Origin of the sequence: Mesorhizobium sp. M0217, from assembly GCF_040321955.1 — a bacterium.
Taxonomy (GTDB): domain Bacteria; phylum Pseudomonadota; class Alphaproteobacteria; order Rhizobiales; family Rhizobiaceae; genus Mesorhizobium.
Genome location: NZ_JAMYSN010000005.1, coordinates 222928 through 278370, shown reverse-complemented (window position 1 = coordinate 278370; position 55443 = coordinate 222928). Strand labels below are relative to the sequence as shown.

The 55443-nt window shown below is 61.7% G+C and carries 60 protein-coding genes and 1 tRNA gene (1 of these 61 only partly in view); 37 read left to right on the top strand and 24 right to left on the bottom strand.

The genetic code is table 11. The features are described 5' to 3' along the window. Nucleotides 1-402: 402 nt before the first annotated feature. A complete protein-coding gene (locus NKJ18_RS12325; RefSeq protein WP_023670936.1) occupies nucleotides 403-579 on the top strand; it encodes a hypothetical protein in 177 nt (58 codons plus the stop codon). Nucleotides 580-671: 92 nt separating this feature from the next. Here the strand turns inward: NKJ18_RS12325 and NKJ18_RS12320 are convergent, their stop codons facing one another. The 8 genes from NKJ18_RS12320 to NKJ18_RS12285 form a co-directional block, all read right to left on the bottom strand. Further along, nucleotides 672-1817: a GGDEF domain-containing protein gene (locus NKJ18_RS12320; RefSeq protein WP_023670937.1), complete on the bottom strand. Its 1146-nt coding sequence runs from the start codon at nucleotides 1815-1817 to the stop codon at nucleotides 672-674. A 315-nt stretch (nucleotides 1818-2132) separates the two neighbouring features. Beyond that, nucleotides 2133-2936: a DUF72 domain-containing protein gene (locus NKJ18_RS12315; RefSeq protein WP_023834139.1), complete on the bottom strand. Its 804-nt coding sequence runs from the start codon at nucleotides 2934-2936 to the stop codon at nucleotides 2133-2135. A 28-nt stretch (nucleotides 2937-2964) separates the two neighbouring features. Further along, nucleotides 2965-3429, bottom strand: a complete 465-nt coding sequence (locus tag NKJ18_RS12310) for a GNAT family N-acetyltransferase (protein ID WP_352500043.1) — start codon at nucleotides 3427-3429, stop codon at nucleotides 2965-2967. Nucleotides 3430-3463: 34 nt separating this feature from the next. After that, nucleotides 3464-6385: an excinuclease ABC subunit UvrA gene (uvrA, locus tag NKJ18_RS12305; protein ID WP_023693385.1), complete on the bottom strand. Its 2922-nt coding sequence runs from the start codon at nucleotides 6383-6385 to the stop codon at nucleotides 3464-3466. A gap of 782 nt (nucleotides 6386-7167) precedes the next feature. Next, on the bottom strand, nucleotides 7168-7389 hold the full coding sequence (locus NKJ18_RS12300; protein ID WP_155923853.1) for a hypothetical protein: 222 nt from the start codon (nucleotides 7387-7389) through the stop codon (nucleotides 7168-7170). A 146-nt stretch (nucleotides 7390-7535) separates the two neighbouring features. Next, nucleotides 7536-8144, bottom strand: a complete 609-nt coding sequence (locus NKJ18_RS12295; RefSeq protein ID WP_023684630.1) for an ATP-dependent Clp protease proteolytic subunit — start codon at nucleotides 8142-8144, stop codon at nucleotides 7536-7538. 29 nt (nucleotides 8145-8173) lie between these two features. Then, a complete protein-coding gene (locus tag NKJ18_RS12290) occupies nucleotides 8174-8641 on the bottom strand; it encodes an SRPBCC family protein (protein WP_023819863.1) in 468 nt (155 codons plus the stop codon). Continuing rightward, a complete protein-coding gene (locus NKJ18_RS12285) occupies nucleotides 8638-8952 on the bottom strand; it encodes an ArsR/SmtB family transcription factor (RefSeq protein WP_023670944.1) in 315 nt (104 codons plus the stop codon). The genes NKJ18_RS12290 and NKJ18_RS12285 overlap by 4 nt, the downstream gene beginning before the upstream one ends. A 132-nt stretch (nucleotides 8953-9084) precedes the next feature. On the opposite strand from NKJ18_RS12285, the gene NKJ18_RS12280 reads away from it, so the two are divergent. From NKJ18_RS12280 to NKJ18_RS12265, 4 genes are all read left to right on the top strand, one after another. Then, nucleotides 9085-9486 carry a hypothetical protein gene (locus NKJ18_RS12280; RefSeq protein ID WP_023730163.1) on the top strand — a complete coding sequence of 134 codons (402 nt, stop codon included), beginning with the start codon at nucleotides 9085-9087 and terminating at the stop codon, nucleotides 9484-9486. Nucleotides 9487-9696: 210 nt separating this feature from the next. Next, nucleotides 9697-10227 carry a single-stranded DNA-binding protein gene (ssb, locus tag NKJ18_RS12275; RefSeq protein WP_023715842.1) on the top strand — a complete coding sequence of 177 codons (531 nt, stop codon included), beginning with the start codon at nucleotides 9697-9699 and terminating at the stop codon, nucleotides 10225-10227. 37 nt (nucleotides 10228-10264) lie between these two features. Beyond that, a complete protein-coding gene (locus NKJ18_RS12270) occupies nucleotides 10265-10663 on the top strand; it encodes a DUF2306 domain-containing protein (RefSeq protein WP_023684634.1) in 399 nt (132 codons plus the stop codon). Between the two features lie 23 nt (nucleotides 10664-10686). Further along, entirely contained in the window at nucleotides 10687-11112 is a 426-nt protein-coding gene (locus NKJ18_RS12265) for an OsmC family protein (protein WP_023829668.1), read from the top strand. Between the two features lie 9 nt (nucleotides 11113-11121). Here NKJ18_RS12265 and NKJ18_RS12260 read toward each other — a convergent pair whose 3' ends face one another. The 3 genes from NKJ18_RS12260 to NKJ18_RS12250 form a co-directional block, all read right to left on the bottom strand. Next, nucleotides 11122-11751, bottom strand: a complete 630-nt coding sequence (locus tag NKJ18_RS12260; protein ID WP_023670949.1) for a MarC family protein — start codon at nucleotides 11749-11751, stop codon at nucleotides 11122-11124. Nucleotides 11752-11857: 106 nt separating this feature from the next. Continuing rightward, nucleotides 11858-12235, bottom strand: coding sequence for a VOC family protein (locus NKJ18_RS12255; protein WP_352758296.1), 378 nt, complete (start codon nucleotides 12233-12235; stop codon nucleotides 11858-11860). After that, complete coding sequence (locus NKJ18_RS12250) at nucleotides 12228-12806, bottom strand: hypothetical protein (RefSeq protein ID WP_023815800.1); 579 nt, start codon at nucleotides 12804-12806, stop codon at nucleotides 12228-12230. Before NKJ18_RS12250 ends, NKJ18_RS12255 begins: the two co-directional genes overlap by 8 nt. 87 nt (nucleotides 12807-12893) lie before the next feature. Here NKJ18_RS12250 and NKJ18_RS12245 point away from each other — a divergent pair, with 87 nt between their 5' ends. Then, nucleotides 12894-13745: a helix-turn-helix transcriptional regulator gene (locus NKJ18_RS12245; RefSeq protein ID WP_023750732.1), complete on the top strand. Its 852-nt coding sequence runs from the start codon at nucleotides 12894-12896 to the stop codon at nucleotides 13743-13745. Nucleotides 13746-13968: 223 nt separating this feature from the next. Beyond that, nucleotides 13969-16758: a DNA gyrase subunit A gene (gyrA, locus tag NKJ18_RS12240; RefSeq protein ID WP_023688627.1), complete on the top strand. Its 2790-nt coding sequence runs from the start codon at nucleotides 13969-13971 to the stop codon at nucleotides 16756-16758. Between the two features lie 56 nt (nucleotides 16759-16814). On the opposite strand, the gene NKJ18_RS12235 is transcribed toward gyrA, so the two are convergent. Then, a complete protein-coding gene (locus NKJ18_RS12235) occupies nucleotides 16815-16961 on the bottom strand; it encodes a hypothetical protein (RefSeq protein WP_023712381.1) in 147 nt (48 codons plus the stop codon). A 194-nt stretch (nucleotides 16962-17155) separates the two neighbouring features. Here NKJ18_RS12235 and coaD point away from each other — a divergent pair, with 194 nt between their 5' ends. From coaD to tgt, 7 genes are all read left to right on the top strand, one after another. Further along, entirely contained in the window at nucleotides 17156-17656 is a 501-nt protein-coding gene (coaD, locus tag NKJ18_RS12230; protein WP_023696507.1) for a pantetheine-phosphate adenylyltransferase, read from the top strand. A 168-nt stretch (nucleotides 17657-17824) separates the two neighbouring features. After that, entirely contained in the window at nucleotides 17825-18319 is a 495-nt protein-coding gene (locus tag NKJ18_RS12225; protein ID WP_245260490.1) for a peptidylprolyl isomerase, read from the top strand. A 43-nt stretch (nucleotides 18320-18362) separates the two neighbouring features. Next, nucleotides 18363-18875 carry a peptidylprolyl isomerase gene (locus NKJ18_RS12220; RefSeq protein WP_023670956.1) on the top strand — a complete coding sequence of 171 codons (513 nt, stop codon included), beginning with the start codon at nucleotides 18363-18365 and terminating at the stop codon, nucleotides 18873-18875. A gap of 12 nt (nucleotides 18876-18887) precedes the next feature. After that, nucleotides 18888-19337: a DMT family transporter gene (locus NKJ18_RS12215; RefSeq protein ID WP_352758295.1), complete on the top strand. Its 450-nt coding sequence runs from the start codon at nucleotides 18888-18890 to the stop codon at nucleotides 19335-19337. Then, nucleotides 19337-20425 (top strand): tRNA preQ1(34) S-adenosylmethionine ribosyltransferase-isomerase QueA, encoded by a 1089-nt coding sequence (queA, locus tag NKJ18_RS12210; protein WP_023712379.1) that lies wholly within the window; start codon nucleotides 19337-19339, stop codon nucleotides 20423-20425. The genes NKJ18_RS12215 and queA overlap by 1 nt, the downstream gene beginning before the upstream one ends. Then, on the top strand, nucleotides 20415-20684 hold the full coding sequence (locus NKJ18_RS12205) for a hypothetical protein (RefSeq protein ID WP_023684641.1): 270 nt from the start codon (nucleotides 20415-20417) through the stop codon (nucleotides 20682-20684). Before queA ends, NKJ18_RS12205 begins: the two co-directional genes overlap by 11 nt. Continuing rightward, nucleotides 20677-21807 (top strand): tRNA guanosine(34) transglycosylase Tgt, encoded by a 1131-nt coding sequence (gene tgt, locus NKJ18_RS12200; RefSeq protein WP_023712378.1) that lies wholly within the window; start codon nucleotides 20677-20679, stop codon nucleotides 21805-21807. Before NKJ18_RS12205 ends, tgt begins: the two co-directional genes overlap by 8 nt. A 7-nt stretch (nucleotides 21808-21814) precedes the next feature. Here tgt and NKJ18_RS12195 read toward each other — a convergent pair whose 3' ends face one another. Next, the gene (locus NKJ18_RS12195; protein WP_023670961.1) at nucleotides 21815-22237 is read right to left on the bottom strand and encodes a DUF4864 domain-containing protein; all 423 of its coding nucleotides are present in this window, start codon (nucleotides 22235-22237) and stop codon (nucleotides 21815-21817) included. Nucleotides 22238-22429: 192 nt separating this feature from the next. Between NKJ18_RS12195 and NKJ18_RS12190 the strand changes: the two genes are divergently transcribed. The 17 genes from NKJ18_RS12190 (at nucleotide 22430) to glpK (ending at nucleotide 39981) form a co-directional block, all read left to right on the top strand. After that, nucleotides 22430-23041, top strand: coding sequence for a DsbA family protein (locus NKJ18_RS12190; protein ID WP_023693402.1), 612 nt, complete (start codon nucleotides 22430-22432; stop codon nucleotides 23039-23041). Between the two features lie 68 nt (nucleotides 23042-23109). Continuing rightward, on the top strand, nucleotides 23110-23346 hold the full coding sequence (locus NKJ18_RS12185) for an Lrp/AsnC family transcriptional regulator (RefSeq protein WP_023670963.1): 237 nt from the start codon (nucleotides 23110-23112) through the stop codon (nucleotides 23344-23346). A gap of 273 nt (nucleotides 23347-23619) precedes the next feature. After that, on the top strand, nucleotides 23620-25032 hold the full coding sequence (locus NKJ18_RS12180) for a circularly permuted type 2 ATP-grasp protein (RefSeq protein ID WP_023670964.1): 1413 nt from the start codon (nucleotides 23620-23622) through the stop codon (nucleotides 25030-25032). Between the two features lie 131 nt (nucleotides 25033-25163). Further along, nucleotides 25164-26105, top strand: a complete 942-nt coding sequence (locus NKJ18_RS12175) for an alpha-E domain-containing protein (protein ID WP_023670965.1) — start codon at nucleotides 25164-25166, stop codon at nucleotides 26103-26105. 85 nt (nucleotides 26106-26190) lie between these two features. Next, nucleotides 26191-26985, top strand: coding sequence for a transglutaminase family protein (locus NKJ18_RS12170; RefSeq protein WP_023670966.1), 795 nt, complete (start codon nucleotides 26191-26193; stop codon nucleotides 26983-26985). Nucleotides 26986-27017: 32 nt separating this feature from the next. Continuing rightward, entirely contained in the window at nucleotides 27018-27749 is a 732-nt protein-coding gene (locus tag NKJ18_RS12165; protein ID WP_023684646.1) for a proteasome-type protease, read from the top strand. Nucleotides 27750-27837: 88 nt separating this feature from the next. Continuing rightward, a complete protein-coding gene (locus tag NKJ18_RS12160) occupies nucleotides 27838-29253 on the top strand; it encodes a pyridoxal phosphate-dependent decarboxylase family protein (RefSeq protein WP_023715834.1) in 1416 nt (471 codons plus the stop codon). Between the two features lie 14 nt (nucleotides 29254-29267). Continuing rightward, nucleotides 29268-29714, top strand: coding sequence for a hypothetical protein (locus NKJ18_RS12155; protein ID WP_023693406.1), 447 nt, complete (start codon nucleotides 29268-29270; stop codon nucleotides 29712-29714). Nucleotides 29715-29829: 115 nt separating this feature from the next. After that, complete coding sequence (locus NKJ18_RS12150; RefSeq protein ID WP_023670971.1) at nucleotides 29830-30597, top strand: DeoR/GlpR family DNA-binding transcription regulator; 768 nt, start codon at nucleotides 29830-29832, stop codon at nucleotides 30595-30597. Nucleotides 30598-30714: 117 nt separating this feature from the next. Next, nucleotides 30715-32235 (top strand): glycerol-3-phosphate dehydrogenase, encoded by a 1521-nt coding sequence (gene glpD, locus NKJ18_RS12145; protein WP_023700779.1) that lies wholly within the window; start codon nucleotides 30715-30717, stop codon nucleotides 32233-32235. A 38-nt stretch (nucleotides 32236-32273) separates the two neighbouring features. Beyond that, entirely contained in the window at nucleotides 32274-33353 is a 1080-nt protein-coding gene (locus tag NKJ18_RS12140; RefSeq protein ID WP_023700778.1) for an ABC transporter ATP-binding protein, read from the top strand. 10 nt (nucleotides 33354-33363) lie between these two features. Then, a complete protein-coding gene (locus tag NKJ18_RS12135) occupies nucleotides 33364-34455 on the top strand; it encodes an ABC transporter ATP-binding protein (protein ID WP_023700777.1) in 1092 nt (363 codons plus the stop codon). After that, complete coding sequence (locus NKJ18_RS12130; RefSeq protein ID WP_352758294.1) at nucleotides 34456-35322, top strand: carbohydrate ABC transporter permease; 867 nt, start codon at nucleotides 34456-34458, stop codon at nucleotides 35320-35322. 1 nt (nucleotide 35323) lies between these two features. After that, nucleotides 35324-36238 (top strand): carbohydrate ABC transporter permease, encoded by a 915-nt coding sequence (locus NKJ18_RS12125; protein ID WP_023670976.1) that lies wholly within the window; start codon nucleotides 35324-35326, stop codon nucleotides 36236-36238. Between the two features lie 67 nt (nucleotides 36239-36305). Next, nucleotides 36306-36593, top strand: coding sequence for a DUF2160 domain-containing protein (locus NKJ18_RS12120; protein WP_023670977.1), 288 nt, complete (start codon nucleotides 36306-36308; stop codon nucleotides 36591-36593). 77 nt (nucleotides 36594-36670) lie between these two features. Continuing rightward, nucleotides 36671-38398 carry an ABC transporter substrate-binding protein gene (locus NKJ18_RS12115; protein ID WP_023670978.1) on the top strand — a complete coding sequence of 576 codons (1728 nt, stop codon included), beginning with the start codon at nucleotides 36671-36673 and terminating at the stop codon, nucleotides 38396-38398. An 89-nt stretch (nucleotides 38399-38487) separates the two neighbouring features. Beyond that, on the top strand, nucleotides 38488-39981 hold the full coding sequence (glpK, locus tag NKJ18_RS12110; RefSeq protein ID WP_023819856.1) for a glycerol kinase GlpK: 1494 nt from the start codon (nucleotides 38488-38490) through the stop codon (nucleotides 39979-39981). A gap of 90 nt (nucleotides 39982-40071) precedes the next feature. Here glpK and NKJ18_RS12105 read toward each other — a convergent pair whose 3' ends face one another. After that, nucleotides 40072-40572: a BA14K family protein gene (locus NKJ18_RS12105; RefSeq protein ID WP_352758293.1), complete on the bottom strand. Its 501-nt coding sequence runs from the start codon at nucleotides 40570-40572 to the stop codon at nucleotides 40072-40074. A 322-nt stretch (nucleotides 40573-40894) separates the two neighbouring features. On the opposite strand from NKJ18_RS12105, the gene NKJ18_RS12100 reads away from it, so the two are divergent. After that, a tRNA-Lys gene (locus NKJ18_RS12100) sits at nucleotides 40895-40970 on the top strand. Between the two features lie 47 nt (nucleotides 40971-41017). On the opposite strand, the gene NKJ18_RS12095 is transcribed toward NKJ18_RS12100, so the two are convergent. The 6 genes from NKJ18_RS12095 to NKJ18_RS12070 form a co-directional block, all read right to left on the bottom strand. Beyond that, a complete protein-coding gene (locus tag NKJ18_RS12095; protein ID WP_352596382.1) occupies nucleotides 41018-42079 on the bottom strand; it encodes an ABC transporter ATP-binding protein in 1062 nt (353 codons plus the stop codon). Nucleotides 42080-42118: 39 nt separating this feature from the next. Beyond that, nucleotides 42119-42940: a carbohydrate ABC transporter permease gene (locus tag NKJ18_RS12090; RefSeq protein WP_352758292.1), complete on the bottom strand. Its 822-nt coding sequence runs from the start codon at nucleotides 42938-42940 to the stop codon at nucleotides 42119-42121. Continuing rightward, nucleotides 42941-43879, bottom strand: coding sequence for a carbohydrate ABC transporter permease (locus NKJ18_RS12085; protein WP_023670984.1), 939 nt, complete (start codon nucleotides 43877-43879; stop codon nucleotides 42941-42943). Continuing rightward, entirely contained in the window at nucleotides 43879-45216 is a 1338-nt protein-coding gene (locus NKJ18_RS12080; RefSeq protein WP_023806080.1) for an ABC transporter substrate-binding protein, read from the bottom strand. Before NKJ18_RS12080 ends, NKJ18_RS12085 begins: the two co-directional genes overlap by 1 nt. Nucleotides 45217-45282: 66 nt before the next feature. Further along, nucleotides 45283-45942, bottom strand: coding sequence for a GntR family transcriptional regulator (locus NKJ18_RS12075; RefSeq protein ID WP_352758291.1), 660 nt, complete (start codon nucleotides 45940-45942; stop codon nucleotides 45283-45285). A gap of 23 nt (nucleotides 45943-45965) precedes the next feature. Continuing rightward, complete coding sequence (locus NKJ18_RS12070) at nucleotides 45966-46850, bottom strand: dihydrodipicolinate synthase family protein (protein WP_352758290.1); 885 nt, start codon at nucleotides 46848-46850, stop codon at nucleotides 45966-45968. A gap of 571 nt (nucleotides 46851-47421) precedes the next feature. On the opposite strand from NKJ18_RS12070, the gene NKJ18_RS12065 reads away from it, so the two are divergent. The 4 genes from NKJ18_RS12065 (at nucleotide 47422) to NKJ18_RS12050 (ending at nucleotide 50678) form a co-directional block, all read left to right on the top strand. Further along, nucleotides 47422-48564: a hypothetical protein gene (locus NKJ18_RS12065; RefSeq protein WP_352758289.1), complete on the top strand. Its 1143-nt coding sequence runs from the start codon at nucleotides 47422-47424 to the stop codon at nucleotides 48562-48564. Between the two features lie 175 nt (nucleotides 48565-48739). Then, nucleotides 48740-48964 carry a hypothetical protein gene (locus NKJ18_RS12060; protein WP_352758288.1) on the top strand — a complete coding sequence of 75 codons (225 nt, stop codon included), beginning with the start codon at nucleotides 48740-48742 and terminating at the stop codon, nucleotides 48962-48964. Between the two features lie 257 nt (nucleotides 48965-49221). Next, on the top strand, nucleotides 49222-50004 hold the full coding sequence (locus NKJ18_RS12055) for a glycosyltransferase family 2 protein (RefSeq protein WP_196813777.1): 783 nt from the start codon (nucleotides 49222-49224) through the stop codon (nucleotides 50002-50004). Nucleotides 50005-50021: 17 nt separating this feature from the next. Beyond that, nucleotides 50022-50678, top strand: a complete 657-nt coding sequence (locus NKJ18_RS12050) for a TVP38/TMEM64 family protein (protein WP_023688606.1) — start codon at nucleotides 50022-50024, stop codon at nucleotides 50676-50678. Between the two features lie 8 nt (nucleotides 50679-50686). On the opposite strand, the gene NKJ18_RS12045 is transcribed toward NKJ18_RS12050, so the two are convergent. The 3 genes from NKJ18_RS12045 to NKJ18_RS12035 all read right to left on the bottom strand — a co-directional run bounded on the left by NKJ18_RS12045 (nucleotide 50687) and on the right by NKJ18_RS12035 (nucleotide 54177). Next, entirely contained in the window at nucleotides 50687-52012 is a 1326-nt protein-coding gene (locus tag NKJ18_RS12045; RefSeq protein ID WP_352758287.1) for a hypothetical protein, read from the bottom strand. A gap of 135 nt (nucleotides 52013-52147) precedes the next feature. After that, complete coding sequence (locus tag NKJ18_RS12040) at nucleotides 52148-52867, bottom strand: Stf0 family sulfotransferase (protein ID WP_352758286.1); 720 nt, start codon at nucleotides 52865-52867, stop codon at nucleotides 52148-52150. After that, nucleotides 52864-54177, bottom strand: a complete 1314-nt coding sequence (locus NKJ18_RS12035) for a glycosyltransferase (protein ID WP_352758285.1) — start codon at nucleotides 54175-54177, stop codon at nucleotides 52864-52866. Before NKJ18_RS12035 ends, NKJ18_RS12040 begins: the two co-directional genes overlap by 4 nt. A gap of 187 nt (nucleotides 54178-54364) precedes the next feature. Between NKJ18_RS12035 and NKJ18_RS12030 the strand changes: the two genes are divergently transcribed. Beyond that, nucleotides 54365-55135, top strand: coding sequence for a hypothetical protein (locus NKJ18_RS12030; RefSeq protein WP_352758284.1), 771 nt, complete (start codon nucleotides 54365-54367; stop codon nucleotides 55133-55135). An 11-nt stretch (nucleotides 55136-55146) separates the two neighbouring features. On the opposite strand, the gene dprA is transcribed toward NKJ18_RS12030, so the two are convergent. After that, a protein-coding gene (dprA, locus tag NKJ18_RS12025) for a DNA-processing protein DprA (protein ID WP_352758283.1) crosses the window boundary here: on the bottom strand, nucleotides 55147-55443 show its final stretch. The gene runs 831 nt beyond the window's last position; the window shows 297 of its 1128 coding nt (coding positions 832-1128); the start codon falls outside the window, past its right edge; its stop codon occupies nucleotides 55147-55149.

Genomic DNA, 55443 nt, shown 5'->3' with positions numbered 1-55443 from the left:
TCAGCCAAAGAGTGCCGCGATGCAGAACAAGATCGCTTCTGCGGCACATTGGCCATTCCACATTCTGCACCGTTAATGACGCTTCTTCGTCCCGGCATGGATCCCTGGGTCTTCGCTCCGCTTCGCGTCGCTACGCCCAAGGATGATGAAGTCGCGAAGGTCCGCGCCCGTTGCGTCGGACTTTCGTCCGAGGTCGCCACCTCTGGCACGCCGAATACTGCATGCTAGTCTTTCCTAGGCCTCGGTGAGTCGGCCGCTTCCGTATCAGTCTGGTTCTGTAGCAGATCGAGGGAATATGCTGGCTCAGCCTGCAAGTTCCACGCAAGCAAGCCACCCTAGCTTCCCTCGCAGTTCTGATTGTCGGTCAATGCGTTCAGATAATCTTGCCAGGAGAATAGGGCTATGGAACGGTTCGTCGAGGACCACCAGAAACGACGGCTGACAGAGCGTGTCGACATCATCACCGCCATCAACATTCTGCGCTCGCAAGGCTACCAGCAGGATGAGCTGATCGGCGAAATCACCAAGGTTTTCTACGTCGACCTCGACACTTACAACGAGATCGTCATAGCGGCCTAAAAGCGCGTCGCGCCTGAACGGCCTCATGCGACGCGCTTTGGAGTGTTGTTTTACGTGTGGTGAGGTTCAGGCCGGCTGAATATCAGCCCAGCCTACCCGGCGCGCCGGAAGGCGAGCACACGGTTGCGGCCGCCGCGCTTGGCGCCGTAAAGCGCCTTGTCGGCGGCGCTGAGCACCTTGTCGAATTTGGTGCCGCCCTCGCTGCCGAAGGCGTAGCCGGCGCTGACCGTGCAGGAGAGCAGGCGGGTCTCGGTATCGATCCGGCGCATGGCAAAACTGGCCCGGATGCGCTCGGCTATGAATTCCACCTTTTCAGGCAAGGTGCGATCGAGCACCAATGCAAATTCCTCTCCGCCCATGCGCGCGGCGACATCGCCTGGCTGGAGATTGGCGGTCAAATCCTTGGCGAATAGTTTCAGCACCTCGTCGCCGGTGGCATGGCCGAACTCGTCATTTATGGCCTTGAAGCCGTCGAGATCGAACACGATCACGGCGGTGAAGGACCGGACCGGTGTTTTGCCGTGCAGGTCGAACAAAGCGCGCCGGTTGAGCAGTCCGGTCAGCGGATCGGTCAGCGCTTCGCGGCGATGATGCTGCGCCAGGCGTCCCTGGTTGAGCGCCAGCGAGAGCGCGCCGATGCCGGTCATGCAGGCGATGACGACGATGAGGCTGAAATCCTCGGCCCAGTTGCTCGGCGCATGGCCAAGCACCAGCCTGCCATCCCAGACAAGTGCACCGGAGCACAGCACGAAGGAAATTGCGGTGGCGGTGTAGAGCCCTGCAATGCCGAGGATCGGGGCCGGGAATTCCGTACGACCCTTCCAGTATTCATAGGCCGTCGCAAACAAAAGCAGCGCGGCGAAGGCATTCTCCAGCATGAAGCCCAGCCCGTCATAGCCAAGCGCCATCGGCGGCAAGGCGACTGCCAGCGAGACGCCGGCGCCGACAGCGATGCGCGGCAATGGCGAGCGGCCGGTCGTGAACTGATGGGCCGCGCCCAGCATGGTCGCGAAGCCGAGCAGCAGGAACGTGAAGCTGGCGAGGCCGAGCAGGCGTCCGGGCGCGTCGATATAGGCCTGGTAGGCGAAGACGTCGGCGACGATCAGAAGCACGCTGACCGCCCAGGTCAGCAGGAATTTTTCCGAGCGCGCGGTAAGCCAAATGCCGAACAGCGTCAGGCCGAGGCAAGCGGCGGAAAACCCGACAGCCAACAGAAGGGAACTGTAGTCGAGCGACATGCCCTCGTCCTTGCCCGCGGCGGCCGGCCTCTAGAAAGGACCCGCACCGGATTTATGCAGGATGGAGGTATCGATAAGGTTACGATGCGCATAAGCTATCACGCTTCGGTTCATCGTAGCAATTCTGGGTTGAAACCCTTTTCAAGGGAAAGCGCTGACCGCTTTCCCGGGAAAACCGTTCCACACTTTTCCTGGAATTGCTCCTAATGCATGTCGCCCAGAAGTGTGCCGCGGTTCTGGGACAACGGCATGCATCAAGACAAAGACTTAAATCGCGTCGTATGAATCCGTTTCAGCGCGACGCGCTTTAACCGATCAGCTCACCCGCTTCATCAGCGCCATGGCGCCGAACGGCGCGCGCACCTTGCCCTCGGTGATGAAGTAGACGAACACATCGCGCGGTTTCACCGGCGCGTCGAAAGTCGGATCGGCGCGCCGCAGATCGGCCGGCTGCTTGCCTTGCGCCCAGGTCTTCACCCGCGCTGCCCATTCGTCCAGGCCATTCGGCGTATAGCAATCCGGATTGTCGTCGCTGCCGGTCTGCAGCCGCGCATAGATAAAATCGCCGGTGATGTCGGCGATACCAGGATATTTGGCATGGTCGGCATAGACGATTGCCGCCTTGTATTTGCGCGCCAGGCCCACAAATTCCGGCACGCTGAAACTGTCGTTGCGCACTTCCAGCGCATGGCGCAGCGCCACGCCATCCTGCTTTTCCGGCAGCAGCTTCAGGAAGGCCTCGAAATCGTCGGCGTCGAACTTTTTCGTCGGCGCGAACTGCCACAGGATCGGGCCCAGCTTGTCGCCCAGCGCGGCAACGCCGGAGCCGAGGAAGCGCGTCATGGACTCGCCGGCTTCGCCAAGCACGCGGCGGTTGGTGACGAAGCGATTGCCCTTCAGCGAATAGACGAAACCGTCCGGCGCCTCGCTCGCCCATTTGACGAAGGTCGGCTCCTTGAAGCTGGAATAGTAGGTGCCGTTGACCTCGATGCTCGGTACCTGGCGGGTGGCGTAACTCAGCTGTTTGGCCTTGGAAAGCTTGTCCGGGTAGAAGGACGTATCCCAGGGTTCGAAAGTCCAGCCGCCCATCCCGGCGCGGATTGTTCCTTGGCTGATCATCGTCTTCCTCCCAGTTCTAAAAATGCGGTCAGGCTATTTTTCCAACCGGTTTGATCATGTCGACCACGATCCATCCGGGACGGTGGGGATTGGCTCGGCGGCCCGTTTCGTGGAAGCCATAGGCCGTATAGATCTCGATGTTCCGCTCCATGCGCGAATTGGTGTAGAGCCGCACCTCCGGCACACCCCATAGCCCCGCCTGTTCCTGGGCGAAGTCGAGCAGCGCGGTACCGAGTTTCCTCCCCTGAAAAGGGGGGGAGACCGCGACGCTGAAGATCATCGCATGATCGGGGTGGCGCTCAATAACGATCAGCCCGGCGAGTTCCGCGCCGCTCTCCAAGAGCCAGACCTCGCCACGCTCGATGCGTGGCGCATAGTCCTCGGTGACTGGGATCGGCGGCGCGCCGAACAAGGGCGTGTAGTGCTCATAGGCGGTCTGCGTCAGCGAGACGACTCCGTCGAGATCACCGGCAAGCGCCTGTCGGACTGTCATTCAAAGCTCTCCAGGCGCCCGACCGGTCTGTCAGTTACTCCGCCGCTTCGCGCTTGCCTCCGGGCCGCCGCTCCAAAAGCTCCTTCAGGAACTGGCCGGTGTAGCTGCGCTTTTCGCGCACGATCGCTTCCGGTGTGCCTTGTGCCACCAGTTCGCCACCGCCATCGCCGCCTTCGGGGCCGAGGTCGAGCACCCAGTCGGCGGTCTTGATGACTTCGAGATTGTGCTCGATGACCACCACCGTGTTGCCCTGGTCGACCAGTTCGTGAAGCACTTCCAGCAACTTGGCGACGTCGTGGAAGTGCAGGCCGGTGGTCGGCTCGTCGAGGATGTAGAGCGTCTTGCCGGTCGCCTTGCGCGACAATTCCTTGGCGAGCTTGATGCGCTGCGCCTCGCCGCCCGACAGCGTCGTCGCCTGCTGGCCGATATGGATGTAGCCGAGGCCGACCTGCTTCAGCGTCTCCAACTTGTCGCGCACCCCGGGCACGGCGGCAAAGAAATCGACGCCTTCCTCGACCGTCATGTCCAGGACGTCGGCGATCGACTTGCCCTTGAACAGGACGTCGAGCGTCTCGCGGTTGTAGCGCTTGCCATGGCAGACGTCGCACGTGACGTAGACGTCGGGCAGGAAGTGCATCTCGATCTTGATGACGCCGTCGCCCTGGCAGGCCTCGCAGCGGCCGCCCTTGACGTTGAAGGAGAAGCGGCCCGGCTGATAGCCGCGGGCCTTGGCCTCGGGCAGGCCGGCGAACCAGTCGCGGATCGGTGTGAAGGCGCCGGTGTAGGTGGCCGGGTTCGAACGCGGTGTGCGGCCGATCGGCGACTGGTCGATGTCGATGACCTTGTCGAGGAATTCGAGGCCCTCGATGCGGTCGTGATCGGCCGGATGCTCGCGCGAGCCCATGATGCGGCGCGACGCCGCCTTGAACAGCGTCTCGATCAGGAAGGTCGATTTGCCGCCGCCAGACACGCCGGTGACGGCGGTGAAGGTGCCGAGCGGGATTTCGGCAGTGACGTTCTTGAGATTGTTGCCGCGCGCGCCGACGATCTTCAGCCGGCGGTTCTTCTTGGCCTCGCGCCTGACACCGGGCGTGGCGACTTCGAGCGCGCCCGACAGATATTTACCGGTGATCGAATTAGGATTGGCCATCACCTGCTGCGGCGTGCCCTGGGCGATGATCTCTCCGCCATGGATGCCGGCGGCCGGACCCATGTCGACGACGTAGTCGGCATGCAGGATGGCGTCTTCGTCATGCTCGACGACGATCACCGTGTTGCCGATGTCGCGCAGATGCTTGAGCGTGTCGAGCAGGCGGGCATTGTCGCGTTGGTGCAGGCCGATCGACGGCTCGTCCAGCACATAGAGCACGCCGGTGAGGCCGGAGCCGATCTGCGACGCCAGCCTTATGCGCTGGCTCTCGCCGCCCGACAGCGTGCCGGAATTGCGCGACAGCGTCAGATAGTCGAGGCCGACATCGTTGAGGAAGCGCAGGCGGTCACGGATTTCCTTGAGAACGCGCACCGCGATCTCGTTCTGCTGGTCGTTGAGATGTGGCGGCAGTTCGGTGAACCACTGGTCGGCCTTGCGGATCGACAGCTCTGTGACTTCGCCGATATGCTTGCCGGCGATCTTCACCGCCAGCGCTTCCGGCTTCAGCCGGTATCCCTTGCAGACCGGGCAGGGCGTCGCCGACATGAAGCGCTCGATCTCCTCGCGCATCCAGGCGGATTCGGTTTCCTTCCACCGCCGTTCGAGATTGGGAATGACGCCCTCGAACGTCTTGGTGGTCTTGTAGGAGCGCAGGCCGTCATCATATTGGAAGGTGACCTCGCGCTCGCCGGTGCCACGCAGGACGGCATCCTTTGCCTCTTCGGTCAGGTCTTTGAACTTGTCGCCGAGCTTGAAGCCGTAGGCTTTGCCCAGCGCTTCCAGCGTCTGCGCATAATAGGGCGAGGTCGATTTCGCCCACGGGCTGACGGCGCCGTCGCGCAGCGAGACGTTTTCGTCCGGCACGATCAGGCTGGCGTCGATGGCGCGCTGATTGCCGAGGCCGTCGCAGGTCGGGCAGGCGCCGAACGGGTTGTTGAACGAGAACAGCCTGGGCTCGATCTCCGGAATGGTGAAGCCGGAAACCGGGCAGGCGAATTTTTCCGAGAACAGGATGCGCTCATGCGTCTCGTTCTTCGATTTGTTGACCGAGTCCTCGCCGGTCTGGCTGGCGTCGAGCGGCCGGTCGGCGAACTCGGCCACCGCCAGCCCTTCCGCCAGCTTGAGCGCCGTTTCGATGGAATCGGCAAGCCGTGTCGCCAGGTCGCCGCGCACGACGATGCGGTCGACGACGACATCGATGTCGTGCTTGTACTTCTTGTCCAACGCCGGCACATCGGCGATCTCATAGAAGACGCCGTCGACCTTGACGCGCTGAAAGCCCTTCTTCTGCAGCTCCAGCAGTTCCTTGCGATACTCACCCTTGCGGCCGCGCACGATCGGCGCCAGCAGGAAAAGGCGCGTGCCTTCCTCGACAGCCAGCACCCGGTCGACCATCTGGCTGACCGTCTGGCTTTCGATCGGCAGGCCGGTCGCCGGCGAATAGGGGATGCCGACGCGCGCAAACAGCAGGCGCATATAGTCGTAGATCTCGGTGACGGTGCCGACTGTCGAGCGCGGGTTCTTCGACGTGGTCTTCTGCTCGATGGAGATGGCCGGCGACAGCCCGTCGATCTGGTCGACATCCGGCTTCTGCATCATTTCGAGGAACTGGCGCGCATAGGCCGACAGGCTCTCGACGTAACGGCGCTGGCCCTCGGCATAGATGGTGTCGAAAGCAAGCGACGATTTGCCGGAGCCCGACAGGCCGGTCATGACGATCAGGCTGTCACGCGGCAGGTCGAGATCGACATTCTTCAGGTTGTGTTCGCGTGCCCCGCGAATGGAAAGGTATTTATGGTCGGCCATCGCCGGTCGCCGCCTCAGGTCTGGTGTCAGTGGGATCGGCGGGTTTTCCCGGCCATTCCCTATGTAGGTATTTTTGCCGCCACGTCGAGAGACGCCACACTTCTCGACCAAAGCCGTTTAACCGTCTTTCGCGCGAACGGGCAAGCGGAAAGAACAAAGACCGAACACGCTCCTGACAAAGCTGTGCAGAAACTGACAAGGGTGTTTCAGAAACTGACCCTGACGTAAGCTCCCGGCGATCACATTTTCCGTAACCGGCTATTCAAGGTTGACGCCGTCGAATCAGGGGCGCACTCTGCCGGAGTCAACGGAGCCGGCCGTCTTTGATGGCCTCGCCGCCCATAGCGGCCTGCGAGACGCCGCAGGTTTTTGCGATTTGTGCTTCGGATTGACACCAGTCGCAACGGACATAGGAGCGGAGCATGACGCCACCGGATAGTCCCTTGAGGCTCCACCTGCTAGTGGAGCCGCGGCGGGCATAAGTGCCAGGTAGTTTCAAGGCATTGGAGTGTATGCGTCCAAACGAACGCATCGCGTCAGTCCAACAAACCACCAGACAAACCGTGACCTGCCGAATCCCACAAAAATCAGAGACGGCTAGTCGGATCGTCGGCTGAATGCCGCGAGCATCCGAAATCAAAGTCGGTATAACACTACCGGCAGTTTGGATTTGGAATCCAAAAAAAGCCCCGACCGTTAGCGGAAGCAACGGCGGGGCTGTTCTTTTGCGAGGAAGTCGTCGGCGCAGGCTTTCTCTCCCGTATAGTAGCTGGGAGAAGGGGCTACCGGCGCGGCGGCTTGATCCCACCCGTGCCGACATCGACAGTGATGCTGCCGGAAATCCTGACATCGGTGTCGCCGATCTTGAACGTGCCGTTCTCGCCGGCAGACAGCGCGTCGTCCGGCTCCGGCTGCGGCGCGGGCTTGGCGATGCGGTAGTCGCCGGTCACGCCGGGCAGAGCGCCTTTCCGCGACGTGCTGGTGCTGCCCCCGGCAAAGGCCATGCTCGATGTCGCCGCCGTGATGGCAATGGCTATGGTCAGTCTGTTCAGGTGGTAGCGCATGGCAAGACTATAGTGCCGCGCTCAAGGCGAGGCCAGACCAGCGGCGTTGAAATTGAGGGAACACCGGCCTGCATTCAATCCGCCGATCAGGCCGCTGCCTGCTTGCGGGTGTCGAAGACGTGGTCGACGAGGCCCCAGTCCTTGGCCTCCTTCGCGGTCATGAAGAAATCGCGGTCGAGCGTGCGTTCGACCTCTTCGTGGGTGCGGCCGCAATGGTGAGCGTAGAGGTCGGCCATGTGCCGCTTGGTGCGCAAAATGCCTTCGGCGTGACGCTGGATGTCGGAGGCCTGGCCCTGGAAGCCACCCAAAGGCTGATGCAGCACGATGCTGGCATTGGGCAGCGCGATGCGCCGCCCCGGCGTTCCCGCCATCAGCAGGAAGGAGGCCATCGACGCGGCAAAGCCCATGCACACGGTCGACACCGGGCAGCTGACATATTGCATCGTGTCGTAGATGGCGAAACCGCTGGTCACCACGCCGCCCGGCGAGTTGATGTAGAGCGAGATCTCCTTGTCGGGATTGTCCGATTCCAGCGACAGGAGCTGGGCGCAGACCAGCGCCGACATGCCGTCATTGATCTCGCCATTGACGAAGATGATGCGCTCGCGCAGCAGCCGCGAGAAAATGTCGAAGGCGCGTTCGCCGCGGCTCGATTGCTCGATCACCATCGGCACCAGATTGGCAAAGCCGCTCATCTCATTGTCTCCGTTTTGATTTTTCCGGTTCAGGCGGCGCGCAGCAACAGGCGTGGCGCGTTGGCGGCGACAGGCCGCTTGGGCTTGTATGCGCGCAGCCAGAGCCGGCAGCCGGCGCCGGCCATCGCGACCGCAGGCGTCAGGACAAACCCGTCATGGACGATGCGCAGATGCGTGCCGCCGGAAACGGTGCGGGCGAGTGTGAAGGTGACGATGCTCCCCAGCTCCTCGCGGTCGGCGTCGCCGGAACGCTCGCGCCAGGAATAGCGCAGCAGGCGCCCCGGTTCGGCATCGAGCACTTCGCACTCGATCGGCTTCTCAGGCCCGGCAAAGGCAAAGCGGCTGCCGGTTTCCGGATTGATGTCGTTCGGCATCATCCATTCCGCCAAGAGGTCCGGCACGGTCAGTGCCCGCCACACTTTTTCCGGTGCGTCCGGCAGATCGCATTCGAAGGCGAGGGCATCTTTGGCGGTCTGCGTCTGCTTTTCGTCGGTCATTGGTCCATGTCCTTCAAAACGGCCTTCAGTCTTTCGATGCGCTCCGGCCAGAATGCGCGGTAGCGTTCGATCCAGCCGAGCAGCGGCTCGAGCCCTTGCGGATCGGCGCGATAGTAGGCGTTGCGGCCGGCGCGTCTTTCGCTGACCAGGCCTGCGCCGCGCAGCACGGCAAGGTGCTGCGACACCGCCGGCTGCGACACGCTCATGCCGGTGCGCAACTCCGACACGCTCATCTCGCCGGAAGTCAGCCGCTCGTAGACGGCGCGTCGCGTCGGGTCGGCCAGGGCGCGAAAAATCTCTGCTTCGATCATGGCAAAAGCATAAGTCGATACTTATCGATTTGGCAAGGGGTGTTTTGAATGCCGCGTATTGATTGGATCCTGCCGGGCCTCTAAGCCGTGGGGAACAAGATGGGCCATCATCGCGAGGCAGGAGTAGTATTTATGAATTCCAACGTCGATCTTTCGTCCGCCGAGAACCTCAACGAGGCTCTGAGGCTCTATCGCCGCCTCGTACTCGGTATAGGAGCGATCGCCGTCATCGGTTTCGTGGCCGTGATCTTGTTGGCCAAGCTGGGTACGGCGCTATCGCCGCCATACGGGATTTACATCTTCGGCGAAGGATTGGGGACCTGGGGCCTGATCGCGGTGGTAGCGGCGCTCGTCGCTCAGGTGTGGTGGCACGGGCGCGCGATCGGGAAATTGCTGAATGACCCGGCTCTGAAATCTGAACCTGCAGTCGGGCTGATGTCGGCGCCAACCGTGATCGCACAGCGCGCCCATGGCATGGGCATGGAGTGGAGCGGCTTTTTCGGTCCGTTGCGGCCAGCTAAAAAACGGCGCTGACGACACCGCTTCTCGCCCCTGCGTGTCAGCTAAATCCACGCGCCCGCGTCGGCGATTGCTGCCATTCCTTGACAATCCGTGGTTAACAGTATAGGAACGAAAAGGGAACAAAAACCTTGTGGGAAAAGCCAGCCGCGGCAAGCCAGGATTGTGCGCGGCCTGTAAGGTGAACGACTTGAAATTTGTTTCGGATGAGCACGGAGAAGTGTCATGGCGGGTAGCGTCAACAAGGTCATTCTGGTCGGTAACCTCGGCGCGGACCCTGAAATCCGCCGCCTGAATTCCGGTGACCCGGTCGTCAACATCCGCATCGCCACGTCGGAAAGCTGGCGCGACAAGAATTCCGGCGAGCGCAAGGAAAAGACCGAATGGCACAACGTCGTCATTTTCAATGACCAGATCGCCAAGGTCGCCGAGCAGTACCTGAAGAAGGGCATGAAGGTTTACGTCGAAGGCCAGCTGCAGACACGCAAATGGCAGGACCAGACCGGCGCCGACAAGTACACGACCGAAGTCGTGCTGCAGAAATTCCGCGGCGAGCTGCAGATGCTCGATTCTCGCGGCGAGGGCGGCGGTCAGGTCGGCAACTATGCCGGCGGCGGCGCGAGCCGTGGCTCGGATTTCGGCCAGTCTGGCCCCAATGAGAGCTTCAACCGCGGCGGCAACAGCGGTGGCGGCGGTTCCAAGGGCGGCGGTGGCGGCGGCTCGTCGCGCGAACTGGACGACGAAATCCCGTTCTGAGCTGACGATAGTCAGCGATATCTGAGGAGAGGGCGCGATGTCGCTCGGACCGCTTCTATCGGCGCGCCCTCCCATTCCATGGCACGCCTTCGCGGCCCTTGCCGCGCTTGCCATTGGCGCTACGCAACTGGCGCTGCCGAAAGGCACGACGCGTCATCGTGTCGTCGGCTATACCTGGGCGGCGCTGATGCTGGTCGTCGCCATCTCCAGTTTCTGGATCCAGCAGATACGCCTCGTCGGTCCGTTCAGCCCGATCCATCTCTTGTCGATGTTAGTGTTGATCGCCGTGCCGCTGGCGGTCTGGCACGCGCATATGCATCGGGTCGCCACACATCGCAGGGTCATGATATCGCTGTATGTTTTCGCCCTGATCGGCGCCGGCGTGTTCACGCTGCTGCCGGGGCGGATCATGCACACGGTCGTCTTCGGCCAGTGACGCTTTCTGAAAGGAAGATTGCCGTGAAAGCCCGGATCAAATGGGTCGAGGAGCGCACCTTCGTCGGCGAGTCCGGGAGCGGCCACAAGGTTGTGCTGGGAACCGCCTCCGGGCCGGAAGGCAAGACGCCGGGTCCGAGCCCGATGGAGATGGTGCTGATCGGCACCGGCGGCTGCTCGGCCTATGATGTCGTCCACATCCTCGAAAAAGGCCGCGAGGCGATCGAGGACTGTGTTGTCGAACTCGACGCCGACCGGGCCGAAACCGACCCGAAAGTCTTCACCCGCATCCACATGCATTTCATCGTCACGGGCCACGCGCTGTCGCGCGACAAGGTCCAGCGCGCCATCAACCTGTCGATCGAGAAATACTGCTCGGCCTCGGCCATGCTGGCCAAGACGGCTGTCATCACCCACGATTTCAAGGTCGTCGATACGGCGGTGGAGTAGGGGCTGCCGTTACCCCGCCATCAGCGCCTTGATGCCATCCGCGACGAACTGAACCGCAAGCGCGGCCAGGATGACGCCGAGCAGGCGGGTGAGGATCGAGCGGCCGGTCTGGCCGAGGATGCGGTCGATGCGCTCCGACAGCACGAACACCAGATAGGTGATGGCAAGGCAGACGAAGATGATGCCGACCAGCGCCGCTTGTGCTGCAAAACCCTGAAACGAGCCCGACAGTAGCACGGTCGCCGAAATCGCACCGGGGCCGGCGATCAGCGGGATCGCCAGCGGGAAGGCCGCGATATTGTGGATCATGTCCTTGGTGATGGCGACGTCGCCGATCTTCTCCTTGCGGTCCTGGCGGCGCTCGAACACCATTTCGAACGCGATGAAGAACAGCAAAAACCCGCCGGCGACGCGGAAAGCCGGCAGCGTGATGCCGAACACCGACAGGATGGAGGCCCCGGCCACCGCAAACAGCGCCATCACCAGGAAGCCGATGATCGAGGCGCGCACCGAAACCTGCTGACGTTCCTCGCGGTTCATGCCGCGTGTCACCGCGAGGAAGAGCGGCGCGAGACCTGGCGGGTCGATGGTCACCAGAATGGTGACGAAGGCGTTGAACAGGCTGTCGAAACTCGGCATCGCTGACCCCTCCCGCCGGGCCGGACCCCTGCGCCACCATAGTGGTAGAGCAAAGCCCGACCGGTGGGAACCGTCTGACATGGCGATACCGGAGACGGCGTCAGTGTTAGGCGGCAGCGTTGCAATAGGCCTCCCGGCGATAGCCGTCGGGATCGACGACGAAGGCAGCGTAATAGTTCTCGCCATAGTCGGCGCGCAGCCCCGGCGCGCCATTGTCGCTGCCGCCTGCACGCAAGGCGTCGGCGTGAAAGGCGTCGACGCTCTGCCTCGTCGGCGCGGTAAAGCAGAAATGCAGACCGGACTTCTCGTCCGATGACACTGGCCGCTCCGCGTCGTTCACCCACAGCGCCACGGTTTGCGCACCATAACCCAGTGAGCCTGGCGACTGGCTGAGGCAGGAATAACCGAGCGGCTTTAGCGCGGCATCGTAGAAGGGCTTCGAAAAATTGGTGTCGCGGACGCCGATCGAGACATGGTCAAGCATGTTTTTTCACCTTTTTTGCAATATGTTGCGTCATCAGTTCCTGGGCGACGCGGCGCGCCAGGAACTCGACTTCGAGACGCCATGTCTTGCCATCGTCGTGCGAACGCTCGCCGAGCCAGCGGAAGCTGTCTTTGGTGATGCGCGAAAAGCTCCAGCGGACCGAGGAACCAGTGCCGTCGGCGCCGACCTGCACAATTGTGTCGCCTTCGGCGCGACCAAGCTGGCGGCTGTAGTATTGGTTTCGCGGGTCGCTCCAGAAGATGTGCCAGGCATCCGAGCCGGGATCATAGGCCCGCAGCGTTGTGCCATTGAAAGTCCATTTGCCGAGCGAGGGCGAGGGGCCGGCATCCCGCGCGGGCAGGATCCATACGTCCTGGATCGCCCTGCCTTCCAGGACCCAGCCGAAATGCACCTCGCCGCGTCCGGTGAGAACCGTGCCGTCCTCGAGATGGCGCGTGGCATCGAATGTCCAGGCGCCGACGAAGCGGCCGTAGAGATCCAGCTTTTCAGCCAGGCCGGGATTGGGGCCGTCGCTGTGGAGCGCTTCGGCAAAGGAGGATGTACCGCTCATACTTGCTGCCTTCGTTATGTCAGGAGGCTGCAAGCGATAGGCCCCGACCGGCTGTCGCGCTTGGGAAAAATTGCTATCTTTCAAGCCATGACGACGAGCGAACAAAACCTGGCATCGGGGCAGGGTTGGTATGTCTGTGACGTGCTGTGCACGGCCGGCGCCGGCGACCGCCCGTTCGAGGAGGCGCACGACACCTTCTGCGTTGCCGCTGTCACCAGCGGCACCTTCCGCTACCGCACCAGGCAAGGCGCCGCCATGCTGGCGCCGGGCGCGATCCTGCTCGGCAATGTCGGCGCCTGCTATGAATGCGGGCATGAGCATGGCGCCGGCGACCGTTGCCTGTCCTTCCACTTCGCTCCGGCCTATCTCGACCGCATCGCCAGCGACGTGCCCGGCGCGAGCAAGCTCGCCTTCGGCGTGCCGCATATGCCGCCTTTGCCGGCGCTCGCATCGCTGCTGGCCGAGGCGGAAGCGGCGCGCGAGATGGTCGACATCGACGCCTTTGAGGAGCTTGGCCTGCGAATTGCCGGCGCAGCACTGGCAGTTGCCGGAGCAGCACTGCCCGTCGCCAGCGATGCGGTGCCTGGCGTTCGACCGCCGAGCCGCCGCGACCAGAAACGGGTTGCCGAGGCGGTGCGGCAGATCGAGCTCAATGCCGACAGGCCGGTCTCGCTTTCCGAGCTTGCCTGCGCGACGGCGACCAGCCCGTATCATTTCCTGCGCACCTTCCGGCAGGTCGCAGGCATGACGCCCTATCAGTTTCTGCTGAGAACCCGGCTGCACCGCGCGGCGGTGCGGCTGCGCATGTCAGGCGATGCCATCTCGGCAATCGCCTTCGAGGCCGGTTTCAACGATTTGTCGACGTTCAACCGCCGTTTCCGGCGCGTCATGGGCGAAACGCCTGGCCACTATCGCGCCCGGCGGGTGGCTACCCGCTGATGCGTCCGCCTGCCTCCTGATACGCTCTTTGCTTTGAAAACGGTCCATCGCAGGCTTTTGCCCTTGCGGCGGCGAAATGCGTTATGGCCAAATCGTCGCAATCAACGGTATCCATTTGAAATTGCCGCCAAAGTTGTCGTTGGAAAACCGCCACGAATATTGGAGTTTCGGCCGTGCTTCCTATATAAGCGGTCAGTGATTCCTGATTAGATTGTGATCCGATTTGACCGACCAAAAACCCCCGCGCGGCGCCGACGGCGGCCCTACCGGCATCGAGCCCATCTCCATCATCGAGGAGATGCAGAGCTCCTACCTCTCTTATGCCATGAGCGTCATCGTCAGCCGTGCGCTGCCCGATGTACGCGACGGCCTGAAGCCGGTTCACCGCCGCATTCTCTATGCGGCGCATGAGAGCGGTTACCACTGGAACCGCAAATATGTGAAGTCGGCCCGCCCGGTCGCCGACGTGATGGGTAAATACCATCCGCATGGCGACGCCTCGATCTACGACGCCTTGGTGCGCATGGCGCAGGACTGGTCGCTGCGCGTTCCGCTGATCGACGGGCAGGGTAATTTCGGCTCCATCGACGGCGATCCGCCGGCGGCGATGCGCTACACCGAATCGCGGCTGACCAAGGTCGCGCATGAACTCTTGGAGGACATCGACAAGGAAACCGTCGATTTCCAGGAGACTTATGACGCATCCGACACCGAACCGAAGGTGCTGCCGGCCCGCTTCCCCAATCTTCTGGTCAACGGTTCCGGCGGCATCGCCGTCGGCATGGCCACCAACATCCCGCCGCACAATCTGGCCGAGATCTGCAACGGCGCCATCGCCATCATCGACAATCCGGCGATCGATTTGCCGGCGCTGATGGAGATCATTCCGGGTCCCGATTTCCCGACCGGCGGCATCGTGCTCGGCCGTTCCGGCATCTACAGCGCCTATGCGACTGGCCGTGGCTCCATCGTCATGCGCGGCAAGGTCAATGTCGAACAGCGCGGAAACGACCGTGAATCGATCATCATCACGGAAGTCCCGTACCAGGTGAACAAGGCCTCGATGATCGAGAAAATGGCCGAGCTGGTGCGCGACAAGCGCATCGAAGGCATTTCCGACATTCGCGACGAAAGCGACCGCCAGGGCTACCGCGTCGTCATTGAGCTGAAGCGCGACGCTGTCGCCGACGTCATTCTCAACCAGCTTTACCGCTTCACGCCGCTGCAGACCTCCTTCGGCGCCAATATGGTGGCGCTGAACGGCGGCAAGCCGGAAGTGATGAACCTGACCGACATGCTGAAGGCGTTTGTCGGCTTCCGCGAAGAGGTGATTAGCCGGCGCACGAAATTCCTGCTGCGCAAGGCGCGCGACCGCGCCCACGTGCTGGTCGGCCTCGCCATAGCCGTCGCCAACATCGACGAAGTGATCAAGCTGATCCGCACCGCGCCCGATCCGCAGACGGCGCGCGAGCAGTTGATGGAGCGGCGCTGGCCCTCCGGGGACGTGGAGTCGTTGATTCTGCTTATCGACGATCCGCGCCATCGCATCAACGAGGATGGCACCTACAACCTCTCCGAGGAACAGGCGCGCGCAATCCTCGAACTGCGCCTGCAGCGCCTGACCGCGCTCGGCCGTGACGAAATCGCCGACGAGCTGAACACCATCGGCGACGAGATCAAGGATTACCTCGACATTCTGTCGTCCCGCGCCCGCATCCAACAGATCGTCAAGGACGAGCTTGCCGCCGTGCGCGACGAGTTCGGCACGCCGCGCCGCACCGAGCTCACCGACGGCGGCGCCGACATGGAAGACGAGGACCTGATCCAGCGCGAGGACATGGTCGTCACCGTCAGCCATTCCGGCTACATCAAGCGCGTGCCGCTGTCGCTCTACCGGGCGCAACGCCGCGGCGGCAAGGGCCGCTCCGGTATGTCGACCAAGGAAGAGGATTTCGTCACCCGGCTGTTTGTGGCCAACACGCATACGCCGGTGCTGTTCTTCTCCTCGCGCGGCATCGTCTACAAGGAAAAGGTCTGGCGGCTGCCAATCGGCAATCCGCAGTCGCGCGGCAAGGCGCTGATCAACATGCTGCCGCTGGAGCAGGGCGAGCGCATCACCACCATCATGCCGCTGCCCGAGGACGAGACCAGCTGGGGCGAACTCGACGTCATGTTCGCCACCACGCGCGGCACCGTGCGCCGCAACAAGCTGTCCGAATTCGTCCAGGTCAACCGCAATGGCAAGATCGCCATGAAGCTGGAGGAGGAGGGCGACGAGATTCTCGGCGTCGAGACCTGCACAGACAATGACGATGTGCTTTTGACCGCCAGCTCCGGCCAGTGCATCCGCTTCCGCGTTGGCGATGTGCGCGTCTTCCAGAGCCGCAATTCGGTCGGCGTGCGCGGCATAAGCATGGCCGAGACCGACCGCATCATCTCCATGTCGGTCATCGAGCATGTCGATGCTTCACCGGCGGAACGCTCCGCCTACCTCAAGCGGGCAGCACTGGAGCGGCGGCTTGCCGCCGAGGTGACCGGCGAGGAAGAAGAGATTGCACTCACCAATGAGGAGATTGGCGAGGAGACTGAGCTTTCCGACAGCCGTTACGAAGAGCTCAAGGCGCATGAGCAGTATGTGCTGACGGTGACCGAATATGGCTACGGCAAGCGCTCGTCATCCTACGATTTCCGCCTGACCGGACGCGGCGGCAAAGGCATCCGCGCCACCGACGTGTCGAAGGTGGCCGAGATCGGCCAGCTGGTGGCGACTTTCCCGGTCGGCAATGACGACCAGATCATGCTGGTTTCGGATGGCGGCACGGTCATCCGGGTGCCGGTCAACGGTATCCGTTTCGCCAGCCGCGCGACCAAGGGCGTGACCATCTTCAACACCGCCGAAGGCGAGAAGGTGGTTTCGGTCGAACGGATTTCGGAGCCGCAGGCCGACGAGGATGTCGAAGAGGGTGTCATTGAGGCCGGCGCCGGAGATGCCGTACCGGACAGCACCGAATAGGTTTGAGCAACAACGCCGGCCCGATGGGCCGGCGCAAACAAGAAACTAGCAATAAATCAGGGGCGATGGTGGGGCCAGCGAGCGCCGAAACCTTCGAACCGCTTTGTGCGGACACGGACGCGCTCTGCCTCGCTATGCAATCCGAATGCGGTGGCGATCAGCATGGCGACGGTCATTGCGGTGGCGAGCATGTAGATCAGCATGTGCGTGTTCTCCTGCGCCTATCCAACGGTTAGATCGGGTTTTGGTTTCATCTTCCGAAGTGCAAACTAGCGAACGCGGCGTGAAGTCTTCGTGATCAAGGCATTCATCTGTCGTTCATGTCTGCGAAAAGGTTCACGCAGATGTTCCCAATCGCATTTGCCTTCCGCCCAATGCCCCGCTAGAAGCACCTCCCATGACCGATCGCATCGCCCTTTATGCCGGCTCCTTCGACCCGCTGACCAACGGCCATCTCGATGTGCTGAAGGCATCGCTGGCTGTCGCCGACACGGTATATGCGGCGATCGGCACCCATCCCGGCAAGACGCCGCTGTTTTCCTTCGACGAACGGGTGAAGCTGATCGAGGCCGCGACGAACGCCGAATTCGGCCGCGACGGAGCCCGGATCAAGGTCGTCGCCTTTGACGGGCTGGTCATCGACGCGGCCCGCAAGCATGGCGCCTCGATCATGATCCGCGGCCTGCGCGACGGCACCGATCTCGATTACGAGATGCAGATGGCCGGCATGAACGAGACCATGGCGCCGGAACTGCAGACGGTTTTTCTGCCCGCCAGTCCATCGGTACGCACCATTACCGCCACACTTGTGCGCCAGATAGCCTCGATGGGCGGAGACATCCGTCCCTTCGTACCGGCCGCCGTTGCCGGCGCGCTCACCGCCAAATTCGCGAAATAGTGCATGTCGCCCAAAAGTGGATGCCGGTTTTGGGGCAACGACATGCACCCTAACAAAGACCTTCGGAGATCCCTTATGCAGCTGAAAAAGCTCGCCTCGTTCCTCGTCGTGCTTGCCGGTCTCGTGACCGCATCCGTTTCGGCCTTCGCCGCCGAACCGGAAAACACCATGGTCATCACCTTGAAGAACGGCGACGTCACCGTCGCGCTACGCCCCGACCTGGCACCCAAGCATGTCGCCCAGATCAAGAAGCTGGTGCGCGAAGGCGCTTATAACGATGTCGCATTCCACCGCGTCATCAACGGCTTTATGGCGCAGACCGGCGACGTCAAGTTCGGCAACATGAAGAAGGGGTTCAGCCCCGAGGCCGTCGGCACCGGCGGTTCAGACCTGCCCGACCTGCCGGCGGAATTCTCGCAGAGCGAACATTTTAAGCGCGGCACGCTCGGTATGGCCCGTTCGCAGGACCCGAACTCCGCCAATTCGCAGTTCTTCATCATGTTCGCGCCGGCGCCGAACCTCGATGGCCAGTACACCATCGTCGGCAATGTCGTCAGCGGCATAGAGCTGGTGGACAACATCAAGAAGGGCAACGAGGCGGACAACGGCACGGTCAGTGAGCCCGACCGCATGATCAAGGTACGCATCGCCGCCGACAAGTAAACCTATCAAATCATTCTGTTTTCTGAGATAAAGGATATCCGACATGGCTGAGATCAAGGACCGCGAAAACGCGCTCATCCTGGAAACGACCAAGGGCAAGGTCGTCATTGAACTGTTCCCCGACCTGGCCCCGGGCCACGTCGCCCGGATCAAGGAACTGGCCCGCGAAGGCGCCTATGACGGCGTGGTTTTCCACCGCGTCATCGAAGGCTTCATGGCGCAGACCGGTGACGTCAAGTTCGGCAATTCGACCAAGCCCACTTTTGCCCCCTCCCGCGCGGGCATGGGCGGCTCGGAAAAGCCGGACCTGAAGGCTGAGTTCTCCAACGCCAACCATGGTCGCGGCACCTGCTCGATGGCCCGTTCGCAGAACCCGAACTCGGCCAATTCGCAGTTCTTCATCTGCTTCGACGATGCCGCTTTCCTCAACCGCCAGTACACGGTCTGGGGCCAGGTCATCGAAGGCATGGACAATGTCGACAAGATCAAGCGCGGCGAGCCGGTGGTCGATCCCGACAAGATCGTGTCGCTGAAGGTCGCGGCCGACGTCAGGTAAGGACAAACGAAGATGATGGGCTTGGTCTGGTCGCTGCTCGGCATCCTGTCAGGCGCCTTCATCGCCGTCCAGGCGCCGATCAACTCGCAGCTGGCGCGCGGCCTGGGGCTCCCGGTCGCGGCTGCTGCGTTTTCGTTCCTGTCGGGCGCGATCGTGCTTGGTATCATCTCCATTGCCGTTGTGCGGCTGCAGGACATCTCGCTCGACTGGAAGGCGCCGGCGCCTTGGCTGTTCATCGCCGGCGGCATGCTCGGCGGTTTCTATGTTACCCTGTCAACCATTCTTACGCCGCGCATTGGTGCAGCCGCGTTGATGGCGTTCCTGGTTGCCGGCCAGTTGCTGTCCGGCATGCTGATCGATCGCGTCGGCTTTCTCGGCGTGGCGGTGCGCGAGATTTCGCTCGGCCGCATCGCCGGCGCGGTGCTGCTGTTGGCCGGAGCGCTGCTCGTCCGGCTCTACTGATGCGCGTCGATCTCTTCGACTTCGACCTGCCGGAGGAGCGCATCGCGCTGCGCCCGGCCGAGCCGCGCGACAGCGCCAGAATGCTGGTGGTCAGGCCAGGCGAAGACTTTGCGGACCGCGCGGTGCGCGACCTTCCGTCCTTGCTCAGAACGGGCGACGTGCTGGTCTTCAACGACACCAAGGTCATTCCTGCCCAGTTGAGAGGCATCAGGCGGCGCGGCGAAGCGCAGGCGCAGGTCGACGCCACGCTGCATATGCGCATGGCGCCGGACCGCTGGCTGGCCTTCATGCGGCCGGGCAAGCGCATCGCCGCCGGCGACCGCATCCATTTCGGCCATGACGGCAATTCCTGTTTTCTCGGCCAACTCGACGCCACGGTCATCGAGAAGGGCGACGCCGGCGAGGCGTTGCTCGGCTTCGACCTCTCCGGCCCATTTCTCGACGAAGCGCTGCGCGCCGTCGGCCACATCCCGCTGCCCCCCTATATCGCCTCCAAGCGCGACGACGACGCACGCGACCTGACGGATTACCAGACAATCTATGCCAAGGAGGAGGGCGCAGTCGCTGCCCCCACCGCAGGCCTGCATTTTACGCCGGAGCTGTTTGCCGCGCTGGATGCAAAAGGCATCGAACGCCGCTTCGTCACCTTGCATGTCGGCGCCGGCACCTTCCTGCCGGTCAAGGCGGACGACACCGCTGACCACAAGATGCATGCCGAGACCGGCTCGGTCAGCGAAGCAACAGCCGACGCTCTGAATGGCGCCAAGGCGCGGGGCGGGCGCATCATCGCTGTCGGCACGACCTCGCTGCGCCTGCTGGAGAGCGCGGCACGGCCTGATGGCTCGCTGACCGCCTGGTCCGGCCCGACCGACATCTTCATCACGCCGGGCTATCGCTTCCGCACCGCCGATCTGCTGATGACCAATTTCCATCTGCCGCGTTCGACGCTGTTCATGCTGGTTTCGGCCTTCAGCGGCCTAGATACGATGCGTGCGGCCTATGCTCATGCCATCGGGAACAATTACAGGTTCTATTCCTACGGAGATGCAAGCCTGCTTTATCGAGCGGAGATGAGCGATGGACGATGATCTGCAAGCCTTTGATCGCGAGAGCCTGATCGCCGAAGTGAAGAAACTCCGTGCCGGCATACGCCAGCATCGAGATTCTACCGGCCATGATTTATGCTGGCATCATCCCAACCTGTGGGACCTGCTGCCGGAAAAGACCGATCCATCGATTGCCGTGCCGCCATGGCCGAAATTCATGCGCGGCTGCATCCAATACCGCCAGTCGCTCGACAGGCAGGCGCCAGGCGCGCCTGTCCATGACAAGGAATTCAATGGCTGAGACATTCACCTTCAAGATCCTTGCCACCGACGGCAAGGCGCGGCGCGGTTCCATCACCATGCCGCGCGGCGAAATCCGCACGCCGGCCTTCATGCCGGTCGGCACCGGCGGCACGGTCAAGGCCATGTATATGGACCAGGTGCGCGGCGTCGGCGCCGACATCATCCTGGGCAATACCTATCATCTGATGCTGCGCCCCGGCGCCGAGCGCGTGGCGCGGCTTGGTGGGTTGCATGAATTCGCCCGCTGGCCGCAGCCGATCCTGACCGACAGTGGCGGTTTTCAGGTCATGTCGCTGTCGAAGCTCAGAAAATTGACCGAGAAGGGCGTCACCTTTCGCTCGCACATTGACGGCGCTGCCTACGAGATGTCGCCGGAGCGCTCGATCGAGATCCAGGGCCTGCTCGATTCCGACATCCAGATGCAGCTCGACGAATGCACAGCGCTGCCGGCCGACCTCAAGCAGATCGAGCGCGCGATGGAGCTGTCGCTGCGCTGGGCCGAGCGCTGCAAGACAGCGTTCGGCGATCAGCCCGGCAAGGCGATGTTCGGCATCGTCCAGGGTGGCGACAACGCAGCTCTCAGGGTGCGTTCGGCGCAGGCGCTGAGCGCGATGGAGCTGAAGGGCTATGCGGTCGGCGGCCTGGCCGTCGGCGAACCGCAAGCGGTGATGCTGGATATGCTGGAGATCACCTGTCCGGAATTGCCTGACAACAAGCCTCGATATCTCATGGGCGTCGGCACGCCGGACGACATCGTGAAATCGGTGGCGCGCGGCATCGACATGTTCGACTGCGTGATGCCGACCCGCGCCGGCCGCCATGGCCTGGCCTATACCAGGCGCGGCAAGGTCAATCTCAGGAATGCCCGCCACGCGGACGATCCGCGGCCGCTGGATGAGGAGAGCGACTGCCCGGCCGCGCGCGACTACTCACGCGCCTATCTGCACCATCTCGTGCGCTCGCAAGAGGCGCTGGGGGCGATGCTTCTGACCTGGAACAACCTGTCCTACTATCAGAAGCTGATGCAGGACATTCGCGCCGCGATCGAGGCCCGGGCCTTTGAGGCGCGCACGGCTGAGATTTCCGAGGCATGGGCGAGGGGTGATAGTCCGGTGCTGTAGCCGGGCCTCAGGTACTGAGCGAATTCGCTGCGCGCAAGCTGCAGCCGGTGATCTGAAAGCTGCCGTCGGGCTGCTGTTCCAGCGTGTAGACCGCCTCATAGTCCTTGCCGTCGGGTCCGACGATCAGCACTTGCTGGATTAGCGAAGTTGGCCCCATCTGCTCGACCTTGCCGAAGGAATAGCTCTGCGGCTGGCGCACCGGCGGATAGCCGTTGGTCACCATGTTCATGAAGGTGTCGACGGTCGGAAAGATGCGCTTCACATTCGGAGCGGCGAAACTGTACGCCTTGGCGCCATCATTGGCGATGAGTGCCTTCAACTGACCATCGATGACGGCCTGGCCGGCCTTGACTTCCGCATCACCGGCAAGGGCTGCCGAGACGAACAACGCGAACAGCAATGAAACGACTGCGAATGCGATGCGGCGCATGGCCTGTCTCCATTGTCCTCAACAAAACCTGTCCCAGGACGCATCATACCATACGCTTGGCGGAGCCTCACGGTTTCAGCAACCGCAATATTTGCCACGCAAGTGCCACAAGATCATGCTTAAGCCTCCTTTAACGCGAGGCGCGCATCGTAGGGACGGGTGGGGACCCGTTCGCGCAACCAGGGGACGACCATGTTCAAGCAGCCGATCGACCGGCGCCTTTTGCTGAAGGGCGCGGCAAGCCTCGCAGTTTTGGCTCCCTTGCCCGCCTGGGCAAGCACCGGGCCGACTGTCACGGAAGTCGCCTTCGATCCCGCCATTCCAGCGCTCGGCAACCCCGATGGCGACGTCACCATCGCCGAATTCGTCGACTATCAATGCCCGATCTGCAAGCTCGTCTTCGTCGAACTGAAGAAGTTGATGGAAGAGGACAACGGCGTCCGGCTTGTGATGAAGGACTGGCCGATCTTCGGCGACGTGTCGCGCGACGCGGCGCGGGTGACGCTGCTGAGCGGCGAACACTATGGCGCGGCGGTCGATGCGCTGATGACCAACCAGCGCGGCCTTTCGGAACGCCGCACCAACGACATCCTTTCTTCCGTCGGTGTCGATGTGGCGATGGTGCGTGCCGACCTCGCCATCCGTGAACCCGACATCGACGCTGCCCTTGTCCGCACCGAAGCCCAGGCGACGGCTTTCAAGCTGCGCGGCACGCCAGCCCTGGTCATCGGCGGCAACTTGTATCGGCGCGGCATGCCGGTGTCCGAACTGAGACAAGCCGTCGCCAAGGCGCGCTCGGCCTGATGCTTGAAAGCCGGGCGGCAGTCTGCCACAAGGGCCGCTTGTGTGCTGAAGCTTGATCGGGACCGGCAATGAAGACGTTTTTCATGCAGATAAAGTGCGATCTGGGCAAGTCCTATGAGGTCGCCAGCGCGCTCGCCGATGCCGAAATCGCCTCGGAAATCTACTCGACCGCCGGCAATTACGACCTGCTTGCCAAATTCTACGTCGACGACGAGGAAGATGTCGGCCACTTCGTCAACGAGAAGGTGCAGATTATTCCCGGAATCAAGGACACCTTCACGGTCGTCACTTTCCGCGCATTCTAAAGCAATTCCAGGAAAAGTGTGAAGCGGTTTTCCGTCCGGAATTGCGGCAAAGCAAAAAGCCATGGCAGGTCGCCGTTTCCATGAAACGGTGAACTGCTATGGCCGCATCAGGCACTTGCCCGGCGACAAGGCAGAGCCTGATTAAGGTCCTGTTCCGACTGCCCGAATTTTGGGCAGTCGGAACATACTGATCGCCGATATCCTCCAAATCACCGATTGCGCTTGATTTTCTCCCGCGACGCCAGTGAAATGGCGTCACAGGGGAGTATGCGATTGGCAGCGTTCGATGAAATGCTTCCGGAAGTTTCCGGGCTTAGACAACCGTATACGGCTTACGACCGCTGGCTGAAGGAGCAGGACCCGGCCAGGCTTACCGAAAAGATGCAGGACGCCGAGCGCGTCTTCCGCAAGACCGGCATTACCTTCGCCGTCTATGGCGAGCAGGAAGCCTCCGAGCGGCTGATCCCCTTCGACATCGTGCCGCGCATCATCTCCGGCAATGAATGGCGAAGGCTGACGCAAGGCATCGAGCAGCGCGTGCAGGCGCTGAACGCTTTCCTCGACGACATTTACCACCGCCAGGAAATCCTGCGCGCCGGCCGCGTGCCGAGGGAGCTGATCGCCAGGAACGAGGCGTTCCTGCCGGAAATGATCGGAGTGCGGCCACCGGCCGGCGTCTACACCCACATTATCGGCGTCGATATCGTCCGCATCTCGGAGAACGAGTTCTACGTGCTGGAGGACAATGCGCGCACGCCGTCGGGGGTCTCCTACATGCTGGAGAACCGCGAGACGATGATGCAGCTCTTTCCCGAGCTGTTCCAGCAGATCAAGGTGCGGCCGGTGGAGAATTATCCGCAATTGCTGCGCCAGTCGCTGGCGGCAGTGCGGCCGCAAAGCACCAAGGGCGCACCGACCATTGCCGTGCTGACGCCGGGCAGCTTCAACTCCGCCTATTTCGAACATGCCTTCCTCGCCGACCAGATGGGCGTGCAACTGGTCGAAGGCCAGGATCTGCGCGTTGTAGACGGCCACGTCGCCATGCGCACGACCGAAGGCTACAAGCAGATCGACGTGCTTTACCGGCGCGTCGACGATTCCTTCCTCGATCCGCTGACCTTCCGGCCGGACTCGGCCCTTGGCGTGCCCGGCATTATGGACGTCTACCGCGCCGGCAACATCACCATCGCCAACGCGCCGGGAACCGGCATCGCCGACGACAAGGCGATTTATTCCTACATGCCCGACATCGTCGAGTTCTACACCGGCCGCAAGGCCATCCTCGGCAACATCCCGACCTGGCGCTGCTCGGAGCCCGACAGCCTGAAATACGTGCTCGAACACATCCATGAGCTGGTCATCAAGGAAGTGCACGGCTCCGGCGGCTACGGCATGCTGGTCGGCCCGGCTGCGACCAAGAAGGAATGCCAGGATTTCGCCAAGAAGCTGCAGGCGAAGCCCTCCAACTACATCGCCCAGCCGACGCTGGCGCTGTCGACTTGCCCGATCCTGACCGAAAAAGGCCTGTCGCCGCGCCATGTCGATCTCAGGCCCTATGTTCTGGTCTCCGACCGAATCCAGATCGTTCCCGGCGGCTTGACGCGGGTGGCGCTGAAGGAGGGGTCGTTGGTCGTGAATTCCTCGCAAGGCGGCGGCACGAAGGATACGTGGGTGTTGGACGATTAGGTAGGGAATAGGGCAGTAGGCAGTAGGCAGTAGGCAGTAGAGGGACAAGAAATGCCATATTCCACAGAGATTCAAATGCTTACTAATCCCTACTCACTATTCCCTACTCACTAGCCCGAAGGCCACTTCACATGCTTCTCGGCCGCACCGCCAACGGGCTCTACTGGATGAACCGCTATATCGAGCGGGCGGAAAACATGGCGCGTCTGGTCGATGCCGGCCTTCGCATGGCTCTGACCCGCACCCAGAGCGCGTCGGAAGAGTGGAATTCGGTGCTGCTCAGCGCCGGCTCCGACGTCACCTTCACGCAGAAATACAAGGACTATACCGCCGCCAACGTCGCCGACTTCCTGCTGCGCGACACCTCGAACCCGTCGAGCACGATGTCGGCGATCGAGACCGCTCGCAACAATGCCCGCATGGTGCGCACCGCGCTGACGCGCGAGACGTGGGAGAGCATCAACGAAGCCTGGATGGCCCTGAAGCGCATGCTGGCAAAGCCGATCGACGAGCGCGACCTGCCGAGTGTGCTCGACGCCATCAAGCGCGAGACGGCGCTGATCCGCGGCTCGTTCTACGGCACGATGCTGCGCAACGAGATCTTCGACTTCTCGCAGCTCGGCACCTATGTCGAGCGGGCCGACAACACGGCACGCATCCTCGACGTGAAATACTACGTGCTGCTGCCGTCGATCTCCTGGGTCGGCTCGAGCCTCGACAACTACCAGTGGGAATCGATCCTGCGCTCGGTGTCGGCGCACCGTTCCTATCGCTGGGTCTATGAGGCCGACTACAAACCGACCAACATTGCCGACTATCTGATCCTCAATGTGCGCATGCCGCGCTCGCTGACCTTCTGTTATCGTTTTCTCGCCGAGCATCTGAAGTTCCTCGGCGACGATTATGGCGACCGTCATGCCTGCCACGCCACCGTCGACAGGACACAGGCGATGCTGCAGGCAGGGTCGATCAAGGACATATTCGACACCGGCCTGCACGAATTCCTGGCCAGGTTCATTCAAGACAACACCAAGCTTGGCGAAGAGATCGCACAAGATTACCGGTTCAATTGAGCATGATCGCGAACCGGAGGACCGCGCTAGCGACAAGTGAGACCCGGTTTTCGGATAAGATCATGCTTACAAACGGAAAATAGGCATGCGGCTCAAGATCACCCACCGTACCGAATACCGCTACGACGCGCCGGTGCACTATCTGTTGCAGCGGCTACGCCTGTTACCGGTCAGTGGCCCGACGCAGACCGTGCTGTCCTGGGCGCTGAAGATCGAGGGCGCGCGCGAGGAAGTCCGCTTTAACGACCATTTCGGCAACGATAACAGGCTGTTGAGCGTCGAGGGCGAGCGCGACTTCATCACCGTCGAGGCCTCCGGCGAGGTTGTCACCCGCGACACAGCGGGCGTCTCGGGTCCGCATCACGGCTTTGCGCCACTGTGGCTGTTCAGCCAGGAGACAGCTTTGACCATCCCCGGCGAGGGCATAAGCGAGCTTGCCGCGGCGGTCGGCAAAGGTACCGACATCGAAAGGCTGCATCGGCTGATGGCGCTGATCGTCGAGCGCGTCGCCTACACGCCGGGCACCACCAGCGTGACGACCCCGGCGGAAGAGGCATTGGCGCTGAAGACCGGCGTTTGCCAGGATCACAGCCACATCTTTGTCACCGCAGCCCGCGTCATGGGTTTTCCGGCCCGCTATGTCAGTGGCTATCTGATGATGGATGCGGCCATCGAGCAGGCGGCAAGCCATGCCTGGGCCGAAGCCCATGTTCAGGGTCTCGGCTGGGTCGCCTTCGACGCCGCCAACGGCATTTCTCCCGATGAACGCTATGTCAGGGTAGCCACCGGCCGTGATTATCGCGACGCCTCGCCGGTGTCGGGAATTCGACTGGGACAGGCGGAGGAACAGCTTGCAGTCACCGTCACGGTAGAGCAGTAGTCTCCGGCAAGATTGCTGCCTGAAGAGATTCCATGACTTATTGCGTCGGCCTCAAGATCGATCGTGGGCTCGTGTTCATGTCGGACACGCGCACCAATGCAGGGATGGATTCGATCTCCACTTTCAAGAAGATGCATGTCTGGGAAGAGCCAGGCGAGCGCGTCATCGTACTGATGTCGGCCGGCAATCTGGCTACGACGCAGGCCGTGGTCAGCCTGCTCGACGAGCGCACCAAGGCGGTGGCGGAACGCCACGCGACGCTGCTCGAGACCCCATCCATGTACCAGACGGTGCGGCTGGTCGGCGACACCGTCAAGGAAGTCATCGCCAGCTCGTCGCCTGCCGGCGAAAAGGCGGATTCCTATTTCAACGCCTCCTTCATCCTCGGCGGCCAGATCAAGGGCAGCCCGCCACGGCTGTTCATGATCTATCCCGAGGGCAATTTCATTGAATCGACCGACGACACGCCGTTCTTCCAGATCGGCGAGACCAAATACGGCAAGCCGATCATCATCCGTGCCTATGAAAGGACGATGAGCCTGGCTGAAACGGTCAAGCTCTTGCTGGTATCGTTCGATTCGACGCTGAAATCGAACCTGTCCGTCGGCCTGCCTCTCGACCTGCTGTTCCTGGAGGAGGACACGTTCACGGTGGGTTTGAAAAAGCGCATCGGCCAGGACGATCGATATTATCGTGCTATTTCCGAAGGCTGGTCGAACGCGTTGAAGACGGCCTTTGCCAGCCTGCCGGATTTTCCGGGGTAGCGCGGGACCTTCGTCGCGGTTGCCTGTCTCTATTTAACATGTTAATCAAAATTCAAACGGCTGGCTGATCGGCGTGTCGGGAGGATCCATGGACAACGAGCAATTCCGCGACTGGTCGAGGCGCGCCGCCGACTGGGGCGCTGATTACCGCGCCGGCCTTCGCGATCGGCCCGTGCGACCTGCCATAGCGCCGGGCGAGATCTTCAGGAGCATCGAAGCTTCTCCGCCGGAGGCCGCGGAATCGATGGAGACGATCTTCGCCGATTTCGAAGCCAAGATCGTGCCCGGCATGACGCATTGGCAGCATCCGCGTTTCTTTGCTTATTTCCCGGCCAATGCAGCACCCGTCTCGGTGGTGGCCGAATATCTGGTCTCTGCGATGGCCGCGCAGTGCATGCTGTGGCAGACTTCGCCGGCGGCGACAGAGCTTGAGACGCGCATCGTCGACTGGATGCGCCAGGCGCTCGGCCTGCCCGAAGGCTTTTCCGGCGTGATCCAGGACTCCGCATCATCGGCGACGCTGGCCGCCGTGTTGACCATGCGCGAGCGCACGCTCGACTGGCAGGGCAACAAGAAGGGTCTTTCCGGGCAGGGCAGGCTGCGCGTCTATTCCTCCGACCAGGTGCACACCTCGATCGACCGCGCCATCTGGGTCGCCGGCATTGGCGAGGAAAACCTCGTCCGCATTCCCGTCGCTGGCACCTACCGCGCCATGGATACCGCGGCTTTGGAAGCGGCGATTGTTGCCGACCGCGCCGCCGGCCTATTGCCGGCCGGCATCATCGCGTGCGTCGGCGGCACCAGCACCGGCGGCACCGACGACATCGCTGAAGTGGCCGCGGTGGCCAAACGCCAGGGGCTCTATCTGCATATCGACGCCGCCTGGGCCGGATCGGCGATGATCTGTCCGGAATACCGGCATTTCTGGACCGGTGTCGAGGGCGCGGACTCGATCGTCTTCAACCCGCACAAATGGCTGGGCGCGCAATTCGACTGCTCGATCCAGTTCGTCCGCCAGCCGGAGGATCTCGTGCGCACACTGGCGATCAAGCCGGACTATCTGAAAACTCGCGGCCATGACGGCATCATCAACTACTCCGAATGGTCGGTGCCTCTCGGCCGTCGCTTCCGGGCGCTGAAGCTGTGGTTCCTGCTGCGCGCCCATGGCCTCGAGGCGCTGCGCACCATGATCCGCAATCACGTCGCCTGGAGCGAAGGCATAGCAGCGCGCCTGGCCGAGGAGGAGGATTTCGAGCTCGCCAGCCAGCCGATGCTGTCGCTGTTCTCGTTCCGGCATCGCGCCGCATCCGGCGTTGACTCCGACGAGCACAATTTGCGTCTGGTCGACGCCATCAACAATGACGGCCGTATCTACCTGACGCAGACGCGTGTCGATGGCCGGGTCGCCATCCGCTTCCAGGCAGGCCAGTTCGAGACAACCGCGGCCGATGTCGATACCGCCTTCACTGTCATCTGCGAGTGTGCAAGATCCCCGAAGGACTGACAGGGATTGCCCGGGTGGTTGCCGCCGCCGGGGCAAGCCAGCAAGGACTTGCGAGCAAGCATATGGCCGGAAGGGCCGAAGGGGTTAGCCAGAATCTGACGGGCGTCTGGAGCGGGCGCTATTTCTATCCGCGCGAACTGCCGCCGGTTTCCTTCGTTGCAACGCTGATCGAGACGGCAACCAGCTTGACGGGGATGACCCACGAACCGGCGGCGACCAGCACGGCAAGATACGCAAGCCTGCAGGGGCAGCGAGAGGGCAACGCCGTCTCCTTTACCAAGACATACGACAAGGCCGAATTGAAGGCGCACCCGATTCACTACAGCGGCATCATCAACGGTGATGCAACCGAGATCAAAGGCACTTGGCGAATCCCGGGATACTGGTCCGGCAATTTCCTGATGATCCGCTCGCCAGGTAAAGTCGCGGCTGTCACCCGCAAGGTGGCGGAGCGGGTCTGAGCCGTATCTGCCCGGTTCGCCTTTGCAATCATCGATATTTCATTAGCCGGCGTCTCCCTTTTCATTGCTTTCGTTTTCAGCTACAAACAAGAAAAACGAAAACGGGAGGTTCTCAGTGTATTTGTCGCCGCGCCATGCCGAGATCATCCAGATGGCGAAGGACCATGGCCGTGTGCTGGTCGATGACCTCGCCACGCATTTCAACGTGACGCCACAGACCATCCGCAAGGACCTCAACGATCTCTGCGACCAGCGGCTGCTGACGCGCATCCATGGCGGGGCCCTGTTCCCGTCCGGCATCGAGAACATGGAGTATGAGGCGCGCCGCAAGATTGCCGCCGACGAGAAGGAGGCCATCGGCCGCGCGGCGGCCAGGCTGATACCCGACAACGCCTCCCTGTTCATCAACATCGGCACCACGACCGAGTCGGTCAGCAAGGCGCTGCTCGACCATACCGGGCTGATGGTCATCACCAATAATATCAATGTTGCCAACAGGATGCGCATCTATCCTTCGATCGAGGTGGTAATCGCCGGCGGCGTCGTGCGTGGCTCCGACGGCGGCGTTGTCGGCGAGGCCGCGGTCGATTTCATCAGGCAGTTCAAGGTCGACTATGCAGTGATCGGCGCCTCGGCCATCGACCATGACGGCGCGTTGCTCGATTTCGACTTTCGCGAAGTGAAAGTGGCGCAAGCCATTATCGCCAATGCCAGGCATGTCATCCTGGTCTCCGACCAGACCAAGTTCGAACGCACCGCGCCGGTTCGCATCGGCCATCTCTCGCAAGTCAACACCTTCATCACCGACCGTTGCGACATCCCGTCGGTGCGTAAGATCTGCGAGGAAGCGGAGGTTCAATTGATCGAAACGTCGCTCGGCTAGGCTATCGATCACGGTCCCGTTACATTTCGTTTGACATTCGTTCTTATTTCGAAATAATCCCGATACGGTTTCGTAACAACTCAAAAATGCTGCAATGCGAAATCGCGGGAGGGATTTGTGGACGCAGTCCGTGACATCTTCGTCATCGGTGGCGGCATCAATGGCTGCGGCATCGCCCGCGACGCCGTTGGGCGGGGCTTTTCGGTATTTCTCGCCGAGATGAACGACCTCGCCAGCGGAACCTCCTCCGGTTCGACCAAGCTGATCCATGGTGGCCTGCGCTACCTCGAATTCTACGAGTTCCGGCTTGTGCGCGAGGCGCTGATGGAGCGCGAGGTTCTGTGGAAGAACGCGCCGCACATCATCTGGCCGATGCGCTTCGTGCTGCCCTATGCCAAGGGCCTGCGCCCGGCCTGGCTGATCCGGCTCGGCCTGTTCCTCTACGATCATATTGGTGGCCGCAAATTGCTGCCGGCGACCCGGACACTGGACATGTCCAAGGATCCGGCGGGCAAGCCGCTGAAGCCGCTGTTTCACAAGGCCTTCGAGTACTCGGACGGCTGGGTCAACGATGCCCGGCTGGTGGTGTTGAACGCGCGTGACGCCGCCGACCGCGGCGCCACCATCCGCACCCGCACGAAAGTCGTCGGGGCGCGGCGCGAAGGCGATCTATGGGCGATCCGCGTGGAAGACGTGCGGACGGGAGATGCCGACGAGGTCAAGGCCCGGCTGCTGGTCAATGCCGCCGGTCCATGGGTCGACCACGTCCTGTCGACCACCGTGGGCCAGAACGACGTGCACAATGTGCGCCTGGTGCAGGGCAGTCATATCGTCATCAAAAAGAAATTCGATGATCCGCGCGCCTACTTCTTCCAGAACAAGGACGGGCGCATCATCTTCGCCATCCCTTACGAGGAAGAATTTACGCTGATCGGCACCACCGATCGCGACTATCCCGGCGATCCGCATGACGTGAAGATCAGCGACACCGAGATCGACTATCTCTGCGCGGCGGCGAGCGAATATTTTGCTGAAGCCGTGACGCGCCCCGACATCGTCTGGACCTATTCGGCCGTGCGCCCGCTCTACGACGACGGCGCTTCGAAGGCGCAGGAAGCGACCCGCGACTATGTGTTGAAAGCCGATGGCGGCGAGGGCAAGGCGCCGATCGTCAACGCTTTCGGCGGCAAGATCACCACCTACCGCCGGCTGTCGGAATCGATGCTGGAAAAGATCGAAGGTTTTCTCGGCAAGCGCGGCAAGCCGTGGACGGCGAACGCGCCCTTGCCGGGCGGCGATTTCCCGGCCACCGGTTTCGACGTCCAGGTGGCGAAGCTGAAGAGCGCCTATCCTTTCCTCGACCAGCGCCTGGCGCGTCGGTTGACCCGGCTTTACGGCACGCGCGCGCAAGTGCTGCTCGGCCTTGCCAAGTCGAACGCCGATCTCGGCCGCAATTTCGGCGCCGATCTCTATGAGGCCGAGGTACGCTACCTCAGCGAAAATGAATGGGCGCTGACCGCCGAAGATGTATTGTGGCGTCGCACCAAGCGCGGTCTGCATCTCAGCCGCGAACAGGCCTCGGCGCTTGACGAATTCATGCGCGGCATCAGCCGGCGCCATGTCGCGGCAGCGGAATAGGGAAGGCGATTGATGCACAAAGCCTGGGAGGAGGCATCATGCTGGAACTGAGAAACGTGACGAAGATGGTCGGCGCGGTGGAGCATATCCGCGACGTGTCGCTGACGCTTCAGCACGGCTCGCTCAACGTTTTGCTCGGGCCGACACTGTCGGGCAAGACAAGTCTGATGCGGCTGATGGCCGGGCTCGACGTGCCGACCACCGGTTCAGTCTGGTTCGACGGCCAGAATGTCACCGGCATGCCGGTGCAGCAGCGCAAGATCGCCATGGTCTATCAGCAGTTCATCAACTACCCCGCGATGACCGTCTACGAGAACATCGCCTCGCCGTTGCGCGTCGCCGGCACCGACCAGGCCAAGATCGACAAGGAAGTCCGCAACGCGGCAGGGCTTCTGAAGCTCACACCCTATCTCGACCGCACGCCGCTCAGCCTGTCCGGCGGACAGCAGCAGCGTACGGCGCTGGCCCGCGCCATCGTCAAGAATGCCAGCCTGGTGCTGCTCGACGAGCCGCTCGCCAATCTCGACTACAAATTGCGCGAGGAGCTGCGCGCCGAACTGCCCAAGATATTTGCCGCCGCCGGCACCATTTTCGTCTACGCCACGACTGAGCCGCATGAAGCCTTGCTGCTCGGCGGCAATACGGCGACGCTGTCCGAGGGGCGGATCACCCAATTCGGGCCGACCATCGACGTCTTCCGCAAGCCGATCGACCTGGTGACGGCGAAAACCTTTGCCGATCCGCCGCTCAACACCATCGTGCTGGCCAAGAAGGGCCCGGATTTCCTGCTCGAGGGCGGCGTCAAGCTGCCGGTGCCGGCCGAACTCGCCGGCATTGCCGACGCCAATTACACGATCGGCTTTCAGCCGCATCATCTGTCGCTGGAGCGGCCCAACGCTGCCGCGGTGCCGGTGCGCGCCAAGGTGACGATCACCGAGATCACCGGCTCGGAAAGCTTCATCCACCTCGATTTTGCCGATGCGCGCTGGGTCATGCTGGCCCACGGCATCCGCGATTTCGAGCCGGACGCCGAGATCGAGGTGTTTATCGATCCGCGCCACATCATGGTCTTCGACAGCAACGGCAGCGCCGTCGCCGCGCCGAAGCTTGCGGCCTGAGGGGGAAGAGATGGCGCGCATCGACGTCAACCATGTCAGGCACTCCTACCTGCCCAATCCGCAGAAGGATGCCGATTTTGCGCTGCGGGAAGTGCACCACACATTCGAGGATGGCGGCGCCTATGCGCTGCTTGGGCCCTCGGGTTGCGGCAAGACCACGCTGCTCAACATCATTTCGGGACTTCTGCACCCCTCGCACGGTGAGTTGTTGTTCAACGGCAAGGACGTCACCAATCTGTCGACGCAGGAGCGCAACATCGCGCAGGTGTTCCAGTTCCCGGTCATCTACGACACCATGACCGTTTACGACAATCTTGCCTTCCCGCTGCGCAATCGCGGCGTGCCGGAGGCCGATGTCGACCGCAAGGTGCGCGAGACGCTGGAGATGATCGACCTGGCGTCGTGGGCGAAGAAGAAGGCGAGGGGCCTGACCGCCGACCAGAAGCAGAAGATCTCGCTCGGCCGCGGCCTGGTGCGCTCGGATGTCAATGCCATCCTGTTCGACGAACCGCTGACGGTTATCGATCCGCACATGAAATGGGTGCTGCGATCGCAGTTGAAGCAACTGCACCGCCGCTTCGGCTACACCATGGTCTATGTCACCCATGACCAGACCGAGGCGCTGACCTTCGCCGACCAGGTCGTCGTCATGTATGATGGCGGCATCGTCCAGATCGGCACGCCGGCTGAATTGTTTGAGCGCCCGCGCCACACATTCGTCGGTTACTTCATCGGCTCGCCCGGCATGAACGTCATGCCGGTGGCGATCGACGGCAAGACTGCGACCATTGGCAGCCAGCGCATCGAGTTGCCCGGCGCGCCAAAGACCGCCGCTGGGAGCTCCGGCGCCATCGAACTCGGCATCCGCCCCGAATATGTCAGGCTCGGCCGCGAGGGCATGGCGGTTAAAATAAGCAAGGTCGAGGATCTCGGCCGCCACAAGGTGGTGCGCGCCAGCCTCGAAGGCCGCGAGATCGCTGCCGTCATCGGCGAGGACGAGAGCGTGCCGGCCGACCCAAAGGTTCGCTTCGATCCGGCCGGCATCAACATCTATGCCGATTCCTGGCTGGTTGAGATGGGGCGTGTCGAGATGGGGGCATAGATGGAAAAGACCTGGAACAACAAGGCCTGGTTCCTGGTGCTGCCGGTGCTGGTGCTGGTGGCGTTCTCGGCCGTCATTCCGCTGATGACGGTCGTCAACTATTCGGTGCAGGACACCTTCGGCAACAACGTCTTCTTCTGGGCAGGCACCCAGTGGTTCGAGGAACTGCTGTCGTCCAGCCGCTTCTGGGAAGCCATGGTGCGCAACCTGATCTTCTCCGTCATCATCCTGGCCATCGAAGTGCCGCTCGGCATCTTCATCGCGCTCAACATGCCGAAGAAGGGTTGGGGCGTGCCGGTCTGCCTGGTGCTTATGTCGTTGCCGCTGCTCATTCCGTGGAACGTCGTCGGCACCATCTGGCAGGTCTTCGGCCGCAACGACATCGGCCTGCTCGGCTACTACGTCAACGCGCTCGGCATCGACTACAATTACGTGCAGGATCCGTTCGACGCCTGGGTCACCATCATCATCATGGACGTCTGGCACTGGACCAGCCTTGTCGTGCTGCTCTGCTATGCCGGCCTGGTTTCGATCCCGGATGCCTTCTACCAGGCGGCCAAGATCGACGGCGCCTCGCGCTGGGCGGTGTTCCGTTATATCCAGCTGCCGAAGATGCAGCGTGTGCTTTTGATCGCCGTGCTGTTGCGCTTCATGGATAGCTTCATGATCTACACCGAGCCCTTCGTCGTCACCGGCGGCGGCCCCGGCAACTCGACCACCTTCCTGTCGATCGACCTCGTCAAGACCGCGCTCGGCCAGTTCGACCTCGGTCCGGCGGCCGCCATGTCGCTGGTCTACTTCCTGATCATCCTGTTGTTGTCGTGGGTGTTCTACACCGTGATGACCAACTACGACGCGGAGCGCTGAGATGAGCGGCGCCAACGAAAGAGCCGACAGAGTGAGCGAAACCACCGCTTCGGGAAAATTGGCGAGCACGCTTTCGCAGGATCAGGTCGCCCGGCTGATGCGCAAGCGCGGCGAGGAATCGCGCTGGTGGTGGATCGTGCCGACGATCTACATCATCGTGCTTCTGCTGCCGATCTACTGGCTCATCAACATGAGCTTCAAGACCAATGCCGAGATCGTCTCCTCGCTGACGCTCTATCCGCATCAGCCTACGATCGCCAACTACGTCACCATCTTTACCGACGCCTCCTGGTACTCGGGCTACATCAACTCGATCACCTATGTGGTGATGAACATGGTGATCTCGGTGGCCGCCGCGCTGCCGGCGGCCTACGCCTTTTCGCGTTACCGCTTCCTCGGCGACAAGCATCTGTTCTTCTGGCTGTTGACCAACCGCATGGCGCCGCCGGCAGTGTTCGCGCTGCCGTTCTTCCAGCTCTATTCGGCTTTCGGCCTGATCGACACCCACATCGCCGTGGCGCTGGCGCACTGCCTGTTCAATGTGCCGCTGGCGGTGTGGATCCTCGAAGGCTTCATGTCGGGCGTGCCCAAAGAGATCGACGAAACAGCCTATATCGACGGCTACTCCTTCCCGCGCTTCTTCGTCAGGATTTTCATGCCGCTGATCGCCAGCGGCATCGGTGTCGCGTGCTTCTTCTGCTTCATGTTCTCATGGGTCGAGCTTTTGATCGCTCGCACGCTGACGACCACCGATGCCAAGCCCATCGCCGCCACCATGACCCGCACCGTCTCGGCCGCCGGCATGGACTGGGGCCTGCTTGCCGCCGCCGGCGTGCTGACGCTGATCCCCGGCGCGCTCGTCATCTGGTTTGTCCGCAACTACATCGCCAAGGGCTTCGCCCTGGGGAGGGTGTGATGAAACAAAAGCACGGGTTCACCCTCACCACCACCGCCAAGGGCTTTGCCCTGGGGAGGGTGTCACCATGAATCTCGACCTCACCTGGATGGCGTGGACGTGGCCGACGGCGGCGTTCTTCGGCACCATTCTTCTGCTGCTGTGTGGCATGGCGTTTTGGGAATTTGCCTCGCCGGGCGGCAATCCGCGCGTCGGCATCCTGCGCTTCGAGACGACGCGCGGCGACCGTCTTTTTCTGTCGCTGCTTGGCAGCGCCTTTATCCATCTCGCTTGGCTGGGTCTTGTCGGATCCAACCTGTGGTGGGCTCTCGCTCTCTCCGTGGTCTACGCCGTCGGCGTGTTCCGCTACGTATAGAGGGGGAAACTGTTGGATCGACCGCGTGCCGGCGGCCGTTCCAGATCGCACTTGAAACCTAAATGTGGAGGAAACCTATGCGACGGCAATTTTTAACATCAACAACTGCCCTTGTCCTGTTGCTCGGGGTAGGCAACGCCTACGCCGGAATGGATGAGGCCAAGGCGTTTCTGGACAAGGAAATCGGCCCGCTGTCGACGCTCGACCGCGCCGGCCAGGAAGCAGAAATGCAGTGGTTCATCGATGCCGCGAAGCCTTTCGCCGGCATGGACATCAAGGTCGTGTCCGAAACCATCGCCACCCACCAGTATGAATCGCAGGTGCTGGCGCCGGCCTTTACCGCCATCACTGGCATCAAGATCACGCATGACGTCATCCAGGAAGGCGACGTCGTCGAGAAGATCCAGACCCAGATGCAGACCGGCCAGAACCTTTATGACGGCTGGGTCAACGATTCCGACCTGATCGGCACCCACTGGCGCTACCAGCAGGTCCGCAACCTGACCGACTGGATGGCGGGCGAGGGCAAGGACGTTACCAATCCGAACCTCGACCTGAAGGATTTTATCGGCACCTCCTTCACCACCGCGCCGGACAAGAAGCTCTATCAGCTGCCCGACCAGCAGTTCGCCAACCTCTACTGGTTCCGTTACGACTGGTTCAACGACGAGAAGAACAAGGCCGACTTCAAGGCGAAATACGGCTACGACCTCGGCGTTCCCGTCAACTGGTCGGCCTATGAGGACATCGCCGAGTTCTTCACCGGCCGCGAGATCGACGGCAAGAAGGTCTATGGCCACATGGACTACGGCAAGAAGGACCCGTCGCTCGGCTGGCGGTTCACTGATGCCTGGCTGTCGATGGCCGGCAACGGCGACAAGGGCCTGCCGAACGGCCTGCCGGTCGACGAATGGGGCATCAAGGTCAACGAGAAATCACAGCCGGTCGGCTCCTGCACGGCGCGCGGCGGCGACACCAACGGCCCGGCTGCCGTCTACTCGATCCAGAAATACCTCGACTGGCTGAAGGCCTACGCTCCGGCCGAAGCCCAGGGCATGACCTTCTCCGAATCCGGCCCGGTGCCGGCACAGGGTGCGGTCGCGCAGCAGATATTCTGGTACACCGCCTTCACCGCTTCGATGGTCGACGCCGGCGCCAAGGCGGTGCTGAACGACGACGGTACGCCGAAGTGGCGCATGGCCCCGTCGCCGCATGGCGTCTACTGGAAGGACGGCATGAAGCTCGGCTATCAGGACGTGGGTTCCTGGACGCTGATGAAGTCGACGCCGACCGACCGCGCCAAGGCCGCCTGGCTCTACGCGCAGTTCGTGACCTCGAAGACGGTCGACGTGAAGAAGAGCCATGTCGGCTTGACCTTCATCCGCGAAAGCACGATCCACGACAAGAGCTTCACCGAACGTGCGCCGAAGCTCGGTGGTCTGATCGAGTTCTACCGCTCGCCGGCCCGCGTTCAGTGGTCGCCGACCGGCACCAACGTGCCCGATTATCCGAAGCTGGCACAGCTCTGGTGGCAGGCGATCGGCGATGCCTCGTCCGGCGCCAAGACGGCGCAGGAAGCCATGGACTCGCTCTGCGCCGAGCAGGAAAAAGTCATGACCCGCATCGAGAAGTCGGGCGTCCAGGGCGATATCGGCCCGAAGATGGCCGAAGAGCATGACCTCGCCTACTGGAACGCCGACGCGGTCAAGAACGGCAATCTCGCGCCTCAGCTGAAGATCGAGAACGAGAAGGAAAAGCCGATCACCATCAACTACGACGAACTGGTGAAGAGCTGGCAGAAGTAATCTTGGCGTACGCGCCAGGATCATAGTGAACGGGGAGGCGGCATCTTGCCGTCTCCCCTGTTTGTATAGGCGAGCTACCGGGAGGACTAATGACCGGATACATCCTTGCAATCGACCAGGGTACGACATCGACCAGGGCGATCCTGTTCGACGGCGCGATGAAGGTCGCCGGCAGCAAGCAGCAGGAATTCACGCAGCATTATCCTGCCTCCGGCTGGGTGGAGCATGATCCGGAAGAGATCTGGGCAAGCGTCGTCGCGACGGTCAAAGGCGCGCTGAAGGCCGCCGGCCGCGAGGCCTCGGATGTGGCGGCGATCGGCATCACCAACCAGCGCGAAACCGTCGTCATCTGGGACAAGGCGACCGGCAAGCCGATCCACAATGCCATCGTCTGGCAGGACCGCCGCACCGCGCCGCTGTGCCAGAAGCTGAAAAAACACGGCCTGGAGAAAAAGTTCACCAAAAAGACCGGCCTGCTGCTCGATCCCTATTTCTCCGGCACCAAGATCGCCTGGATGCTGGACAAGGTAAACGGTGCGAGAAAGCGCGCCGAAAAGGGCGAACTGCTCGCCGGCACTATCGACAGTTTTTTGATCTGGCGGCTGACCGGCGGCAAGGTGCATGCGACGGATGCCACCAACGCCTCGCGCACGCTGGTCTATAACATCGAGAAAAATGTCTGGGACGACGAGCTGCTCTCCATCCTGCGCATCCCGGTGGCGATGCTGCCTGAGGTCAAGGATTGCGCCGACGACTACGGCGTGACGGAAAAAAGCCTGTTTGGCGCCGAAATCAAAATCCTTGGCGTGGCCGGCGATCAGCACGCAGCGACCATCGGCCAGGCCTGTTTCGAGCCGGGCATGATGAAATCGACCTATGGCACCGGCTGCTTTGCGCTGCTCAACACCGGCGCCGATCTGGTGCGCTCGAAGAACCGGCTGTTGACCACCATCGCCTATCGGCTGAACGGCAAGACTACCTATGCCTTGGAAGGCTCGATCTTCATCGCGGGTGCCGCCGTGCAATGGCTGCGCGACGGCATCAAGGTGATCGGCAAGGCCGAGCATAGCGGCGTTTTGGCGGCAACCGCCGACCCCACGCAGAACGTCTATCTGGTGCCGGCTTTCGTCGGTCTCGGCGCGCCGCATTGGGACGCCGAGGCGCGTGGCGCGATCTTCGGGCTGACCCGCAACTCTGGCCCGGCGGAGTTCGCCCGCGCGGCGCTGGAATCCGTCGCCTACCAGACGCGCGATCTCCTCGACGCCATGCGCAAGGACTGGAAGGGGGCGTCGGCCAAAACCGTGCTTCGCGTCGACGGCGGCATGGTGGCCTCCGACTGGACCATGCAGCGGCTGGCCGATATCCTCGATGCGCCGGTCGATCGCCCGACCATTCTGGAGACGACGGCGCTGGGTGCGGCGTGGCTTGCCGGCTCGAAAGCAGGCGTGTGGCCGAAGGCGAAGGATTTTGCCAAGAGCTGGGCGCTCGAGCGCCGCTTCAAGCCGGACATGGATGCCGACACCCGCTCGGCAAAACTGGCGGGTTGGCGCGACGCGGTGCGCCGGACATTGAGCGCGTCCTGATTTCGCACTTAAGACCAAGTCCGCGAAAAGACGAAGCCCGCGCCCGTTGCCGGCGCAGGCTCCGTCCTACCCTAACTTCGCCCTAACACATCAATAGGGCGAATTACACTGCCGCCGAGGGCCGTAGTTGGGCTGGAATGTGTTGTCCGAGGCGCGGTAGGAGCGATAGCGGTCGTAGCACCACTGCACATGCGCATCGCCGCCGTAGACGCGGTTGTTCTCGCTGTTGACGATCGCACCGGTGATCAAGGCGCCGGTGGCGAAGGCAGCCAGCGGGAACCAGTAGTCGCCGTGACGGCGATAGCCGCGGTGATATTCGCGATAGCCGCGATGGCCATTCCAATAGCTGCCGCTATCATTGTTGCGCGAGAACTGGCGGCCTACGCGGAAATCGCGATTGCCGGAATTGCGGTTGCCGTGGCGCATCCATCGCCAGTTGTCATGACGAGAATCGCCCACATTCACGATGTCGGACGAAGTTGCTGATGACTGGGGCACGAACATCTGGGCGGCATTGGCCGGCATAGCGGCGGCCGCGGCAAACGAAATTGACAGGGTGGTCGCCAGTAGACCCGTTGCGATCTTGTTCATGATCTTCTCCTTGAAGGGTGGTTGACGTCCCTTGTGAGACGAAAACGGCCCGCTCGTGCGATGGTTCCCACCAAAACAGTAAGTTGCTGATTTGTAATGTTTCTCGAATTCGGCGCGTGAGAAAAGGCGCGTCTCGCGCGCCAACAGATCGAAGCGGCGACCACGTTGCGGGAGCGGCTCACCGGGCTGGTGACGACGCAATTTGCGGCGCGTCTGGCGATGGCTGAAACCCCGGTCGAAGGGCCATCTTTTTCCGGTTGACCGGTCGCGGCACTCTCCCTATGTTCCGCGCAATTTCGAGGGCGGCCTTTAGAGCCCGCGGGAGCGCGTAGCTCAGCCGGTAGAGCAACTGACTTTTAATCAGTAGGTCTCGGGTTCGAACCCCGACGCGCTCACCAGAAATATTTCGTGCGGAAGTTGCCCTGTCAGCAGCCCCCATCGCCCCCTACAATCGCCGCCCGGTCTTGACGTCGAACAGATGAGCGCAGGCGCGGTCGATCTCGATGCGCATCTGCTCGCCCTGTTTCAGTGCCAGCCGCTCGCGGAAAAGGCAGGAGATTTCTTCTCCGGCGCAGTTGACCCTGGCAAAGATTTCCGAACCCGTTGCTTCCAGAAGCACGATCGTGCCGGGGATTCCTTTGGCGGTCGTCGCTCGGATGTGTTCGGGGCGGATGCCGTAGATGAGGTCGCCGCCGGGTATGTTTGCCAGGTCGATGCCTTCCGGCAGCGGCAAGATCAGTCCACCGGCGCTGCGGAAAACACCTTCCTCGACATGGCCCCGAATGAAATTCATCGCCGGCGAGCCGATGAACCCGGCAACGAAGAGGTTGGCCGGGCGATCGTAGAGATCGAGCGGCGCGCCGATCTGCTCGACAAGGCCGTCATGCAGCACGACGATCTTGTCGGCCATGGTCATGGCCTCGATCTGGTCGTGGGTAACGTAGATGGTGGTGGTTCCCAGCCGCTGGTGCAGCGCCTTGATCTCGCCGCGCATCTGCACGCGCAATTTGGCGTCGAGATTGGACAGCGGCTCGTCGAACAGGAACACCTGCGGGTCGCGCACGATGGCGCGGCCCATGGCGACGCGCTGGCGCTGGCCGCCGGAAAGCTGACGCGGATAGCGGTCGAGCAGCTTGTCCAGGCCGAGAATGCTGGCGGCCCTGCCGACGCGGCCGGCGGTGTCGGCCGGATCGGCTTTCTTGATCTTCAGGGCAAAGCCCATATTGTCGGCCACCGTCATATGCGGATAGAGCGCGTAGTTCTGGAACACCATGGCGATGTTTCGGTCGCGCGCCCTGAGATTGTTGACGAGGCGATCGCCAATGGCGATCCTGCCGCCCGAGATCGTTTCCAGTCCGGCAATCATGCGCAGCAGCGTCGACTTTCCGCAGCCCGACGGCCCGACCAGGATGACGAATTCGCCATCGGCGATGTCGACGCTGACATCGTGGATGATCTTGGCGGCTCCGAAAGCCTTCTGAACGTTGTTGATTGTTACCGATGCCATTGGATTTCTCCCGGAAATGAGTGATGTCGGGGCCGTGCCTCAGCCGCCCTTGACGGCGCCTGCGGTCAGCCCGGCGACGATCTGCCTTTGCGCGAACAGGGTCAGCACCAGCACCGGCAGCGTCACCACAAGTGCTGCGGCGGCGAGCGGACCCCAGCTCACCTGCTCGTAGGAAAGCATGTTGTAGACGGCGACCGGCAGCGTGCGAGTCTCGCGGCTGGCGAGCACAATGCCGAAGACGAAATTGTTCCATGAGAAGATGATCGACAGGATGAAGGCGACGACAATGCCCGGCTTGGCGATGGGCAAGGCGACCAGCCGGAACACCTGCCAGGAACTGGCGCCATCAATGTTGGCCGCTTCTTCCAGCTCCATCGGCGTGGTCTCGAAATAGCCGATCATCACCCAGACCACGATCGGCACCGTCACCACCAGATGGATGATGATCTGCGGCCACAGTGTGCCGAGAATGCCGACCCACTGGAACAGCAGGAACAGCGGAATGAGATAGGAAAGCCCCGGCGTCATGCGGGCGATCATGATGACCACCGCCGAGCGTTCGGCCTTGAGCCGCGCGATGCCATAGCCCGCCGGCACGCCGATCAGCAGCGCCAGCAACGTTGCCGTGCCCGTCACCAGAACCGAATTCCAGAAATAGAGCAGGAAATTGTTCTCCTCGAATACCTTCACATAGTTCGACCAGGCGAGATGTTTCGGGATCAGAATCGGCGGGTATGCACCGTTGTCGATCTCGAACTTCAGCGACAGCGAGACCATCCAGAGGAAGAACAGGATCGCCGGCGAGACGAAGACCAGAGCCGCGAAAAACAGCCCGATCCGGTTGAGCAGCCGTGAACTCATCTATTTGCCCTCCACCCCGATCCATTGGGAGCGCTGGCGCAGCATCAGCAGGATGAAGGACAGCGCGACGATGACGATGAAGAACACCACGGCCATGGCCGAGCCATAGCCGATGTCGTAGTAGGAGAAGGCGGTGTTGTAGAGATAGATGTTGATGGTTTCCGAGGCCGTGCCCGGTCCGCCCTGGGTCATGGCATAGATGATGTCAAAACTTTTCAGCGCATCGATAGTGCGGATGATCATCGCGATCATCAGGAACGGCGCGATCATCGGCAAGGTGAGATAGCGGAATTGCTGCCAGGCGTTTGCGCCATCGATCTCGGCGCTCTCGAAGGGCTCGCGCGGCACGGAGGCCAAGCCGCCCAGCACGATCAGCATCACCAGCGGCGTCCACTGCCAGGTCTCGACCGCAACCAGGGACGGGATGACCGTCCTGGCATTAAAGATCCATTCCTGCGCCGGGATGCCGACCAGCGACAACAGATAGTTGAGCACGCCGAGCTGGGGATGGAACATCATCGTCCAGACCAGCGCCACGGCGACTGGCGTTGCCATCATCGGCATGACGAAGACGCCGCGCAACAGGCCGCGCAGCGGAAATTTGGCGTCGAAGATCAGCGCCGCGACAGTGCCGAGGAACATCGGCGCCGCGACCGAAAGCGCCGTGTAGGTCAGCGTATGGAAAAGCGATTCCCAGAAGCGTTGGTCGACTGCCAGCCGCAGATAGTTTTCCATCCCGGCAAAGCTTCGCGCCTGGCCGAGGGTCCAGCGGTTGACGCTCATCCACAGTGTGAAGGCCCAGGGAAAGACGATCACGGCGCCGACGACGACGAGCGCCGGGACGACGAAAGGCCAGTAGTTGGGAGCCAGACGGATGGTCTGGCCCCCTTCGATGGCTTGCGTCGTCACCCCGGTGCGTTCTGGGGTGATGGCGGACATCAGCCTTGCTCGCTCCGGTCGAGCACCGGCTGGAACTGCTCGGTGGCCTTCTTCAGTTCCTCTGCCGGATCGGCGCCGGCGATCAGATTGGTCAGCGCCACGCCATAGATGTCGCGGAACTCGGTGACCGGAATGATGACCGGCAGCGACAGCCGGCTGACATTGCCCGAGCCGACCACGGCATCCAGCCAGCTCGCCGGCATGGTGACGCCTTCGCGCACCTTGGGATCTTCCAGCACCGACTTGCGGAACGGCACGCCGGCACCCGCCTGCAGCAGGCGCGCGCCCATGGCGGGCGAAATCGCCCACTGGCAGAAGAGGTAGGCGGCCTCCTTCTTCTCGCTGGCGGCCGTCACGCCGAGGCCGTCGCCAAAGGTGCCGGCGGCATGCGCCTTGGGCCCCTTGGGCATGACGCCGTAGCCGACCTTGCCGACCACTCGTGACTTTTCCGGGTTTTCCATCGGCGGGGCAAAGCCGACGCCATCGAACCACATGCCGATCTTGCCTTGCAGGAAGGCGGACTGGGCTTCGGCCCAGTTGAATCCGGTGACGCCTGGAGGCGCCGACTTGGTCATCAGCCGCTGGTAGAGGCTGGCGGCCTCGACCGCCTCGGGCGAGGTCGTGCGCAGCTTGCCCTTGTCATCGAGCGGCGTCATGTCGTAGCCGAGCATCAGCGACGTCCACACCGGCGTGTTGGCGTTTTTCAGGCCGCGGGCGACAAAGCCGTAGGTGTTGGTCGACGGATCGGTCAGCGTTTCGGCGGCGGCCACCAGCTGCTCGAACGTCTCGGGGTATTTGAGGCCCTTGGCCTCGAACAATTCCTTGTTCCAGTAGACGATCCAGTAATCCACCGAGAACGGCAGCGAGCGCAGCACGCCCTGGCCGTCCTTGGCAAACAGCATGCCGGCATCGGCGAAATCGGTTTCCACCAGCGCAGGATCGGTCAGGGTCGGGTCGGCGAGATAGCCTGATATGTCGGCCAGCCAGTCGCCCTTTTCGAACTGGCGCTTCTGCACGTGGTAGCTCAGATGCACGACGTCGAAGCTCGGTTTGCCGGAGCTCAGTTCGATCACCGTCTTCTGGCGCTGCTGCTGTTCCGGCGTCGCTTCGGCATTGACCTTGATCCCGGTCAGTTCCTCGAACTCGGCGATGTATTTTATCAGCGTGTCGCTGCGCGGGCTTTTCACCAGATTGACGTCAAGCGTCGTTCCCGCAAAGCGCTTCCAGTCGACGCCGGCGGCAAAGCTTGGGCGAACGCCGGCAAAGCCGGCGGCGGCAAGGGCGGCGGTTCCCTGGAGGAGTTGCCTCCTGGTTGGGTTGAACAGATTGGACGACATTTTCTTCCTCCCGGTTGTTGTCGTTGTCGATTGCGCCGCAGCGACCGCGGCGCGGCTCATGCTTCCTCAGATTTGCAGCGCCAGCCGGCGCGCCTTTTCGATATGCTGGCTGATGGCCTCGACCGCCTTCCCAGGATCGCGGCTCTGCATCGCATCGATCACCGCCAGGTGCTCGCGCATGACCGGCACGACGCGCCCGTCGATACGGAACCGCTCCTGGTGGATCAGGCGGATCTTCACCGAATTCACCAGATAGGCCTTGGCGATGATCTCGTTGCCCAGCGCATCGATGAACGTGTCGTGCATGGCCCAGTCGATGGTCTGCGCCTTGGCCTCCATCTCCGGCGTCGGGGTTTGCGCCAGCGCCTGGGCAAGCATGTACTCATGCTCGCGCCGCAAGCGGGCAAGCTCGGCATCGGAGGCGCTTACCGTAAACAGCGCCACCGCTTCACGCTCCATGAACAGGCGGAACTGAAAGGCCTCGCGGATCAGGCTGATGTCTATATGGGCGATCTGCATGCCGCGCTGCGGGATGGTCGTCAGCAGTCCTTCCGCCTCGAGACGCGGCACGATCTCGCGAATGGCGCCGAGCGGCAGTCCGGTGAAGGCAACCAGCTCACGTTGCGACACGAACTGGCCCGGCTTGAAGTCGCGCGCCAGCAAATGCCGCGTGAAGCTGGCATAGGCCTTCTCCCTGAGGGTGGTCGGTTCGTTGCCGTCTTCCATTTCGGCGCGCTTCCCTTTGCCGGTCAGGCCGGTTCCCTGGCAAACAGGCTGTCATAGGCTGCGGCAAGCTGCTGCTGCCCTTGCAACGCAATCGGCTCCAGCGGCGGACGGACCGCCAGCCAGCGCTCGTCGCCGGTCTTGCGCGCCACCATGACCTTTACCGCGGGGGTGACCGGATATTTCAGCAATTCGAGCACAAAACTTTCGACGCGAGGATCGTCGCGCCCGTCCTCGGCCATGGCGCGGATTTCGCCCGGGACGAAATTGGCCATGCCCGAGATTGCACCTTGAGCACCCAGTCGCACCGCACGCGCCAGATGCCTTTCATCGCCGATCAGGATCACCAGATCGCCATAGGCGGCAAGCAGCGCCTCGCTGTAGCTCCAGTTTCCACCGGAATCCTTCACCCCGGCGACCACGTCGGGAAAAGCAGTGCGCAATCGGCCGATCAGGCCAAGCGAAAGCTGCACCATGGTAACCGAAGGGATGTTGTAGAGCAGCACGTCACGGGCGAGGGGGCCAAGCGCGGCAAAGACGGCGGAGAACCAGCCGAAAAGGCCCTCCTCGCCGACATTCTTGAAGTAGCTCGGCGGGGCCAGCAGAATGTTTCGGGCGCCTCGCTGCAAGGCATGCTGTGCCTGTTCGGCGGCGTCTTCGGCGGCGTCGACCAGCACGCCGGCAACGAGTTGATGCGGCAAGATTCCAGCAGCCAGCATGGCTTCGGTCACCGACCGCCGCTCCGTCGTGCCCACCGACGCGCCTTCCCCTGTGGTGCCGAAAAGCGTCACGCTGCCGCAACCCTGCGCCAGGCAACTTTTGGCCTGAGCGATCATGGGATCGGTGGCGATCTGCTCGCGGGCATCGAAAGGCGTGGCGAGAGCGGCCGAAAGGCCAAAGCGTGATGTCACCGGAAGGTCTCCGAAGTAGGTGTGTATGCCGTGCTAGCACACTAACATGTTAGTAGCAAATCGTGCCGGTTTTTTTACGATCAGAGGAGGGGTATGACGGAGGAATGGGATGTGCGGACCGTTTTCGGCACCGATGCGAAGGTGGTCAACTCTATCCAGCGCGCGGCCCTGCGCTTGACGAGGTAGCGGCGGGCTGATCTCATCAAAAGCATCTGGCGCGATGCAATTAGGGGCAACGACGTGATCGGGATCTTAGCGCTGATGCTTTTATGGCTAGGCCCTTCGGCGTATGTCATTTACCGCAAAGGCCTAACGAGGGCGGCTCTTTTTATACCGATTTCCCTCTTTGTTGGCTTGGCTGCCTTTTTCGGTTCTGCGCTTGTTGCACAGGAGCTAGGAGCGGTGGGAATTGCAGTTCCCGTGTTCATGTTGTTGGGAGGGATCGTGACAAACGCAGCCCATCTGAGGTTGGAGATGGGGCTTGGCTAAGTTGGTTGCCAATCGACGGCGCAACCTTGTCGTCACATCAGTCGCTGGCTAAACTCAGCCCTTCCCAGGGGAGGGTTCTGACATGACACTTCAGCTTTCGGCCGATGTTGTCGCTCCTAAGGCGGCGGCGCCTCAAAAATACCTCTTCGGCCCGGTCGCCGATTTCCTCATGCTGGGCGGCAGCGCGTTTCTCATCCTGCCGGTGCTGTTTCTCGTTCCCCTCGAATATGAGGGTCCGGTGGCCGCAACTATGGTGATCGTTGCCTATCTCGTGAACTATCCCCACTTCGCCCACTCCTACCAGCTTTTCTACCGCAATTTCGGGCGCAAGGTGACGGGCGACGGCTACGACAGGAGTCTGCAGCTTCGCTACATCTTCGCGGGCATTGTCGTGCCCCTCGTCATGGCCGGGTTCTTTGCTTATGGCGCGGCGGCGGCGAACACGCGCCTGCTCGGCTATGCCACCAACGCGATGTTCTTTTTTGTCGGTTGGCACTACGTCAAGCAGGGCTACGGCATGCTGATGGTGGATGCGGTGCTGAAGCGCAAATTCTTCGACGACCGCGACAAGAAGGTGCTGCTGGTGAACTCCTATGCGGTGTGGATCCTGGCATGGCTGCAGACGAATACGGCGGTCACCCAGGGCAAATATTATGGCCTGGACTATTACACATTCGCGGCCCCTTCCTGGATTACCGACATCGGCATGCTGGCGGCCGTTGCGTCGACGGCGGCCACGCTTTTGATGTTGGCCAATCGCTGGCGAAAGAACAGCGGCGGCCTGCCCTATAACGGTTTGGTGGCCTATGTCGCGTCGCTCTATCTCTGGATCCTGATTGCGCGCGTAAACCCGCTCTGGCTGCTGATCGTGCCCGCGCTCCACTCGCTGCAGTATCTCGCCGTGGTCTGGCGCTACCAGACGAACGTCGAGCGAGACAGTTCCGATGCCGAAGGCGATCCGCAGCCGAAAATCCTGTCCTTTCTCGGCCCCCTCTACAGGTTTCGGCTCTTCGGCTTTATCGTCGGCGGCACCGCCCTTGGCTATCTCGGCTTCTGGCTGATCCCATCCGCGCTGACGGCCTTGATCCCGTATGACAGGCAAGTGCTGGGGTCATCGCTGTTCTTCTTCATCGTGCTCATCTTCATCAATGTGCACCATTATTTTCTGGACAATGTGATGTGGCGCCGTGGCAATCCGGAGGTATCGAAGTATCTGTTCCGCTGACTGATGCGCAGACCGTCGAGCCCGGTTTTCGTCAGCTGTCGAGAGTATGCCATTGCGAGCGTGATCGTCAGTGCAACGGAGAGCCCTGGAATGGCGGAGTGCTTTTCCGAGAGCCGCCTGGAAAATACCCTGCGGTGGCATCTGTACCGGCGTTGGCGCCGCCGGCATGCCATCGATGATGAAGATGGACATTGAGGGCAGCGAAGCCGAATGCCTGGAAGCCATCCTCGAAGCTGGGCTGCAAGATGCTATCGGCGCCATTCTGGTTGAAACGCACGACCGGGTGTCGCCAGACATAGCGCATCGGGTGGAGCGCATTCGCCAACGCATCGCCCAGGAAACATCCGAAACATCAATCTGGAATGGATCTGACTGCGCGCCGTCGTTGCCCGGCAACTGACGGCCCCAGTTTGCTTGAACGGCTAACTTTAGGACAACCCGACCAGGGAAAGCGCCTTGCGCGGGACCCCGCTTTGCCAGCAGGCGCGCGAGTTCTGCCGTCGACTGGATTGGCGGCTCGACATAAACCGGGACCTCGACCACCACGGTCTCTCGTTCCGGCGTCGTTTGGTGCGGACGGAAACATTGCGTGGCGTTTTTGCCGCACGTGGATCGGGAAATGCTAGGCCGGCTTGCGCTATAGGATGTTTTCCGGCAATGGAAACGCAACATCGGGGCGTTAGCGTAGAAATGATTGATGGATTGCGTGTGGCGGTGATCATGCCCGCCTATAATGCGTCGGCTACACTGGAGAAGACCTACTTCGCCTTGCCGATGCAATTGATCGACGACGTTATTCTCACGGACGATCTCTCGAAGGACGATACTGTCGGCATTTCGCGACAGCTCGGCATTCACACAATCGAGCATTCGATCAACAAAGGCTACGGTGGCAATCAGAAGACTTGTTACGATGCGGCGCTGCAGCGCGATGCCGATATCGTCGTGATGCTTCATCCCGATTATCAATATTCGCCCAGGTTGGTGCCGGCGATTGCCTCGATGGTCGCCTCTGGCGAGTATGATTACGTCTTTGGTTCGCGCATCTTGGGCAAGGGTGCCCTGCGCGGCGGCATGCCGGTCTATAAATATATCGCCAATCGCTTTCTGACCCTGGTTCAAAACATTCTGATCGGTCAGAAAATGTCGGAGTTTCACACTGGCTTTCGGTGCTGGAGCCGGAAAGCGTTGACCGAGATTCCTTATCACCGGTGCTCGGACGACTTTGTGTTCGACAATGAGATGGTCTGCCAGGCCGTCTATCTCGGCCTGCGTGGTGGCGAGATGTCCTGTCCGACGAGATACTTCCCGGAGGCGTCGTCGATCAACTTTCGGCGTAGCGTCGTCTATGGCCTGGGTGTCTTGAAAACCGCGGCGAAGTTTCGCCTCAGCAAACTGGGCATTCGACAAGATCCGTTATTCGTCGGGAGCAATATCTGATGAGGCGTCGGGCACGAATGGCCCTCGGTGTGGCGGGCCTTGCGATGGTTCTCGTCCCCGCGGCGCTGTCGGGCTATCTCGACGATATCTTGCGGATCGCCAAAGCGAGCGTTCAGCAGACAGGGCTGTTCGGTTTCGTTGCGCTGGTCGTGATGCAGTTTCTAGTGGCCGCCACCGGCATATTGCCGGCGTCCCTGCTCGGGATCGCAGGCGGAGCGGTTTACGGATTCGCCGGTGGATCGGCAATGGCGCTCGTCGGGACTTTGGCCGGCGGCATCGTCGGCTACTACGTAGGCCGAAAGGGTCTGCAAAACGTTCCTTTTACCAACACGAAAATTGTTGGCGGCCTCGACAAGGTCAAACAGTTCCTTGCCGCTGACGGCTGGCGATCGGTTTTTCTGATCCGCCTGTCACCGGTCGTTCCCTTTGCCGCCACAAGCATTGCGCTGGGCGCGAGTGGAATTCGCCTCGCCGACTACGTGATAGGAACCGCAGCGTCGCTTCCCGCCCTTTTTGGTTATGTCTATGTCGGTTCATTGCTCGGCAATGCGGCGTCTCTCGAATCGCCTGAGTTTCACCAGGTTTTTTTGCTGATGCTGGCGGGAGGCGTTATTGCAGGCGCGACGTTGGTCGGCAGGTTCGTCATGTATCATCACAATTCCGAAACAACCTGATGTGCTTGTTAGCAGTGGTATTCTCCACAGTCTGGTAGCTGCACTCCGCCTGCTCCGGGGTAATTTACAAGCGTTTGCGATGGTGACGTGAGATGGGTCGTTGCCTGCGAGGACCAACTGGTGTGGGACGGTGTGAAGAACAAGCCGTCGACCATGGCGTTGTAGTCTCGATTTGCGAGGACCGCGCATAGGCAAATAGCAACCGCCGCGACCCTTGTAACCAACCTCCACGAAGACGCCCAAATCGCCAGAACGATCAGGAGTGTTGCGACTGGCGCGAAGTAATACCTGAAGCCAGATCCCGATTGGAGCAGTGACTCGGCACCTCCGACGGCGAGAATCGCAGTAGCCGAAAATTGCAGCGCAACGATCGGGACGAGCAGCAGGATGGGCTGGCGGCGGGCGAGGAAAACTGCAGCTCCAAGCACGCCAAGGAAGACGATAGCAGCTGCTATCAGTTCAAGCGTACCCGGTGTCAAGTTGCTGAAAAACAAGGCCGGCCAAAGGATTGCACCACCCACCTTGAGCAGGAACAGGTCTGGCAAGCTTGCGAAACCGAGAAACGTGAACGGCCGTACGGCCAAGCCGGTATTCGTTGCCGGCAACAGTGCGCAGCCGATCTGCGTCGCCAATCCAGGAATAGACCAAACCAGAGGTCGGACAAGATAAGGCTGCCGTAGCACAAAGCCGGCAGCCGCCCATGTGATAAGCGCGAAAGCTGCGGGGGTTCCTGTGAACGGCAGCACTAGAAGAAGACCGATATGAACGCGATTGAGCGGCTGTTTGAACGCCAAAGACCCAAAAACAAGCGCGGCATAAACAGGTGCCCAGCCTTTGATGTGCAGTGCCGTTCCGAATGTTTCCGATGCGGTGACGCAATAGAGCGCGGTCGCAACCGCCAACAGGATTCCGGTTCGCCACGATATTGATTGCGTTGTGCCGGCGACAACAAATGGAAACAGCAAAGCCACCAGAAGACCGGAGCCGGTGTCAACGACCGGCCACCACTGAAGTCCGGCCGACACCGCAACGGCTGAAGATAGGTTTGCCGCTAGATCGTAGTAATTGCTTGCCGGGTTGAACAGAGCGGCTAACGGACCGTTCGCATAGGCATAGCCGAAGTACAGAGGGCCAATTTCAGCCCAAACCCTGTAGAAGGTAAGCAACGCCGGGGCTCTTGCCGCGACCAGGATCGCAAACAGTATCCCTGCGACGATGGTACACTCGGTCTTACCCCTGGGGGATAACGAATCGTCTGCCCGGACATAAAGGAAGCTCAACCCTGCAAAGGCGAGAAACTCAACCAAAGTAAATGCATTGAACGGTGTCGACATCTGCCCCCCGGCTGGATGGCGTGGCGCCCCACGCGGTCTGGGGCGGTGATACAGACGGGATGGCGAAGAGTAAATGGCTACTTTTGCTACCCGCTCAGCAGCACTCCAGACAGCCCGAAGACGAATTCTGCGGAGCTAGATCAAGTCCAGGATGTTCGGGTCGCCGCGCTCTGCCCGGAAGCGGTCTGCCCATTCGAGGTTTGATGCATCCCTTTGCAGCTCAACGGTCACGTTGCCGGGGTCCAGCCTGGAGGGCGGCTTCAGGCCCATCAGCTCGGCGACCTGACTGACGGCGTGGCGAGGGTCCTCGATCATTGTCTCGTATTCGAACCGCAAGGGCTCGATACCGGTGCGCGCAAAGAACATCTCCCAGCGGGCTCGTTCACGAGCAAGGGCGTTGAGCTGGCTCTGGATCAGTCCAGCGTCGAAGATCGGCTTCTGGGCCATCGGTTGGCTCGATCGGTATTGTCCTGTCTGCAGCGCGCGTGCCCAGGAAATCGCTTGGCCAAGCAAGTCGCGTCTGGTGAGCAGCACGAAGCGAAGATTGGGAAGGGCATCGACCCAGTTCACCTCGCCCGAAATCCAGTCGTGCTGGTGGGCAAATAACTTCAAGCCGTAGATGCCGTTGGCAGTGGCGCCCATGGTAAGGATCTTCCAGACCTGGCCGGCGATATCCTTGGGGTAGTCCGGGTCATCGAAATAGCGCCGCCCGCCCCAATTGAAATATTCCAGCGGATGTCCGAGCAGGCCCGTGCCGCTCAGATGCTGGCACAAGAAATTGCTGCCGGATCGTGGCGAGGTGCAGATGCTGTAGCCACTCAATTTGTCGCGGTCCAAGCCGTCGAGCCCTGTCAATGTCCGGCCCCTTTACGCGCCCGAAGGAGAAGCTTTCTGATGAACAGGGGGATCATACCGTTGTACAGCCGCTTTATCTCGTCCACAAAATTTGAAAGGTTCGAAAGCTGTTCCTCCACCCGGCTCAGCACAGCCGGGTTGTCGCCCAGCGCGGCGGCTCGCGAGACAGCCTCGTCCAGAACAAGCTGCTGGGTTCTGGCGTTCTGTTCGCCAAGCTTCTCCAAAACTCGCGAGTTCGCGTGGGACTGCGCCAGAAGCGTCGCCAATTCGGGCGCATCCGGCCAGCCGTGCAATTCTTTCACGATGTGAAACCATCTTCGGCGTGGATGCGAGACCCCGATCTCTTCGATCCACACGGCGGTCGCAAGCGCGCGCTCATCGGGATTCAGCCCCCTGTCGGATCGCAGCACCTGATCATAGATGCGCACATGTTCCTCGACAAAATACGCGTCGCCGGCCGCCTTCCGAAAATAGGTGGACACCGCCGCGGCATCGTTCGCATCGAAACCGGATATCGCGCCCAGAAGATTTTCGACCGTGGTCGGCTTGGTCAAAAGCCCAACGCCCAGATTGAAGCGACGCCATGCCTCCATGTTTGCGCTGCTGAGCAATCCCGCAAAACCGCGCGCGTCGCAAACCACGACGGAACAGCCGACCGCAGCTGCCTCGATGGCCATCCGGGCGGTTGCGAACACGATGTCGTAACCAAGCAGATCCTGTTCCAGCTGCTGCGAAAACCGCCCGGTGGCTGGACCTAGCTCATCCAGCTGGATGCCACTTCTCGCACAGGCCTCACGAACCGCCGCCTGGTGCTCGAAATTCTTGGTCAGCAGCAGGCCTCGCGCGGGTCTGGCGGGGAGCGGTGGGCGCTGTTTGAAGCGATTGAGATCGACCGCGTTGTAGACAAGGCTCATCTGGTCGGCCGGTATGCCCCTCGACAGGCATTTGGCTCGGCACGCCTCGTCGACCGCAATCCAATGGCGTATCTGGGGATGCAGCATCGGCGCTTCGACTTCAAAGAAGGCGCTGTGACAGGAAAATACCGCTGGCACGTCGGGAAACCTGGCGAGCGCAGTCAGGCAGGGCGTCAGATGCTGGGCGTGAATGACATCGGGCCTTTCGACGATCTCGGCAATCCGATCGACGACATGATGCCCGCGCCGACGCATTCTATCGGCCATGTCGCCCAGAGTGGGAGCCAGCAGCATGGTCTGATGGCCGGCGCCGCGAAGCCCGTCGGCCAACAGTTCGACGGCCGCTTCCGATCCGCTGTTTCGCGACAGGGAGAGATTGGTGATAAGAATTCGCAACGGGCGATTCCTTGCTTGCGCACTACATCTGATATGAGAGAGAAAGGCGCATGAGTTTCTGGCAGCGTCTTAATTTGAAGCCGCTGACCAAACAAGCTTCGTCAGCATTGTCGCGGCCAAGGTTTGTGCCTGAATTTGTTCCAGGCCATTCGGCTCGATCGGACCAGAAACTGGATTGGAGCCATTGTTGCCTGAAAAGTCAGGAGAAAAACTGGAAAATGTGCTGATTCTCGCTCACCCCGGGCACGAACTCAGGATCCACCATTGGCTCGAGATCGCCAAACCAAGGGTCTATCTTCTGACCGACGGATCAGGCGGCAAGGAAACAACGCGAACCCGCTATTCGCGCGATCTGGTCGAAGCTGCGGGCGCGACACGCGGCGCGGTGTTTGGGGAAATTCCGGATGGCGCCTGGTACGAAGCGCTGCTGGCCGGGAACCATGATTTCCTGATCGACGTGTTTTCGAGAGTGCGCGCCGATCTAACGACCGCAAAGAGTGTCCAGATCGTATCGGATGCGGTCGACGGCTATAATCCCATACATGATCTTGCCTTTGCGTTTGGCCAGGCCCTCTGCCAAGGACTGCGAAAGACGGCACAGGTCGGCAAACAGCTTTGTTCCGCTGCGGTTCCAAATGTGGCGGGACGTGTCGAATCGGCAATTCAGCTTTCCCCGGCCGCGCGGGCGCGGAAGATAGCGGCTGTTGAAAACTATAGTCCCCTCGCCGATGAAGCGCGTCGGATACTCGAGAGGGATCCGCAATGCTTCGACAGGGAAAATCTGATGTCCCAGGATTTTGACTGGAATTCCTCCTGGACACCGGAGTGGGAGCGCATTGGTAAACAGCGCGTTGCCGATGGCCGCTACCGCCAATGCATTACATACAGGGATAATGTCCAGCCCGCCGCGCGGCGCCTCATGTCTGAAAGTGCTGCGGTATTTGCGGCCGCAAACTAAGTCTCAGGCTTTCACGAAACCAGTGAGACATTGCCGCCGGCATGGCGCTCGATGCGGCCGGCAAGGTCGAGTTCCAGCAGCACCATGGAGACTTGCGCGGCGTTGAGGCCGGTGTGGCGGATGATCTCGTCCACGCCCACCGGCGTTGGGCCCAGCACCTCGAGCACGCCGCTGCGTTCGTCCTCACCGGGCGGGGGAGTTGCCGAAAAATCGGGTGCCTTTTCTGGCGGCGCAATGCTTCGCGTTCGCGTGCCCGCCAAGGGTGCGATCGCACCGGAAACATCGGCCGCCTCGGTGACCAGGGTGGC

Coding starts and splice junctions, on each gene's coding strand:
- NKJ18_RS12290 (WP_023819863.1), bottom strand. CDS start 8,641: ATGACCGACGAAAAGCAGACGCAGACCGCCAAAGATGCCCTCGCCTTC.
- NKJ18_RS12050 (WP_023688606.1), top strand. CDS start 50,022: ATGGCCCTCGGTGTGGCGGGCCTTGCGATGGTTCTCGTCCCCGCGGCG.
- ssb (WP_023715842.1), top strand. CDS start 9,697: ATGGCGGGTAGCGTCAACAAGGTCATTCTGGTCGGTAACCTCGGCGCG.
- NKJ18_RS12085 (WP_023670984.1), bottom strand. CDS start 43,879: ATGTCCGCCATCACCCCAGAACGCACCGGGGTGACGACGCAAGCCATC.
- queA (WP_023712379.1), top strand. CDS start 19,337: ATGCGCGTCGATCTCTTCGACTTCGACCTGCCGGAGGAGCGCATCGCG.
- NKJ18_RS12185 (WP_023670963.1), top strand. CDS start 23,110: ATGAAGACGTTTTTCATGCAGATAAAGTGCGATCTGGGCAAGTCCTAT.
- uvrA (WP_023693385.1), bottom strand. CDS start 6,385: ATGGCCGACCATAAATACCTTTCCATTCGCGGGGCACGCGAACACAAC.
- NKJ18_RS12130 (WP_352758294.1), top strand. CDS start 34,456: ATGGAAAAGACCTGGAACAACAAGGCCTGGTTCCTGGTGCTGCCGGTG.
- tgt (WP_023712378.1), top strand. CDS start 20,677: ATGGCTGAGACATTCACCTTCAAGATCCTTGCCACCGACGGCAAGGCG.
- NKJ18_RS12105 (WP_352758293.1), bottom strand. CDS start 40,572: ATGAACAAGATCGCAACGGGTCTACTGGCGACCACCCTGTCAATTTCG.
- NKJ18_RS12170 (WP_023670966.1), top strand. CDS start 26,191: ATGCGGCTCAAGATCACCCACCGTACCGAATACCGCTACGACGCGCCG.
- NKJ18_RS12060 (WP_352758288.1), top strand. CDS start 48,740: ATGATGAAGATGGACATTGAGGGCAGCGAAGCCGAATGCCTGGAAGCC.
- NKJ18_RS12115 (WP_023670978.1), top strand. CDS start 36,671: ATGCGACGGCAATTTTTAACATCAACAACTGCCCTTGTCCTGTTGCTC.
- NKJ18_RS12140 (WP_023700778.1), top strand. CDS start 32,274: ATGCTGGAACTGAGAAACGTGACGAAGATGGTCGGCGCGGTGGAGCAT.
- NKJ18_RS12245 (WP_023750732.1), top strand. CDS start 12,894: ATGACGACGAGCGAACAAAACCTGGCATCGGGGCAGGGTTGGTATGTC.
- NKJ18_RS12160 (WP_023715834.1), top strand. CDS start 27,838: ATGGACAACGAGCAATTCCGCGACTGGTCGAGGCGCGCCGCCGACTGG.
- NKJ18_RS12075 (WP_352758291.1), bottom strand. CDS start 45,942: ATGGAAGACGGCAACGAACCGACCACCCTCAGGGAGAAGGCCTATGCC.
- NKJ18_RS12045 (WP_352758287.1), bottom strand. CDS start 52,012: ATGTCGACACCGTTCAATGCATTTACTTTGGTTGAGTTTCTCGCCTTT.
- coaD (WP_023696507.1), top strand. CDS start 17,156: ATGACCGATCGCATCGCCCTTTATGCCGGCTCCTTCGACCCGCTGACC.
- NKJ18_RS12280 (WP_023730163.1), top strand. CDS start 9,085: ATGAATTCCAACGTCGATCTTTCGTCCGCCGAGAACCTCAACGAGGCT.
- NKJ18_RS12120 (WP_023670977.1), top strand. CDS start 36,306: ATGAATCTCGACCTCACCTGGATGGCGTGGACGTGGCCGACGGCGGCG.
- NKJ18_RS12300 (WP_155923853.1), bottom strand. CDS start 7,389: ATGGCCTTTGCCGGGGGCAGCACCAGCACGTCGCGGAAAGGCGCTCTG.
- NKJ18_RS12295 (WP_023684630.1), bottom strand. CDS start 8,144: ATGAGCGGCTTTGCCAATCTGGTGCCGATGGTGATCGAGCAATCGAGC.
- NKJ18_RS12135 (WP_023700777.1), top strand. CDS start 33,364: ATGGCGCGCATCGACGTCAACCATGTCAGGCACTCCTACCTGCCCAAT.
- NKJ18_RS12250 (WP_023815800.1), bottom strand. CDS start 12,806: ATGAGCGGTACATCCTCCTTTGCCGAAGCGCTCCACAGCGACGGCCCC.
- NKJ18_RS12205 (WP_023684641.1), top strand. CDS start 20,415: ATGGACGATGATCTGCAAGCCTTTGATCGCGAGAGCCTGATCGCCGAA.
- NKJ18_RS12195 (WP_023670961.1), bottom strand. CDS start 22,237: ATGCGCCGCATCGCATTCGCAGTCGTTTCATTGCTGTTCGCGTTGTTC.
- NKJ18_RS12165 (WP_023684646.1), top strand. CDS start 27,018: ATGACTTATTGCGTCGGCCTCAAGATCGATCGTGGGCTCGTGTTCATG.
- NKJ18_RS12325 (WP_023670936.1), top strand. CDS start 403: ATGGAACGGTTCGTCGAGGACCACCAGAAACGACGGCTGACAGAGCGT.
- NKJ18_RS12270 (WP_023684634.1), top strand. CDS start 10,265: ATGTCGCTCGGACCGCTTCTATCGGCGCGCCCTCCCATTCCATGGCAC.
- NKJ18_RS12235 (WP_023712381.1), bottom strand. CDS start 16,961: ATGCTGATCTACATGCTCGCCACCGCAATGACCGTCGCCATGCTGATC.
- NKJ18_RS12175 (WP_023670965.1), top strand. CDS start 25,164: ATGCTTCTCGGCCGCACCGCCAACGGGCTCTACTGGATGAACCGCTAT.
- NKJ18_RS12315 (WP_023834139.1), bottom strand. CDS start 2,936: ATGATCAGCCAAGGAACAATCCGCGCCGGGATGGGCGGCTGGACTTTC.
- NKJ18_RS12095 (WP_352596382.1), bottom strand. CDS start 42,079: ATGGCATCGGTAACAATCAACAACGTTCAGAAGGCTTTCGGAGCCGCC.
- NKJ18_RS12065 (WP_352758289.1), top strand. CDS start 47,422: ATGACACTTCAGCTTTCGGCCGATGTTGTCGCTCCTAAGGCGGCGGCG.
- NKJ18_RS12215 (WP_352758295.1), top strand. CDS start 18,888: ATGATGGGCTTGGTCTGGTCGCTGCTCGGCATCCTGTCAGGCGCCTTC.
- NKJ18_RS12260 (WP_023670949.1), bottom strand. CDS start 11,751: ATGCCGAGTTTCGACAGCCTGTTCAACGCCTTCGTCACCATTCTGGTG.
- NKJ18_RS12320 (WP_023670937.1), bottom strand. CDS start 1,817: ATGTCGCTCGACTACAGTTCCCTTCTGTTGGCTGTCGGGTTTTCCGCC.
- NKJ18_RS12285 (WP_023670944.1), bottom strand. CDS start 8,952: ATGATCGAAGCAGAGATTTTTCGCGCCCTGGCCGACCCGACGCGACGC.
- NKJ18_RS12310 (WP_352500043.1), bottom strand. CDS start 3,429: ATGACAGTCCGACAGGCGCTTGCCGGTGATCTCGACGGAGTCGTCTCG.
- NKJ18_RS12255 (WP_352758296.1), bottom strand. CDS start 12,235: ATGCTTGACCATGTCTCGATCGGCGTCCGCGACACCAATTTTTCGAAG.
- NKJ18_RS12190 (WP_023693402.1), top strand. CDS start 22,430: ATGTTCAAGCAGCCGATCGACCGGCGCCTTTTGCTGAAGGGCGCGGCA.
- glpK (WP_023819856.1), top strand. CDS start 38,488: ATGACCGGATACATCCTTGCAATCGACCAGGGTACGACATCGACCAGG.
- NKJ18_RS12220 (WP_023670956.1), top strand. CDS start 18,363: ATGGCTGAGATCAAGGACCGCGAAAACGCGCTCATCCTGGAAACGACC.
- NKJ18_RS12090 (WP_352758292.1), bottom strand. CDS start 42,940: ATGAGTTCACGGCTGCTCAACCGGATCGGGCTGTTTTTCGCGGCTCTG.
- NKJ18_RS12225 (WP_245260490.1), top strand. CDS start 17,825: ATGGTCATCACCTTGAAGAACGGCGACGTCACCGTCGCGCTACGCCCC.
- NKJ18_RS12080 (WP_023806080.1), bottom strand. CDS start 45,216: ATGTCGTCCAATCTGTTCAACCCAACCAGGAGGCAACTCCTCCAGGGA.
- NKJ18_RS12055 (WP_196813777.1), top strand. CDS start 49,222: ATGGAAACGCAACATCGGGGCGTTAGCGTAGAAATGATTGATGGATTG.
- NKJ18_RS12125 (WP_023670976.1), top strand. CDS start 35,324: ATGAGCGGCGCCAACGAAAGAGCCGACAGAGTGAGCGAAACCACCGCT.